General features: G+C 67.5%; 51 protein-coding genes and 3 tRNA genes (2 of these 54 cut by a window edge). 33 read left to right on the forward strand and 21 right to left on the reverse strand.

Translation table 11 applies throughout. The features are described from left to right. Positions 1-1,950 carry the 3' portion of an endopeptidase La gene (gene lon / locus R2707_11960; protein MEZ5245807.1) on the forward strand. 390 nt of this gene lie to the left of the window's left edge, so the window shows 1,950 of its 2,340 coding nt (coding positions 391-2,340); its start codon lies beyond the left edge, outside the window; its stop codon occupies positions 1,948-1,950. Here lon and R2707_11965 read toward each other — a convergent pair. Beyond that, a complete protein-coding gene (locus tag R2707_11965) occupies positions 1,937-2,641 on the reverse strand; it encodes a Bax inhibitor-1 family protein (protein MEZ5245808.1) in 705 nt (234 codons plus the stop codon). The two genes, lon and R2707_11965, sit on opposite strands and share 14 nt — an antisense overlap. A gap of 56 nt (positions 2,642-2,697) precedes the next feature. Then, positions 2,698-3,888: a CaiB/BaiF CoA-transferase family protein gene (locus R2707_11970; protein ID MEZ5245809.1), complete on the reverse strand. Its 1,191-nt coding sequence runs from the start codon at positions 3,886-3,888 to the stop codon at positions 2,698-2,700. Positions 3,889-3,978: 90 nt separating this feature from the next. Here R2707_11970 and R2707_11975 point away from each other — a divergent pair, with 90 nt between their 5' ends. Further along, positions 3,979-4,161 (forward strand): antitoxin, encoded by a 183-nt coding sequence (locus R2707_11975; protein MEZ5245810.1) that lies wholly within the window; start codon positions 3,979-3,981, stop codon positions 4,159-4,161. A 114-nt stretch (positions 4,162-4,275) separates the two neighbouring features. Beyond that, positions 4,276-5,451 carry a pre-mycofactocin synthase MftD gene (mftD, locus tag R2707_11980; protein ID MEZ5245811.1) on the forward strand — a complete coding sequence of 392 codons (1,176 nt, stop codon included), beginning with the start codon at positions 4,276-4,278 and terminating at the stop codon, positions 5,449-5,451. 25 nt (positions 5,452-5,476) lie between these two features. Here mftD and R2707_11985 read toward each other — a convergent pair whose 3' ends face one another. From R2707_11985 to R2707_12000, 4 genes are all read right to left on the reverse strand, one after another. Then, positions 5,477-6,397 carry a type IV toxin-antitoxin system AbiEi family antitoxin domain-containing protein gene (locus tag R2707_11985; GenBank protein ID MEZ5245812.1) on the reverse strand — a complete coding sequence of 307 codons (921 nt, stop codon included), beginning with the start codon at positions 6,395-6,397 and terminating at the stop codon, positions 5,477-5,479. A gap of 118 nt (positions 6,398-6,515) precedes the next feature. Continuing rightward, a complete protein-coding gene (locus tag R2707_11990) occupies positions 6,516-7,610 on the reverse strand; it encodes an acyl-CoA dehydrogenase family protein (protein MEZ5245813.1) in 1,095 nt (364 codons plus the stop codon). 2 nt (positions 7,611-7,612) lie between these two features. Beyond that, positions 7,613-8,797 (reverse strand): acyl-CoA dehydrogenase family protein, encoded by a 1,185-nt coding sequence (locus tag R2707_11995; GenBank protein MEZ5245814.1) that lies wholly within the window; start codon positions 8,795-8,797, stop codon positions 7,613-7,615. A 12-nt stretch (positions 8,798-8,809) separates the two neighbouring features. Beyond that, the gene (locus tag R2707_12000; GenBank protein MEZ5245815.1) at positions 8,810-9,634 is read right to left on the reverse strand and encodes a TauD/TfdA family dioxygenase; all 825 of its coding nucleotides are present in this window, start codon (positions 9,632-9,634) and stop codon (positions 8,810-8,812) included. A gap of 23 nt (positions 9,635-9,657) precedes the next feature. On the opposite strand from R2707_12000, the gene mftE reads away from it, so the two are divergent. From mftE to R2707_12015, 3 genes are read left to right on the forward strand one after another with little or no spacing between them, the layout of a single operon-like run. Next, entirely contained in the window at positions 9,658-10,323 is a 666-nt protein-coding gene (mftE, locus tag R2707_12005) for a mycofactocin biosynthesis peptidyl-dipeptidase MftE (protein MEZ5245816.1), read from the forward strand. Between the two features lie 35 nt (positions 10,324-10,358). Continuing rightward, positions 10,359-11,150 (forward strand): mycofactocin-coupled SDR family oxidoreductase, encoded by a 792-nt coding sequence (locus tag R2707_12010; protein ID MEZ5245817.1) that lies wholly within the window; start codon positions 10,359-10,361, stop codon positions 11,148-11,150. Between the two features lie 58 nt (positions 11,151-11,208). Further along, a complete protein-coding gene (locus tag R2707_12015; GenBank protein ID MEZ5245818.1) occupies positions 11,209-12,330 on the forward strand; it encodes an NDMA-dependent alcohol dehydrogenase in 1,122 nt (373 codons plus the stop codon). Here R2707_12015 and R2707_12020 read toward each other — a convergent pair. Then, positions 12,327-13,184, reverse strand: a complete 858-nt coding sequence (locus R2707_12020; GenBank protein ID MEZ5245819.1) for a thioesterase family protein — start codon at positions 13,182-13,184, stop codon at positions 12,327-12,329. The two genes, R2707_12015 and R2707_12020, sit on opposite strands and share 4 nt — an antisense overlap. A 72-nt stretch (positions 13,185-13,256) precedes the next feature. On the opposite strand from R2707_12020, the gene R2707_12025 reads away from it, so the two are divergent. The 3 genes from R2707_12025 (at position 13,257) to R2707_12035 (ending at position 16,337) form a co-directional block, all read left to right on the forward strand. Then, entirely contained in the window at positions 13,257-14,201 is a 945-nt protein-coding gene (locus R2707_12025) for an asparaginase (GenBank protein ID MEZ5245820.1), read from the forward strand. A gap of 88 nt (positions 14,202-14,289) precedes the next feature. Beyond that, complete coding sequence (locus R2707_12030; protein ID MEZ5245821.1) at positions 14,290-15,402, forward strand: NDMA-dependent alcohol dehydrogenase; 1,113 nt, start codon at positions 14,290-14,292, stop codon at positions 15,400-15,402. Between the two features lie 11 nt (positions 15,403-15,413). After that, positions 15,414-16,337, forward strand: a complete 924-nt coding sequence (locus R2707_12035) for a MoxR family ATPase (protein ID MEZ5245822.1) — start codon at positions 15,414-15,416, stop codon at positions 16,335-16,337. Here the strand turns inward: R2707_12035 and R2707_12040 are convergent. After that, on the reverse strand, positions 16,334-16,525 hold the full coding sequence (locus R2707_12040) for a hypothetical protein (GenBank protein ID MEZ5245823.1): 192 nt from the start codon (positions 16,523-16,525) through the stop codon (positions 16,334-16,336). The two genes, R2707_12035 and R2707_12040, sit on opposite strands and share 4 nt — an antisense overlap. A gap of 21 nt (positions 16,526-16,546) precedes the next feature. Between R2707_12040 and R2707_12045 the strand changes: the two genes are divergently transcribed. From R2707_12045 to R2707_12055, 3 genes are all read left to right on the forward strand, one after another. Beyond that, the gene (locus R2707_12045; GenBank protein MEZ5245824.1) at positions 16,547-17,278 is read left to right on the forward strand and encodes a vWA domain-containing protein; all 732 of its coding nucleotides are present in this window, start codon (positions 16,547-16,549) and stop codon (positions 17,276-17,278) included. A 77-nt stretch (positions 17,279-17,355) separates the two neighbouring features. Next, complete coding sequence (locus R2707_12050; protein MEZ5245825.1) at positions 17,356-19,902, forward strand: acyltransferase family protein; 2,547 nt, start codon at positions 17,356-17,358, stop codon at positions 19,900-19,902. A gap of 5 nt (positions 19,903-19,907) precedes the next feature. Continuing rightward, positions 19,908-20,921, forward strand: a complete 1,014-nt coding sequence (locus R2707_12055) for a phytanoyl-CoA dioxygenase family protein (protein MEZ5245826.1) — start codon at positions 19,908-19,910, stop codon at positions 20,919-20,921. Here the strand turns inward: R2707_12055 and R2707_12060 are convergent. The 3 genes from R2707_12060 to R2707_12070 form a co-directional block, all read right to left on the reverse strand. Continuing rightward, the gene (locus R2707_12060) at positions 20,918-22,627 is read right to left on the reverse strand and encodes an amidohydrolase family protein (GenBank protein MEZ5245827.1); all 1,710 of its coding nucleotides are present in this window, start codon (positions 22,625-22,627) and stop codon (positions 20,918-20,920) included. The genes R2707_12055 and R2707_12060 overlap by 4 nt on opposite strands. A gap of 108 nt (positions 22,628-22,735) precedes the next feature. Beyond that, positions 22,736-23,980, reverse strand: a complete 1,245-nt coding sequence (locus R2707_12065) for a M20/M25/M40 family metallo-hydrolase (GenBank protein MEZ5245828.1) — start codon at positions 23,978-23,980, stop codon at positions 22,736-22,738. Beyond that, positions 23,980-25,200: a cystathionine gamma-synthase family protein gene (locus tag R2707_12070; protein MEZ5245829.1), complete on the reverse strand. Its 1,221-nt coding sequence runs from the start codon at positions 25,198-25,200 to the stop codon at positions 23,980-23,982. The genes R2707_12065 and R2707_12070 overlap by 1 nt, the downstream gene beginning before the upstream one ends. Positions 25,201-25,373: 173 nt before the next feature. Between R2707_12070 and mftF the strand changes: the two genes are divergently transcribed. Next, on the forward strand, positions 25,374-26,798 hold the full coding sequence (mftF, locus tag R2707_12075; protein ID MEZ5245830.1) for a mycofactocin biosynthesis glycosyltransferase MftF: 1,425 nt from the start codon (positions 25,374-25,376) through the stop codon (positions 26,796-26,798). Next, the gene (locus R2707_12080; GenBank protein MEZ5245831.1) at positions 26,798-27,916 is read left to right on the forward strand and encodes a serine hydrolase domain-containing protein; all 1,119 of its coding nucleotides are present in this window, start codon (positions 26,798-26,800) and stop codon (positions 27,914-27,916) included. The genes mftF and R2707_12080 overlap by 1 nt, the downstream gene beginning before the upstream one ends. Before the next feature lie 6 nt (positions 27,917-27,922). On the opposite strand, the gene R2707_12085 is transcribed toward R2707_12080, so the two are convergent. The 3 genes from R2707_12085 to R2707_12095 all read right to left on the reverse strand — a co-directional run bounded on the left by R2707_12085 (position 27,923) and on the right by R2707_12095 (position 31,288). Further along, positions 27,923-29,107 (reverse strand): MFS transporter, encoded by a 1,185-nt coding sequence (locus R2707_12085; GenBank protein MEZ5245832.1) that lies wholly within the window; start codon positions 29,105-29,107, stop codon positions 27,923-27,925. Further along, entirely contained in the window at positions 29,104-29,913 is an 810-nt protein-coding gene (locus R2707_12090; GenBank protein MEZ5245833.1) for an enoyl-CoA hydratase/isomerase family protein, read from the reverse strand. Before R2707_12090 ends, R2707_12085 begins: the two co-directional genes overlap by 4 nt. Positions 29,914-30,010: 97 nt before the next feature. After that, positions 30,011-31,288, reverse strand: coding sequence for a hypothetical protein (locus tag R2707_12095; GenBank protein MEZ5245834.1), 1,278 nt, complete (start codon positions 31,286-31,288; stop codon positions 30,011-30,013). Positions 31,289-31,502: 214 nt separating this feature from the next. Here R2707_12095 and R2707_12100 point away from each other — a divergent pair. From R2707_12100 to R2707_12160, 13 genes are all read left to right on the forward strand, one after another. Then, a tRNA-Thr gene (locus R2707_12100) sits at positions 31,503-31,578 on the forward strand. 25 nt (positions 31,579-31,603) lie between these two features. Then, positions 31,604-31,677: transfer RNA gene (locus tag R2707_12105), tRNA-Met, on the forward strand. Positions 31,678-31,733: 56 nt separating this feature from the next. Beyond that, positions 31,734-32,384: a sigma-70 family RNA polymerase sigma factor gene (locus R2707_12110; protein MEZ5245835.1), complete on the forward strand. Its 651-nt coding sequence runs from the start codon at positions 31,734-31,736 to the stop codon at positions 32,382-32,384. Continuing rightward, entirely contained in the window at positions 32,371-32,739 is a 369-nt protein-coding gene (locus R2707_12115) for a hypothetical protein (protein MEZ5245836.1), read from the forward strand. The genes R2707_12110 and R2707_12115 overlap by 14 nt, the downstream gene beginning before the upstream one ends. An 83-nt stretch (positions 32,740-32,822) precedes the next feature. After that, positions 32,823-32,895, forward strand: a tRNA-Trp gene (locus R2707_12120). 52 nt (positions 32,896-32,947) lie between these two features. After that, positions 32,948-33,247 carry a preprotein translocase subunit SecE gene (gene secE, locus R2707_12125; protein ID MEZ5245837.1) on the forward strand — a complete coding sequence of 100 codons (300 nt, stop codon included), beginning with the start codon at positions 32,948-32,950 and terminating at the stop codon, positions 33,245-33,247. A gap of 4 nt (positions 33,248-33,251) precedes the next feature. After that, on the forward strand, positions 33,252-34,070 hold the full coding sequence (gene nusG, locus R2707_12130) for a transcription termination/antitermination protein NusG (protein MEZ5245838.1): 819 nt from the start codon (positions 33,252-33,254) through the stop codon (positions 34,068-34,070). A gap of 91 nt (positions 34,071-34,161) precedes the next feature. Further along, positions 34,162-34,596 carry a 50S ribosomal protein L11 gene (gene rplK, locus R2707_12135; GenBank protein MEZ5245839.1) on the forward strand — a complete coding sequence of 145 codons (435 nt, stop codon included), beginning with the start codon at positions 34,162-34,164 and terminating at the stop codon, positions 34,594-34,596. Positions 34,597-34,681: 85 nt separating this feature from the next. Beyond that, positions 34,682-35,377 carry a 50S ribosomal protein L1 gene (gene rplA, locus R2707_12140; protein MEZ5245840.1) on the forward strand — a complete coding sequence of 232 codons (696 nt, stop codon included), beginning with the start codon at positions 34,682-34,684 and terminating at the stop codon, positions 35,375-35,377. Positions 35,378-35,661: 284 nt separating this feature from the next. Next, positions 35,662-36,444 (forward strand): 50S ribosomal protein L10, encoded by a 783-nt coding sequence (gene rplJ / locus R2707_12145; protein ID MEZ5245841.1) that lies wholly within the window; start codon positions 35,662-35,664, stop codon positions 36,442-36,444. 2 nt (positions 36,445-36,446) lie between these two features. Next, positions 36,447-36,827: a 50S ribosomal protein L7/L12 gene (gene rplL / locus R2707_12150; protein ID MEZ5245842.1), complete on the forward strand. Its 381-nt coding sequence runs from the start codon at positions 36,447-36,449 to the stop codon at positions 36,825-36,827. A 203-nt stretch (positions 36,828-37,030) separates the two neighbouring features. Beyond that, entirely contained in the window at positions 37,031-38,593 is a 1,563-nt protein-coding gene (locus R2707_12155) for an IPT/TIG domain-containing protein (protein MEZ5245843.1), read from the forward strand. 86 nt (positions 38,594-38,679) lie between these two features. Next, complete coding sequence (locus tag R2707_12160) at positions 38,680-39,243, forward strand: sigma-70 family RNA polymerase sigma factor (protein MEZ5245844.1); 564 nt, start codon at positions 38,680-38,682, stop codon at positions 39,241-39,243. A 44-nt stretch (positions 39,244-39,287) separates the two neighbouring features. Here the strand turns inward: R2707_12160 and R2707_12165 are convergent, their stop codons facing one another. Beyond that, a complete protein-coding gene (locus R2707_12165) occupies positions 39,288-39,488 on the reverse strand; it encodes a hypothetical protein (protein ID MEZ5245845.1) in 201 nt (66 codons plus the stop codon). 97 nt (positions 39,489-39,585) lie between these two features. Here R2707_12165 and R2707_12170 point away from each other — a divergent pair, with 97 nt between their 5' ends. The 4 genes from R2707_12170 (at position 39,586) to R2707_12185 (ending at position 50,047) form a co-directional block, all read left to right on the forward strand. After that, positions 39,586-40,569, forward strand: a complete 984-nt coding sequence (locus R2707_12170; GenBank protein ID MEZ5245846.1) for a tyrosine-protein phosphatase — start codon at positions 39,586-39,588, stop codon at positions 40,567-40,569. A gap of 77 nt (positions 40,570-40,646) precedes the next feature. Then, entirely contained in the window at positions 40,647-42,212 is a 1,566-nt protein-coding gene (locus R2707_12175; protein ID MEZ5245847.1) for a hypothetical protein, read from the forward strand. 299 nt (positions 42,213-42,511) lie between these two features. Continuing rightward, positions 42,512-46,102: a DNA-directed RNA polymerase subunit beta gene (locus R2707_12180; GenBank protein ID MEZ5245848.1), complete on the forward strand. Its 3,591-nt coding sequence runs from the start codon at positions 42,512-42,514 to the stop codon at positions 46,100-46,102. Between the two features lie 27 nt (positions 46,103-46,129). Next, entirely contained in the window at positions 46,130-50,047 is a 3,918-nt protein-coding gene (locus R2707_12185; GenBank protein ID MEZ5245849.1) for a DNA-directed RNA polymerase subunit beta', read from the forward strand. Positions 50,048-50,125: 78 nt separating this feature from the next. Here R2707_12185 and R2707_12190 read toward each other — a convergent pair whose 3' ends face one another. The 6 genes from R2707_12190 to R2707_12215 are packed head-to-tail and all read right to left on the reverse strand — an operon-like array spanning position 50,126 to position 56,248. Then, positions 50,126-51,682: an MBOAT family O-acyltransferase gene (locus R2707_12190; protein ID MEZ5245850.1), complete on the reverse strand. Its 1,557-nt coding sequence runs from the start codon at positions 51,680-51,682 to the stop codon at positions 50,126-50,128. Further along, positions 51,679-52,869, reverse strand: coding sequence for a hypothetical protein (locus R2707_12195; protein ID MEZ5245851.1), 1,191 nt, complete (start codon positions 52,867-52,869; stop codon positions 51,679-51,681). Before R2707_12195 ends, R2707_12190 begins: the two co-directional genes overlap by 4 nt. 4 nt (positions 52,870-52,873) lie before the next feature. Beyond that, positions 52,874-53,032 (reverse strand): hypothetical protein, encoded by a 159-nt coding sequence (locus R2707_12200; GenBank protein ID MEZ5245852.1) that lies wholly within the window; start codon positions 53,030-53,032, stop codon positions 52,874-52,876. Then, positions 53,029-54,510 carry a class I adenylate-forming enzyme family protein gene (locus tag R2707_12205; protein MEZ5245853.1) on the reverse strand — a complete coding sequence of 494 codons (1,482 nt, stop codon included), beginning with the start codon at positions 54,508-54,510 and terminating at the stop codon, positions 53,029-53,031. The genes R2707_12200 and R2707_12205 overlap by 4 nt, the downstream gene beginning before the upstream one ends. A gap of 25 nt (positions 54,511-54,535) precedes the next feature. Continuing rightward, entirely contained in the window at positions 54,536-54,763 is a 228-nt protein-coding gene (locus R2707_12210) for an acyl carrier protein (GenBank protein ID MEZ5245854.1), read from the reverse strand. Between the two features lie 9 nt (positions 54,764-54,772). After that, the gene (locus R2707_12215; protein MEZ5245855.1) at positions 54,773-56,248 is read right to left on the reverse strand and encodes an aldehyde dehydrogenase family protein; all 1,476 of its coding nucleotides are present in this window, start codon (positions 56,246-56,248) and stop codon (positions 54,773-54,775) included. Between the two features lie 160 nt (positions 56,249-56,408). Here R2707_12215 and R2707_12220 point away from each other — a divergent pair, with 160 nt between their 5' ends. Together R2707_12220 and R2707_12225 are read left to right on the forward strand one after the other, a co-directional pair. Beyond that, entirely contained in the window at positions 56,409-56,936 is a 528-nt protein-coding gene (locus tag R2707_12220) for a hypothetical protein (protein MEZ5245856.1), read from the forward strand. Next, positions 56,933-57,671 carry the beginning of a hypothetical protein gene (locus R2707_12225; GenBank protein MEZ5245857.1) on the forward strand. It continues 1,283 nt past the right edge of the window, so the window shows 739 of its 2,022 coding nt (coding positions 1-739); it begins with the start codon at positions 56,933-56,935; its stop codon lies off the right edge, out of view. Before R2707_12220 ends, R2707_12225 begins: the two co-directional genes overlap by 4 nt.

Here is a 57,671-nt window from a genome sequence, read left to right on the forward strand (position 1 = left end):
CGCTACCGGGCTGCGGCGACGCGTCTGTTGCGTGCGGTCGGCGGTGCCCGCATGGCGCGGCTGCTCCATGATGTCGACGATCCCGGCGCGCTGGCCGACACCATCGCGTGGTGGCCCGAGCTCGACGACGACCAGCGCGTGCAGCTGCTCGAGACCGTGGCGACCGATGATCGTCTGCGCCTGGCCATCGAGTGGGCCGAGGCGGCCGCGGGCGAGGCCGAGGTCGCGGGCGACATCCAGCGGCAGGTCAGCGACGACCTCGATGCCTCTCAACGTGAGGCGATCCTTCGACGCCAGCTCGCGGCGATCCAGAGTGAACTGGGTGAGGGCGACGGCGATGCGATCGGCGACTACCGGGCCCGCCTGGCGACCCTCGTCGAGTCCGGGCGGACCGCGCCGGTCGCGGAAGCGATCGACAAGGAGATCGGGCGACTCGAGCGGGCGGGAAACCAGAGTCAGGAGTCGGGCTGGATCCGCACCTGGCTCGACACGATGTTCGAGGTGCCGTGGACCGACCGGACCGACGACGACCTGGATCTCGAGCGTGCCCGCGACGTTCTCGATGCCGACCACACCGGCCTCGACGAGGTGAAGGACCGGATCGTGGAGTTCCTGGCCGTCCGGCGCCTCCGTGAAGAACGGGCCGTCGACGCGTCGCGCGTGCGGGGTGGCACGATCCTGGCCCTCGCCGGTCCTCCCGGCGTCGGCAAGACCTCCCTCGGCCGCTCGGTCGCCCGCACGCTCGGGCGGGAGTTCGTTCGCATGTCGCTCGGCGGCATCCACGACGAAGCCGAGATCCGCGGTCACCGCCGCACCTATGTCGGTGCCCGGCCCGGTCGGATCGTGCGTGCCCTCACCGAGGCCGGCGCGATGAACCCGGTGATCCTGCTCGACGAGATCGACAAGATCGGCAGCGACTACCGGGGCGATCCGTCGGCCGCGCTGCTCGAGGTGCTCGACCCGGCCCAGAACGACACCTTCCGCGATCACTATCTCGAGGTCGACCTCGATCTGAGCGATGTCGTCTTCATCGCCACCGCCAACGAGATCGAGCGGCTCCCGGCGCCCCTCCTCGATCGCATGGAGGTCATCCCCCTTCGGGGCTACAGCGAGGACGAGAAGGTCGACATCGCCCGTGATCATCTGCTCCCGCGGCTGTACGAGGAGAACGCGGTGCGGGCCGACGAGGTCGTCGTCTCCGACGACGTCATCCGCACGGTGGTCGGTGACTACACGAGAGAGGCCGGTGTGCGGTCGCTCGAGCGACGTCTCGACCGGCTCATCCGACGCGCCGCGACGAAGGTCGCGACGGGTGCGGTCGAGCCGATCACGGTGACCGAGGAAGAACTGATCGACGCGCTCGGGCGTCCGTCGCTGCGCGAGGATCCGGCCGAGCGAACGATCGACCCCGGTGTCGCGACCGGACTCGCGGTCACCGGCGCGGGTGGCGACATCCTCTTCGTCGAGACGGCGGTGATGCCCGGCGACGGCGGTCTGACCCTGACGGGTCAGCTCGGCGACGTCATGCAGGAATCGGCGCAGATCGCCCTGAGCTATCTGCGGGCCAACGCCGACCGGCTGGGGATCGAGCTGCCCGACGACCGCCGGGTCCACGTCCACTTTCCGGCCGGAGCGGTGCCGAAGGACGGTCCGTCGGCCGGGGTCACCATGTCGGTCGCGCTCGTGAGTCTGCTGAGCGGGCGCCGTGTTCGTGGCGATGTCGCCATGACCGGTGAGGTCACTCTCCAGGGGCGTGTGCTCCCGATCGGTGGGGTGAAGGAGAAGGTCCTGGCGGCCCATCGGGCCGGCGTCACCGACGTGATCCTCCCGATCGCCAACGCGGGAGACGTCGACGACATCCCCCGGGAGGTGCGCGACGACATCACGATCCACCTGGCGACCCGGGTCGAGGACGCCCTCGAGGTGGCGTTGATGCCTAGCGGCGGCTGAGAAGACTCAGGACGTACCAGAACATCGTCATCACCGACGAGAACAGGGCCAGGGCCCCGGCCACGTGGGCTTGGGCCGGGTACTTCCGGATGATGGTCTGGGTCTGGTAGAGGATCGCCACACCCGAGAGGGCGATCATGGCGATCGAGAACCACACGCCGAGGCTGAAGCCGAAGACCAGCGCGGCGATGATGACCACCAAGGCGACCACGAAGCCGTACATCACGATCGGGCGCAGGAACGAGAGGTCCTTGCGGGTGACGAAGCCGATCACGGTCAGACCCGCGAACGCCACCGCGGTGATGAGCGCGGCCGCGGCGACGGTGGTGCCACCGTTGCCCGGGGACCGGAAGACGTAGTGCAGCATCGGGGCGAACAGCAGCGCGTAGAGCGCGGCCGATCCGAAGAGTGCGGCGTACTGCTTCGACGGGTTCAGCAGATCCGCCGCCGCGTTGGCGACCATCCACTGGCCGACCATGAAGCCCCCGAGGATGATCAACCAGGTCATGCCGCTGCCGGCGACGAGGTCGTAGATGCCCTCGGCGATGGGTGTGTTGAGGAAGATCGCCTCGATGCCGACGAACACGAGGATCGCCGCCATGAGGTGCTGGTAGACGCGCACGACGAAGTCGCCACGCGCCTCGTCGTCGAGGACTGCTACCGGCCGGAGGTCGAGCTCGCTGAAGGACATGCGGTCAGAGTACCGAACAAGTGATGACCACCGGCCGCGACGTCGGCCACCGACGACTACTCCGGCGGAGCCTTGATCACTCCCGCGTCGAGTAGAGCCTGCTTCTGCTCGGCCGTGATGCCGATCTCGGTGAGCACGTCGTCGATGTCCTCGTTGAGCAGCGGAGCCGAGGCCTTGAACTCGGTCGGTGTCGCACTGAACCGGGCCGACATGCGAGGACTGCGGATTCGACCGGCGCTCGGATGCTCCCATTCGACGAAGGTGCCGCTGTGCACGATCTGCGGATCCGTCGGGAGATCCTCCATCTGGTTGACATGGCCGCACGGCACCGAGTGCTCGTGCATCCGGGGCAGCAGGTCGGCGACCTTCCACTCGAGGAACGCGTTGCCCAGCAGCCCGCCGATCTCCTCCTGCTTGCCGTGGCGTTGGGCAACGGTGCCGTAGGACTCGATCCACTCGGGGTGGCCCAGCGCCTCGAAGAGGCCCTGGAACTGGCCGTCGGAGATGACGAAGTACACGACGTGGCCGTCGGCGCACTGGCTGAGCGTGTAGATCTCGCTGAGTCGGTGGCTCGGCGGGACGTCGGGATCGAGCATCGTGTCGGCCATACCGCCGTCGGGCCAGAGGAACTGCACGGCGATGTCGAGCATGGACAGCTCGATGTGTTGGCCCCCGCTGCCTTCGTTGCGGGCGTGGAGCGCGCTGGTGATCGCCAGTGCCGCCATCCACGCCGCGGCCTTGTCGACGACACCGTTGCGCACGAGATCCGGGATCGGAACCTGCGGGTTGACCTGGAGCGCCACATAGCCCGCCATCGCCTGGACGATCGGGTCGTAGACGGCACGGTCCGCATAGGGGCCGGTCGCGCCATAGCCCGACATCGAGCAGTAGATGATGTCGGGGTTGACGGCGACGCTGCCCTCCCAGCCGACGCCGAGCCGTTCCATCACGCCGGGCCGCATGTTCTGGACCACGACGTCGGCATCCCTGATGAGTTCCAGCACCAGTTCGCGACCCGCGTTCTGCTGGATGTCGACCTGGATCGACCGCTTGCCGCGATTGTTGTTGACGATCGAACTGTTGAGCCCGCCCTTGGCGAACTGGGCGAGTCGGGTGAGGTCGCCGAACGCCGGCGGTTCGACCTTGATCACCTCGGCGCCGAGGTCGCTGAGCAGCATGCAGGCGAGCGGCCCGGCGATGACCTGCGTCATGTCGACGACCTTGATTCCTTCGAGCGGTCCTGGCATCTCGTCCCCTTCCCCAGCGGTCGTGACCCTAGCCGTGTAGCCTCACCGAGCAATTCCGACCGACCGGTCACACAGACACCAGGAGGCCTCATGGGCATTCTCGACAAGATCAAGGGCCTGGTCGGTGGCAACGCCGACAAGGTCGAAGACGCCATCGACAAGGCCGCAGAGGTTGTGAAGGACAAGGTTCCGGACGCGCACGACGACAAGATCGACATGGCTGCGGAGAAGGCGAAGGACCTCGTCGACGATCTCGACGGCGAAGAGGAGTAACTCCACGCCGTTTCGAAGAACCGCGCCTCACGGGGCGCGGTTCTTCGCGTACGCCGTCGAACGCGTTCTCGACGTGCGCCGGTACCGTCGTGGGTCGGATGAGAGGTCAGGCGCGTGGGCAATCCCTGGTTTGAAACGGTCGCTATCGCTCAGCAACGGGCGAAGAAGCGAATCCCGACTTCGGTCTACGGCGCACTGATCGCGGGCGCCGAAGCGGGCATCTCGATGCGCGACAACGTCGCGGCGTTCGACGAGCTCGGGTTCCGCCCCGTCACTGCGGGCCAGGGCGCCGAGCGAGCCATGGACGTCACCGTGATGGGCCAGCCGGCATCGATGCCCGTCATCATCTCGCCGACCGGAGTGCAGGCGGTCCACCCTGACGGGGAGGTCGCCGTCGCCCGTGCCGCCGCGAACCGCGGCATCCCGGCCGGGCTCAGCTCGTTCGCGTCCAAGCCGATCGAAGAGGTCGCTGCGGTCAACTCCCAGCTGTTCTTCCAGATCTACTGGGCCGGCGACAGGGATTCGATTCTCGCTCGCATCGAACGAGCGAAGAACGCCGGCGCCGTCGGCCTCATCTTGACCCTCGACTGGTCGTTCTCCCACGGCCGCGACTGGGGGAGCCCGGCGATCCCGCAGTCGTTCACCCTCCGGGAGCTGCTTCCCCACGCCACCGACGTGATTCGCAAGCCGCGGTGGGCGTGGACATGGGCGAAGTCCGGGCAGATCCCGCGTCTGACGGTGCCGAACTTCGCCACTGGCGGTGAGGATCCTCCGGTGTTCTTCGAGGCCTACGGCACGTGGATGGGCACCCCGCCTCCCACGTGGGACGATGTTGCGTGGCTCCGGTCGCAGTGGGACGGACCCTTCATGATCAAGGGTGTCGTCCGTTCCGACGAAGCCCGCCGGGCCGTCGACGCCGGTGCCACCTGCGTGTCGGTCTCGAACCACGGCGGCAACAATGTCGACGGCGCTCCCGCGTCGATCCGCATGTTGCCCGAGATCGTGGCCGCAGTCGGCAATCAGGTCGAGGTCGTGCTCGACGGCGGCGTGCGGCGCGGATCCGACGTCGTCAAGGCGTGTGCGTTGGGCGCCGACGCAGTCCTCATCGGACGGGCGTATCTCTGGGGCCTCGCCGCCAACGGCCAGGCCGGTGTCGAGAACGTGCTCGACATCCTCCGCGGTGGCATCGACGCGACCCTGCGCGGTATCGGTGTCGACTCCATCGCCGACCTCACCCCCGACCACATCATCGTCCCCGACGGATTCTCCCCCCCACCCCTGCCAAATTAAGGCGAGTGCGCCCGCAAACTGCGGGTCAGCCCGCCTTCAGAAGCCGTCGACGGGCGGTTGCGACGGTCGTGACGAGTTCGATGGGCCGCTCGTAGTACGCCTGCCATGTGAAGCTGAGCGGTGTCCACCCGCGGTTGACGACCCGGTTCCGACGGACCGGGTCTCGTTCGAACGACAACCGGTTGAGGTGCCAGCGCACGCTGTCGAGCTCGATGGCGATTCGTTCGTCGGGGTAGGCGAGGTCGACGAAGCCGACCAGGCCCGCGCCATCGTTGATCTCGAACTCGAACTCCGGCTGGGGCAGACCGTGGGCGACGAGCAGGCGTGCAACGAGACGGCTGAACTCGCTTTTCGGAACCGCAGTCTCGCCGAGGCGTTCGTCGAGCACGGTTCGGAGGCGGCCACACCCGTCGCGGCCCTTGCGTGAGTGCCGAACGAGCACGTCGGCGAGATCACCGAGCTTCAATCGGCGATCGACGAGGAGGACGTCGATCAGCGCGTTGGTTCGCTCGAGGCTCGACACCCCGGCGAAGTCGAGCACGCTGCGCGCCAACCCGGTGGTGGGAATGCCGTCGACCTCGGACATGTCGATGCGGTCGATCTGGGTGGTCTGGTGCAAGGCGAAGTCGCCCGGTGCACGCCACCGGCCCTGCTCGATGCTCACCTCGATCCTCGGACTCCGATGCCCCCGGACCCCATGGTTGCGAATGGCCGACCGGTGACTGGCAACCCCGTCGACGGTGAGGCACGCGGCCATGAGTCGCGACGCCCAGGAATCGGGCGCGAGGTGGTGTCGATACACCCCGTGTGAGAGCCGATGCCACTCTCCTGATGCGACGCGACGGTCGATCTGGTGGCGGGTGGCGTCGGCCTGGAGAGCCTGTTGGCGGCTGATGACACCGTGTTGACGAGTGAAGACCTCGGCAAGGTGTTGGGGGGTACGCATGGTTTCTCCCGTTCGTGCATGGGAGAAGTAGGCGACACCCTGTCGCGCCGGTGTGACAGTCCGCCGCACCGAGCCGTTCTGAAGGGGAGTTCGCCCGCGAAAGGCGGGCGGGGGCGCCTTAGTTTGCGGGGGTGGCGGCGAGGGTGGCGCCGATCGCGCGGAGTTGCTGGCTGGCCGCGCCGAGGGTTACCTCGAGATGCTTGTTCCACAGCGTGTAGCGGTGGAGCGGATAGTCGACGTCGACGCCGATGCCGCCGTGCATGTGCTGGGCGCCGTGGGCGACGAAGTGTGCGCCTTCGGATCCGAACCACTTGGCGATCCGCAGGTCTTCCCACGGGTCGATCCCGTTGGCGATGCGCCACAGGGCCGACTGGGTCTGGAGGCGCAGCCCCTCCACCTGGATGAAGCAGTCGGCCAGACGCTGGGTCACCGCCTGGAAGGTGGCGATGGGGCGGCCGAACTGTTCACGCTCGCTCGTGTACTGCGCCGTGAGCCGGAGCTGACCCTCGACCACGCCCAGCTGGGTCGCGCACACGAGCGCGAGGTACCGGGCCTCGAACCAACGGATCGCGGCTTCGCCCGACGCGAGCAGTGTCGAGGGCGCCGCCGCGAACGTGAGCTCGTGCACGGTCTCCTTGCGGGTGGAGATTCCGGTCTGCGACGTGACTCCCGAACCGTGCGGATCGACGAGGTAGAGCCCCGGTCCGTCGGGTCCGAGCGCATTGACGACGGCGTGCGTGGCCTGGGATGCGAACTCCACGACCGACTTCACGCCGGTGAGCGAGCCGTCGGCTGCCGCGACGACCCCCGGGCGGGCGAGGTCCTCGCGGAGGTGTTCTGCGGTCGCAACCGTGAGGATGCGGGAGCCGTCGCACACGCCGGGAAGGAGTTCACCGGCGAGTGCGTCGTCGCCGAATTCGGCGATGGTCAGTGCTGCGAGCATCGTGGGCAGCGCGGGTACGGGTGCCACATGGCGGCCGACGGCTTCGCACACGAGCCCGGCCTCGATGATGCCGAGTCCTCCGCCTCCGTGGGCCTCGGGGAGGGCGATGCCGGTCAGGCCGGCGTCGGCCATCAGGGCCCATTCTTCGGCGGCGAACCACTGGTCGGTCGCCTCGATCTGCTTGAGCCGTTCGTGATCGATCTTGTCGCCGAGGATCTGCATCGCCAGATCGCTGACGGCCTGCTCGGTTTCGTTGAGGTTGAAGTCCATCGCTACTTCCTGCGCTTCTCGCGGGGGAGAGCCATGCCGGCCCACCCGATGATGTCTCGTTGCAATTCGTTGGTGCCGCCGCCGAAGGTGAGGACCCACACGCCGCGGTACAACTCCTCGATCCGGCCGGCCAGCACGGCGCCCGGTGAGCCGGGCCGCAGGGCACCGAGGGCGCCGAACAGCTCGGTTGCTTCCTTGTAGATGGCGTGCATCGACTCCGAACCCCACACCTTCACCGAGCTGGCGACGGCCGGGTTCAACGCGCCGGTGGTCTGGTTGTAGGCGACCTTCCAGTTGAGCAGGTCGAGGAAGCGGACGCGGGCCCGCATCTCGGCCAGCTTGACCTGTACCCATTCCTGGTCGATCACGCGACCGCCGTCGGGGTGCTCTGTGTCGCGGGCCCAATCGATGATCTGGTTCACCGTGTTGGTGATGCCGCCGGCGGCGCACAACGACACCCGCTCCTGGTTGAGCTGGCTGGTGATGAGGTTCCAGCCGCCGTGGACCTCGCCGACCACGGCGGACTCGGGGACGCGCACGTCGTCGTAGAACGTCGCGGTGGTGTTGGTCGTCCCCATCGTGATGAACGGCGAGATCGAGAAGCCGGGGTCGCTCGTCGGGACCAGGAAGATGGTGATGCCCTTGTGGGCGGGGGCATCGGGATCGGTGCGGGCCGCGAGCCAGATGTAGTCGGCGTCCCACGCCAGCGAGGTGTAGAGCTTCTGGCCGTTGATGACCCACTCGTCGCCGTCCTTCACCGCCCTGGTCTGCAGCGAGGCGAGGTCGGAGCCGGCACCCGGCTCGGAGTAGCCGATGGAGAAGAACATGTCGCCGGTGAGGATCTTGGGCAGGAAGTCGTTCTTCTGCTCTTCGGTGCCGAAGTGGCGCAAGGTCGGACCGACCGTGTTGGTCGTGAGGAACGGGATCGGGCAGCCCGCCTTCTGCGCCTCGTTGAAGAAGATGTAGTTCTCGACAGGGGTGTAGCCCTTGCCTCCGTACTCCTCGGGCCACGCGACGCCGAGCCAGCCGTCGGCGCCGATCTTGCGAATGAGATCCCGATACGGCTCGTTGGCGCTGAGTTCGTCGTTGCGAATCGACGCCTTCACTTCGTCGGTCATCAACGTCGTGAAGTAGTCGCGGAGCTCGGCCTGGAGATCTTTCTGGTCAGGTGTCAGATCGACGTGCATCCGCAGACTGTCTCAGACCCGGTCTCCGACCGCCACTCGCGCCATCTCCCGGCGGGCCGGGTAGTGGTCCGCCGTCGCGAAATGTTGGGTCGACCGCTCGTCCCAGAGACAGAGTTCGCCCACCGTCCAGGTGTGACGGATGCAGCGGTTGGGTTGCTCCGCCTGGTCGACGAGGAAGCCGAGCAGCGCCTCGGACTCGCGCCGTTCGAGCTCCACGATGCGGCGGGTGAACTGTCGATTGACGTAGAGGTAGCTGCGGCCGGTGACCGGGTGGGTACCGATCACCGGATGGCGGGTGTCGGGGAGCAGTTGGCGCGCCATCTCGAACACGTCGACCCCGCCCTTGGTCTTGAAGGCTTCGCCCGAGCCGATGTCGTGATGGGCCGTCAGCCCCGTCAGCAACGCGCGCATCCCCGCCGACAACGCGTCGTGCGCGGCGTACATCGATGCCCACAAGGTGTCGCCGCCGTGGGCCGGCATCTCGATCGGCCGGAGCGATCCGATCGCCGGCGGCTCCAGGTCCCACGACACATCGGTGTGCCAGCGGTCCTGGAACGGCGGATGGTCGGCATCGTCGACGATGTGCTCGGCGACGGCCTCGGTCCGGCCGGCCACCCTCGCCAGCGGGTGGATGTAGGGCGAGCCGATCCGGAGCATGAACGCGAGGTGCTGTTCGTCGGTCAGATCGTCCTGGTCTCGGATGAACACCACCTGGTGCTCGTGCACGGCCGCCATCAGCTCGTCGACGGCGTCGTCGTCGAGCGTGTCGACCCGTGGGAGTCCGGTGATCTCCGCGCCGAGGATCGGCGTCAGTCGGCGCGTCTCGAAGCTGGCCATCGCCGGACACTACCGTCGCCACCATGAGCCTGGGATCCCGAACGTCGCCGTCGCTGTCGGACCGGGCACTGACGCTGCTGTTGCCACTCGGCGCGACGGAACAGCACGGCCCTCATCTCCCGCTCGACACGGACACCCGGATCGCAGTGGCGGTCGCAGAAGGAGTCGCGGCGCAGCTGGCGGACACGGTGGTGGCCCCTGCGGTGGCCATCGGCGCGTCCGGCGAACACGCGGGATTCCCGGGCACGCTCTCGATCGGGACGAAGGTTCTGGCCGACGTGCTGATCGAGATCGTGAGGACGGCAGGGCCCGAGTTCGCCCGCATCGTGGTCGTCAACGGTCACGGCGGCAATGCCTACGCGTTGCGCGCGGCCGTGGCGACCTGCGCGGCCGAGGGTCGTGCGCTCGACGTCTGGTCGGTGCGCCTGCCGGGGGCCGATGCGCATGCCGGCTTGACCGAAACGTCGCTCCTGCTGCATCTCGCACCGGAGCTCGTGCGGCTGGCGGCAGCAGAGAGCGGGAACACCGATCCCATCGATGAGCTGCTCCCGAAGATGATGGAGTGCGGCGTTCGGGAAGTGTCGCCGAACGGCGTGCTCGGCGATCCGACGGGGGCGACTCCCGAGCACGGTGCCGCGCTCCTTTCGGCGCTGGTCGACGACGCCATCGCCCAGATCGACACCCGGTAGTCGCAGTCTGCGCCCGCGCCTGCGACGCTGGGCCGATGCAACGACCCGTAGCCCTCGTCACCGGCGCCGCCCGCGGCATGGGCGCCGCGACTGTCGCCCGTCTCGTCGCCGACGGCTGGTCGGTCGTCGCCACCGACATCTGTGCCGACGAGCCAGCGATCCCGTACGGCATGGGCACACTCGCGGAGCTCGAGGCGGTGGCGGCCGCCGGCGGTGAGTTCGTCACCCCGGTGGTCGCCGATGTGCGCGACCAGGCGGCGATGCGCGCCGCGGTCGCCACTGCCGTCGACCTGTTCGGTCGGCTCGACGCGGCCATCGCGGTCGCCGGCGTGTTCGCCGCCGGTGACCGGCTGTGGGAGGTGTCCGACGCCGAGTGGGACGCCGTGGTCGACATCGACCTGCGCGGCGTGTTCCACACGGCCCGCGCCGCGATCCCGGCGATCCTCGAGAGTCCCGAGCCGTGGCGGGGACGCTTCGTCGCCATCGCCTCGACCGCCGCGATGGTCGGGCTCAAGAACATGGCGCCCTATGTGGCGGCCAAGCACGGCGTCGTCGGTCTCGTCCGGTCGTTGGCCGTCGACCTGTCCGGTACCGGTGTCACGGCCAACGCGGTGGCTCCCGGCTCGACCCGCACCGCGATCATCGAGGCATCGGCGGCCGCCTACGACACCGATGTCGGCGAGTTCGCGGAACATCAGCGGCCCATCGGCCGGCTGATCGAGCCCGACGAGATCGCCGGCGCGGTGGCGTACCTGTGCTCGGAGGCGGCTGCGGCCGTGACCGGGATCGTGCTTCCCGTCGACGGCGGGATGACGAGCACCATCTGACGGCGGGCCGCGGCGCGGACTACCGTCTCGGTTCTCGCTTCACGAAGGACGAACAACGATGAGAACACGCGCCGCAGTGCTGTACGGGGCCAACCAGGAATGGAAGGTCGAGGAGATCGAGCTCGACGCTCCGGGCAAGGGTGAGGTGCTGATCAAGACCCATGCCGCCGGCCTGTGTCACTCCGACGAACACCTCGTCACCGGCGATCTGGCCGGCGACACCTTGTTTCCCGTCATCGGCGGGCACGAGGGGTCCGGAGTCGTCATCGAGGTGGGTGAGGGCGTGACCGACTTCGAGGTCGGCGACCATGTCGCCGTCTCGTTCGTGCCCGCGTGCGGCAAGTGTCGTTGGTGCGCATCGGGTCAGCAGAACCTCTGCAATCTCGGCGCCGGCACGCTCGGTCCGGGCATGATCTCCGATGGTCGCTGTGGTCACCACGGCCCCGCCGGTGAAGACATCAACACCATGGCCAAGCTCGGCACGTTCGCCGAGCACATGCTCCTGAGCGAGGACTCGGTGATCAAGGTCGACAAGGACCTTCCGCTCATCCCGGTCGCGCTCGTGAGCTGTGGCGTCGCCACGGGCTACGGCAGCGCCGTGAACCGCGCCGAGGTGACCGCCGGCGACACCGTCGTCGTGGTCGGCTGTGGCGGCATCGGGGCCAATGTGCTCCAGGGTGCGAAGGCTGCCGGCGCGATGAATGTCGTCGCCGTCGATCCCTCGGAGTTCAAGCGCGAGAAGGCAGCCGAGTTCGGCGCGACCCACACCGCCGCCTCGATGGAAGAGGCGATGGCGCTGGTGGGCGGACTCACCGAGGGGGTCATGGCCGACAGCGTCATCCTCTCCGCCGGTGTGATCCACGGCGACATGCTCGCCCCGGCCCAGTTCCTGACCCGCAAGGGCGGCACGATCGTCGTCACCGGTCTCGCTCCGATGATGCAGATGGACGTGCAGCTCAACCTCTTCGAGCTGGCCATGATGAACAAGCAGATCAGGGGCACGATCTTCGGTTCCGACAGCCCTCGTCGGGCGGTACCGAGGCTCTTGAGCATGTACCAGGCCGGCCAGTTGAAGCTCGACGAGCTCGTGACCAAGACCTACACCCTCGACCAGATCAACGAGGGCTACCAGGACATGCGCGACGACAAGAACATCCGCGGCGTTCTCGTCTTCGACTAGCGGTCGGGCCGTTCGGGCGCGGGCCGGCACAGCAGTGTGCTGCCACCGATGGCGAGGAGACGACCGTCGTCGGACCAAGTCTCGGACTCGACACCGATGATCCCGGCGCGCCCGACCGGCGCCGCGCCCCAACCGAGCAGCCACTCGTGGTCGTGGGCCGGCTGGAGGAAGCGGCAGGTGAGCTCGATCGTGGGAGCGAACCACTCGAGTTCACCGGTGTGCGCGTTGGTCGCCGCTCCCCACGCGTCGAGGTCGGTGACGATCAGAACGCGGGTGTCGTCGAGCCACGGCTGATCGAAGCGAGGGCCGTCGACGAAGCGGTACCAGGCGGCCTGGTCGGGCTCGCTCGGGGCGCGGTTCGCCCAGTCGTCGGTCCACTGCGTCGGTCGGTGGTCGAGGCGGTTCCAGAACTCGTGCATGACCTGTTCGCCCTGGGCGGCCAGGCGGTCGTGGAAGCTCGGCAGCTGGGTGTGGTGGGCCACGTCGGGCCCGCGTCGCGCGGTGTGGTGGTCGAGTCCTTCGTCGGCGTCGGTACCCCACACCGTTGCCTCGAGGAGGGGCCGGTCGTCCTGCGCCATCACCACCCTCGTGCAGGTCGCGACGCGCGTGGTTCGCAGTGTCTCGACCCGCAGGGTCACCGGCGCGAACCGGGCGGCAGCGAGAAAGCTCGTGTTGATCGAGGCCGGGCGGCCGCGGCCGCAGTGATCGCCCGCGGCGCGCAGCGCGATCGACGCGATGTAGCCCCCCATCGGGCCCCAGATGGCCCACTCCTCGGAGGGGTGCGCCGTGTAGGTGCTCCATTGCTCGCCCCGCTCCGTGAGGACGATCGCCGTGTCGCGTTCGAGGTCTGCCACGGGGCGACCGTAGCGGCCCGGGTGGGTGGCAGTTCGAGGATTTCGGCGTCGGGATCGGTCTAGCCTTCCGACGTGACCGCACCGCTGATCGTCGACGTGTTCAGAGGCGGCGACGTCGAGAGCCGCCACGAGGTCGATGTCGTCGCGGTCGAGCCGGGGGGCCGCATTCTCTGGTCGCGCGGCGACGGGACGCGTGACGTGTTCGCTCGGTCTGCGCTCAAGCCGGTGCAGGCGGTTCCCCTGGTGAGCACCGGAGCTGGGGACGCGATCGGCGACGAACGACTGGCGATCGCCTGTGCGAGCCACGGCGGCGAGCCGCGTCACGTTGCGGTCGTCGATGCCTGGCTCGCCGACATCGGGTTCACCGTGGCGGACCTGGAATGTGGCGCCCACCCACCCTCGCATCGGCCGAGTGCCGATGCCCTGGCGGCCTCCGGAGAGCCGGCGACCGCTCGCCACAACAACTGTTCGGGCAAGCACGTGGGCTTTCTGTCGGTCTGTCGACACCTCGACATCGATCCGGCCGGCTACCTCTCGCCCACCCACGTCCTCCAGGCCGACCATCTGACCCCGGCGATCGAGGCGTGCTGCGGTGTCTCGTTGGCCGACTCGGTGCCGGGCGTCGACGGGTGCGGGATCCCCGTCTGGTCGATGCCGCTCGACCGTCTGGCCGCCGGGTGGACATCGCTCGGCTCGCTTCCCGAGGGCCGTCGCATCCTGACGGCGATGACCGCGGAGCCGTTCATGGTGGGCGGCACCGACCGTGCCTGCACCCGGATCATCGGGGACGGCGACGGCCGGCTCGTGGTCAAGACCGGCGCCGAAGGCGTCTACTGCGGAATCGCGCTCGACTCCGGGACCGCGGTCGCGCTGAAGGTCCGCGACGGCGCGACCCGGGCGTCCGAGATGGCGATCGAGTGGGCGATGGCCGAGCTCGGCGCGTGCCCGCCGCCACCGCCACAGGTGCTGCGCAACTGGATCGGAACGGAGGTCGGGTCGATCCGGGTCGTGGCCTGAAGCTGCGAACTATCGGTACCGGGCGCTGCGCTGGTACCTTCTGCCGCGTTCACCGTCTCGCCCGAACACGTCCTCCGAGGGGATCATCATGAAGACCAGAGCCGCCATTCTTCGAGAAGTCGGAGCCGACTGGAGCGTCGAGGAGATCGAACTCGACGAGCCGCAGGCGGGAGAGATCCTCGTCAAGACCCTGGCTGCCGGCATGTGCCATTCCGATGAGCACGCCCACGACGGCACCATGCCGGTACCGATGCCACTGATCGGTGGTCACGAAGGCGCCGGCGAGGTCATCGCGCTCGGCGAGGGCGTCACCGAGTTCGAGATCGGCGACCACATCTCGTGCTCGTTCATCCCGTCGTGCGGCAAGTGCCGCTGGTGTGCCTCGGGCCAGCAGAACCTGTGCGATCTCGGCATGCACCTGATGGAGCCCGGCATGATGGCCGGCGGGTTCCGTCACCACAGCGCGGCGGGTGAGGATCTCACCCCGCTGCTCAAGCTCGGCACGTTCGCCGAACACATGGTCCTGAGCGTCGACTCCGCGATCAAGGTCCAAAAGGACATCCCGGCCGGCCCGGCCGCCCTCGTGAGTTGCGGTGTCACCACCGGCTACGGCTCCGCGGTCAATCGCGCCGGCGTGACCGCGGGCGACACGGTCGTCATCGTCGGCTGTGGTGGTCTCGGCCATGCCGCGATCCAGGGCGCCAAGGTCGCCGGGGCGATGAACGTGGTCGCCGTCGACCCGTCGGAGTTCAAGCGCGAGAGCGCCCAGGAGTTCGGGGCCACCCACGCAGCGGCTTCGATGGAAGAGGCGATGGCCCTCGTCGGCGGTATCACCGAGGGAGTGATGGCCGACAGCGTCATCCTCACCCCGGGTGTCCTCACCGGCGACATGATCGCTCCCGCTCAGTTCCTCACCCGCAAGGGCGGCACCATCGTGGCAACCGCGGTGGCCAATGCGATGGCGATGGACGTGCAGCTCAACCTCTTCGAGTTCGCCATGATGAACAAGGAGCTCAAGGGCTGCCTGTTCGGTTCGGCCGCGCCTCGCAAGGAGATCCCGCATCTCCTCTCGATGTATCAGGCCGGTCAGCTCAAGCTCGACGAGATGATCACCAACACCTACACGCTGGATCAGATCAACGAGGGCTACGCCGACATGCTCGCGAACAAGAACGTGCGCGGCGTCATCACCTTCGACTGATCCGGACCTTCATGACCTCGCTCGACGACGCCGCGGTGCTCGACGCGCTCGACGCGGCGATCGTCGGGCGCCGCCGTGAGCTCGAACTCCTGGTCGCGGCGCTCGCTGCAGATCGCCATGTGCTGCTCGAAGGCCCGCCCGGTACGGGCAAGTCGACGATGTTGCGCGAAGTGGCCAACGCCGCAGGCACGGGGTTCGTCTTCGTCGAGGGCAACGCCGAGCTGACCCCGGCGCGCCTGGCCGGTCAGTTCGACCCGGCGAGAGTTCTCGAGGAGGGCTACACCCCCGACGTGTTCGTCGACGGGCCGTTGCTCGAGGCGCTGCGGGCGGGCTCGCTGCTCTACCTAGAGGAGCTCAATCGTGTCCCCGAGGAGACGGTCAACCTCCTCATCTCGGTGATGTCGGAGGGGGAGCTGCATCTTCCCCGGCTCGGCCGGGTCGAGGCCGCACCCGGGTTCCGACTCGTGGCGGCGATGAACCCGTTCGACAATGTGGGGACGGCCCGTGTGTCCGGCGCGGTGTACGACCGGATGTGTCGGATCGCCATGGGCTACCAGTCCCGCGACGACGAGGCCGACATCGTGAGTCGTCGGGCCTGTGAGGCCGGCGACCTGATCATGACGCGTGCCGTCTTGGTGACCCGGGGGACGCGGAACCACGCCGATGTCCGCGTGGGCTCGTCGGTACGCGGCGCGATCGATCTGGTCGAAGTGGCGACGCGGCTGGCCTCGATCCGGCGGGCCGAGGTCACCGACCCCGAGATCGGACTCGATGCGGCGCTGGTGGCCCTGTCGGGTCGCATCCGTCTCCACGAAGGTGGTGACCGGCAACCGGAGGACGTCATCCGCGACCTCTGGGCACAGGTCCTGGCTGCGGAGAACCCCGCCCCGGAGCCGGAAGTCGACGAGGACCCGGGAAAAGTCGGAGCCCCCTAGGGGGCGATCCGGGAGCGCCACTCACCCTCGAGGGCGATGATGCCCAGGAAGCGCTCGCCGACGAGAGCCGTCGGACGACGCCACGCGAACAACTTCGGCGCGATACCGCCTTCGACGACATCTCTCCCGATGTCGGACAGATCGACGAGCAGGCACTCGCCGATCTCGTCGAGGAGGACGCCGACCATGCCCTCTCATTGCTCGCCGAGATGACCGCGGCCACCGATCCGCTCCTCGCCGCGCTGGCCGCACGACTGGCCGGGCGGCTCATGCTCGATCTCGCCCGTTCGGGTCCGAGCGACAGCCGCGGGATCGGCCGACTGGTCTCGTCCCCGGCCGATCGGGCCGAGGGCGACCTCGATGTCGATGCCAGCCTCGACGCCCTCGTGCAGGCGCGCGCCGGACGCCATGCCGTCGCTGCGGACGAGTTGCGTGTCCGGCACTGGACCAAGCCGACGATGGCGCTCTCGCTGCTCGTCGATCGCAGTGGCTCGATGAGCGGCGATCGCCTCGCGATCGCGGCGGTCGCCGCGGCGGCGTGCTCGTGGCGCGCGCCCACGGACTGGTCCGTGCTCGGGTTCTCCGAGCGCCAACTCGCGCTGAAGTCCCAGGACGACGACCGTCCGCCGGCGGCGGTGGTCAACGACCTGCTCCGACTCCGGGGTCGTGGTACGACCGATCTCGATGCCGCGCTGCGGAGCTCGGCCCGGCAACTCGAACGGTCCCGCGCCAAGCGGCGGGTGACGATCCTGCTCTCCGACTGCCGGGCCACGAGCGGCGTCGACCCCGTGGCGGCAGCACGTCGCCTCGACGAGCTGTGCATCATCGCCCCGGCCGACGACGCCGATGACGCGGCCGACTTCGCCCGTCGCACTGGTGCGCGGTTCACGGTGGTCGAGCGGGCGTTCGACATCCCGGCCGCACTCGCCCGTGTGCTCTGAGGTCCGTGTGTTCGCGCTCCGCAGGCTTTCATGGACGGAGAGTGATCAGTATCGTGGGCGTGATGCCCGCCGAGGAAATGTCCGCTGCCGCGGAGAGCCGTGTTCCGGCAGCTGATTCCGTCCCGTCGCGGCCCGGGCGGCAGGTACGTGCGTTCGGGGGCTACCAACCGGGTTTCGACGGGGTGCGAGGGTACGCACTCGTCTGCATGCTGCTGTACCACGCAGAACTCGGGCCGATCGATGGTGCGTTCTTCGCGCTCTCGCTCTTCTTCACCCTGTCCGGCTTCCTGATCACGTCGATCCTGCTGGATGACCGACGTCAGGCGGGAAGAGTCGACTTCGGTCGCTTCTGGAGCCGTCGTGTTCGGCGTCTCGCCCCTGCCGCGATCCTCGGGCTTCTCGCCGCGGTCGTCTTCGGGGCGACGGTTGCGACGCGGTCACAGGCGGAGAAGTTGCCGAGCGAGGTCTTCGGGGTCGTCTTCTACATCGTCAACTGGACCTTCATCGCGACGGAGCAGTCCTACGCCGATCTCTTTGCATCACCTTCGCCGGTGCAGCACTACTGGTCGCTCGCCATCGAAGAGCAGTTCTACCTGATCATCCCGCTGGCGTTCGCCGCCCTGCTCTCGCGGAACGTCTCCCATCGGGCGATCTTCTCGGTCTTCGCGTCGCTGGCCGTGTTGTCGACGCTCTGGACGGCTTGGTTGTCCTCCGTCGGCACCGACATCGACCGGATGTACTACGGCACGGACACCCGGGTGGCCGAAGTCGCGGTCGGTATCGCCCTCGCCGTCGCCATGGACCGGCGCGGTGCGGTCTTCCCCGAGCGGGTCAAGAACGCGCTGGCCGTCGTCGGAGTGGTGGTCGTGGCGTCGATGGCGTGGATGTGGACGAGTTTCACGCTGCTCGACGCGTTCGCCTACCGGGGAGGGCTGCTCCTCAACGGGGTGCTCACCGGAATCCTCATCCTCGTCCTCATCGCCGATCGTGGCCCTGTTCCGTTCGTCCTCGGCCTGAAGCCGATGGTGTGGTTGGGCCGGATGAGCTACGGCATCTACATCTTCCACTGGCCGATCTTCCTCTGGTTGACCGAGGAGCGGACGGGTCTCGACCCCTGGCCCAACTTCGCGCTGCGGATCGGGGTCACCCTGGTCGTGTCGCTGGCGTCGTTCCATCTGGTCGAGACCCCGATCAGGAAGGGGGCGACCCTCGGCCTGTCGGTGCGCGGCCTGCGAATGGCCTACCCGATCGCGGGTATCGCCCTGGTCGTCGGAGCCGGCCTCACCGCGAACCTCGACGGCGACGATCCGCTCGCCACTCTGCGTGAGGATGGTCGGTCCACCCGCGTTCCGGTGGCGACGGCCGACGGCGTGCTCGACATCGTCGTGATCCACAGCGCCGCGAACTCCGAGATCGTCGATGCGCTCGAGGGGGTCATCGCCGACGAGGAACAGATCAGACTCGCGGGCCGAGACGTCTTCCGCTGTGAGGGCGGCGTGGTCGAGATCGATGTCGGCGCCACCTGCGCGAACTGGTCCACGGAATGGCCGGGATTGATCGATGCCCACGATCCCGATGTCGTGGTCCTCCTCGTCGAAGGCTGGGACGGTGACGATCTGGCGGAACTCGGCGCCGACGAACGGTCGACCGCCGCTCGTCTGCTCGGCGCGGGGTTCGACCTGCTGACGGCCAACGGTGCCTCGGTCGTCGTCACCGGGAGCGGTCAACCGTATGAAGTGGAGCTGCTGAGGGAGTTCACGCCGCTCTACCGGTCGTTCGTGGATCTCGGTGGTCGATCCGATGTCAACGTGGTCCAGGGTTCGATGCCGGACCCCGATGCGGTCAGCGAGGCGGAGTATCTCGATCGCTCCGCGCAGGCGATCATCGACCTCGGGGCTCTGTATCAGCGAGCGGACCGAGCCGACGCAACCCGCGTGATGGTGATCGGTGACTCCCAGGCCCGCTCGCTCGGATACGGGCTCGAACGCTGGGGCGCCAACCACGGGGTGTGGGTCTGGAATGCGGCGACCAACGGATGCGGATTGGCCGATGACGGCTACAAGTACGGGGGCGGCGAGGAGGAGCCGATTCGCGACGAATGTCTCGCCGCCAGAGCGAACCTCCCCGACCAGGTTCGCAGTTTCGATCCCGAAGTGGTCATCGTGCTCTCGAGCGTCTGGGATACCGGTGACCGCCGTCTCGACGGCTGGCCCGAACGCCGCTCGATCGGCGACCCGGAGTTCGACGACTACCTCACGCAGGAGTACATCGACGTGGTCGACACCGTGACCGAGACGGGCGCTCGTGTCGTGTGGATGCTCGCTCCCTGTCTCGATACCGGCGGCGCGAACGACCCGGGGGCGGTCGACACGGGGGGATTCGGAGACAACGCGCGCGAGGTGCTCGACGGCGAGATCCTCCCTGCGGTTGCCGCGGTCTATCCCGAGAAGGTCCGGCTGTACGACCTCGACGCGGTGCTCTGTCCGGGCGGCGATCCGCTGCGCGAGGCCGATGGCATCTCGCCGATCCGCGCCGACGGCGTCCACTTCAACGTCGAGGGCAGTGGGTGGTTCGCCGAGACCTATGGTGCCGATGTGCTCGAACTCGAAGGGCTGGATGGGTGAATCAGATGGGAGATCGCAACGCACACATCATGTCGAGGATCGACGCGCTGACCGATGACGGTCGCTTCGACGAGGCGATCTCGGTGCTGCGCGAGGCCGTTTCTTCTCGACGCGATGTCGAACTCGAGGCGGCGCTCCTGCAGATCCGGCATCGAGCATTCGCCGAAACGGAGTTCCCGCCCGGACCGGATCCTTGGCCGAGGGTGGCCTCGGATCGATTCGGGGAGGGCAGCCTTCCCGAGGTGGCGGCCGGCGAGCTCACCGCCGAGATCGTCCGAGCGGCTCTCCTGCACCACGGCGCGCTGATGGTGCGCGGCCTGGTCGACCATGCGCGGGCGAGTGAGCTGCGCGCCACGATCGACGCCGCCTTCGAGGCAGCGGCTCGATTGCGGGAGAACCCCGATGCGGAGACGTCCCCCTCGCTCGTTCCCTTCGTTCCCGAGGAGCGCTACCCCTTCGGGATCTACGAGCGCGCGTTCGCGAACTTCGGCAGCGGGGTCCTCGGTGTCGATTCGCCCGCCGCCATGTGGGAGATGACGGAGGCGCTCGAGGCCGCAGGAATGCGGCGGGTGTTCGAGGACTACTTCGGCGAATCGGCTGCGTTCTCGGTCAAGAAGACGACCCTGCGGCGTACCGAGCCGGAGACGGTCGCGGGGTGGCACCAGGACGGTGCCTTCCTCGGGACCGGGACGCGCGCCCTCAACGTCTGGACCGCCCTGACCCCGTGCGGCATCGACGCGCCGAGCCTCGACGTGTTCGTGCAACGCTTCGACCATCTGGTTCCGACCGGCGGTCCGGAGATCTACGACTGGTCGGTGAGCGACGAAACGGCAGCGACCTACGACACGACGAAGATCGTCCGTCCGGTTTTCGACACCGGCGATGCACTGCTGTTCGACCAGATGACACTGCACCGTACGGGCGTCGACCCGGCGATGACGTCGACCCGCTATGCGATCGAGATGTGGTTCTTCGCGCCGTCGACCTACCCGCTGGAGCAGATCCCCATCGTCTTCTAGCGGGGATCGTGCTGAGGTCCCCGGACGAGACGGCCGGGGTGTTCGCCCGTGAACTCGTCGTCCACGACCGTCACGACCCCCCGGCAGATCGTGGCCCCGTAACCGTGGGCCTTCTGGACGTAGCGGTTGGCCCCGGTCGGCAGGTCGCCGACGAGGTGGGGCAGCTCGACGCCGAGCGCGTCGATGTCGATGACGTTGAGGTCGGCCCGCAGACCGGGGGTGATCAGCCCGCGGTCGCGGAGACCGTAGAGCTCGGCCGTCTGGCGGGTCTGGCGGTGCACCACCCACTCGAGCGGCATGTGGTCGCCCCGGAGCCGGTCGCGGGCCCAGAACTGGAGCATGAACGTCGGCATGCCGCCGTCGGCGATGGTGCCGCAGTGCGCGCCGGCGTCGGCGAGTCCCATTCGCGTGTGGGGATGCTGGTGGAGCTCCCACAGATGGTCGAGGTTGTGGTTCGTGTAGTTGAAGAGAGGGAAGTACAGGAGGCCGCGACCGTTCTGCGTCATCAGGTGGTCGTAGGCGATCTCGGCGGGAGTCCGGCTGTCGTGGGCGGCGAGGGCCGCACAGGTCGACGCGGGGTCGGGCTCGTAGTCGGCCTCGCCGGCGAAGGGGTAGAGCTTGTCCCAGGTGCGGGTGACCGAAGTGATGAAGTCGCTCCAGACGGCCGGGACCTCCGTCGTCAACGCCGTCCGGACGTCGTCGCGGCGGAGGTGGGCGAGCCGCTCCTCTTCGGGAAGTCGGCCGATCAGGCCCCAGGTGGGGCACAGCATGAACGGGTTCACGGTCGCCGACCAAGACTCGAGGATGCCGACCGGGCGACCCGACACCTGGGCGAGCACGTTCAGCCCATCGGCCTGGGCTTCGTCGAGGAGCCGGAGGTCCTCGCGCCACAGGTCGGGCGCGTAGTCGGGCTGGTTGAGATTGAAGATCACCGGTTGCGCGGTCACCTTCGCGACCGCGCGCATCCATTCGAACGATTCCGGCACATCGGCGTGGTGGGTGGCGGTCTGGAAGACACCGTGGCCGGCGCGGCGCACCGCTTCGGCGATGGCGAGGAGTTCCTCGTGGGTGGCGAACGTCCCGGGGACGAGCTCGCCGTCGACCGACTTGTGCAGCGGCGTGCGCGAAGTCGAGAAGCCGAGGGCGCCGACCTCCAGCGCCTCCTGCACGAGTTCGGCCATCCGGGTGATGTCGTCGCCGGTCGCGTCATCCACGGCGCGTGAACCCATGACGTAGGCGCGCAGCGCCCCGTGGGGTATCTGGGCGCCGAGATCGAGGACCCACGACCGGTGCTCGAGATCGTCGAGGTACTCGGGAAAGGTCTCCCAGCCCCACTCGATGCCGTCGGTGAGTGCGGCGCCGGGGATGTCCTCGACGCCCTCCATGAGTTCGATCAACCAGTCGCGACGGTCGGGCGCAACCGGCGCGAAACCCACACCACAGTTGCCCATGACCACCGAGGTGACTCCATGCCAGCCCGACGGCGTGAGCTCGGGGTCCCAGGTCGCCTGGGCGTCGTAGTGGGTGTGGGTGTCGACGAAGCCGGGTGTGACGACGCGACCGTCGGCGTCGATCTCGCGACGCCCGGCGCCGACGTCGTCGCCGACCGCCACGATCGTCTCACCGTCGACGGCGATGTCGCCGGTGGACTCGGGCCCCCCGGTTCCGTCGATGATCCGGCCGTTGCGAATGACGAGGTCGTGCATGGCCAAGAGCGTAGATCGCGAGCGGCGGTACCGTCCTGTGCATGCACCAGCGGGCGTCCGGTCGACGATGATCGGGCATGCGCGGCGAGGGTGTTCGCCGGGTGAGTCTCATCCCGGAACCGGTCGCTCTCGGAACAGCCTGCGGACTGCGGCTTCGAGCACTCGGGCGGCCGTTGCAATCTCGTCGAGCGACACGCGTTCGTCGACGGCGTGGGCGTTGGCGATGTCGCCCGGGCCGTACACCGCGCATGCGGCGCCGGCCTCACGTCGCCACAGGGCCATGTCGCATCCGTAGGGCACACCGATCGTGCCCGGTCGGGACCCCGTCTCCGACTCGGCTGCATCGCACAGTGCGGCCACCAACGGGTGGTCGGGATCGATCGACGACGAGCCGAACGCGGCACCGGTTCGCTCGATGCGCGGCGGGTGGGCGTCGAGCCACGGGTCGCCGGCGATCGCCTCACGCAGCGTGCGCTCGAACCGTGCTTCGGCCTCCTGGATCGACTCGTCGATCGTGACACCGACCCGAAGCTCCGCGGTGATCTGCTCCATCACGTTCGAGGCCCACACGCCCCCATGCACGACACCGACCGTGGTCGGGTACGGCAGGCCCGTGGCCGTCATCGCGGGATTGCGCTCGGCGTCGTTGAGCTCGCGCTCGAGGCGCTCGACCGCCGCGTACACGGTGAGGAAGTGGTCGAGCGCCGACTCGCCGAGGAGCCGGGTCGCCGCGTGCGCAGCGCGTCCGTCGACCTCGATCGTGTAGGTCAGCGCCCCACCGTGGGCCACGACGACCTGCGGGCCGTCGGCACCCGACGTGGGCTCGGGCACGATCACGTAGTCGCCGGTCCATCCTCGCCGGATCGCCGCGAGCGTGCCGGTCCCTCCGTCCTCCTCGCCCGGCACCGCGATGAAACACAGCTCGCCGGCGAAGTCGCGGTCGCCGGTCGCGACGCGGGTGAACGCCTCGATCGCGGCCACGACGCCTCCCTTCATGTCGGCACTGCCCCGCCCGTACAGCACGTCGCCGTCGAGTTCGCCGGCGGGATCGCGCGTCCACTTCGCCCTGTCGCCAACCGGCACGACGTCGGCGTGTCCGGTGAGTACCACGGTGGGCCCCGGTCGGGTGCCGACGACGCGGGCCGCCACCACCGGGACCTCGTCGCGCTCGACCTCGCGGCCCGGATACGCCGGATCGACCTCGAGTTCCGACATCGGCGTGACCCACCGGTCGACGTGGTCGGCCACCGGCTCCAACCACGACGCGATCAGGTCGATCGCCGGATGCTCGTGCCCCGTCTCCGAAGGCGCGGCGACCAACGCGAGCGCCCGTTCTGCGAGGTGGTCGGTCATCAGAGCACCGCGAGCGCATGGTCGAGGTCGCCGATCAGATCGTCGACGTTCTCGATCCCCGCCGAGTACCGCACGAGACCCTCGGGGATGCCGAGGGAGGCGCGCTCCTCGGGTGTGCACTCGACATGACTGGTGGTGGCCGGCGGCCCGACGGTCGTCTCCACCGCACCCAGATTCGCCGCACGGTGGGCGAGACGCAGGTGGGGAAGGAACTTCTTCACGGCCTCGAGATCGCCGTCGAGCGCGAAACTCAACATCCCTCCCCCGCCGGACATCTGCCGCGTCGCGATCTCGTGGCCGGGGTGGCTCGCCAGACCCGGATAGTTCACCGTGGTGACCATCGGGTGAGCTTCGAGGAACTCGGCGACCGCCATCGCGTTGGCCGATTGCCGCTCGACGCGGAGATGGAGCGTCTTCATCCCCCGCAGGAGGAGATAGGCGGCCATCGGATGCAGGGTCGCGCCGTTGATCTCCCGATACCGGAAGACCTCCTCGACCAGATCGCCACGCCCGACGACCGCGCCGCCGAGGGCGTCGGCGTGACCCCCGAGGAACTTGGTGGCGCTGTGCACGACGAGGTCGGCGCCCAGCGTCAGCGGTTGCTGGAGGACCGGCGTGGCGAACGTGTTGTCGACCACGGTCACGGCCCCGCGGTCACGACCGGCGGCGAGGAGCCGCGGCAGGTCGATGATCTTCAGCGTGGGGTTGGTGGGCGTCTCGAGGTACAGCAGGTCGCAGCCACGGTCCATCGCCTGCTCGACACCGTCGGCGTCGGTCGTGTCGACCAGCTCGACCTCCACACCGACCCTCGGCAGGTACTTGGTGAACAGCATGCTCGTGCCGCCGTAGGTGTCCTTCACCGACACGACGCGCTGGCCCGGCTCGAGGAGGGCGTGGAGCATGTTGGAGATCGCGGCCATGCCCGTCGACGCCGAGGTGGCCGCCTCCGCCCCTTCGAGCAGGCGCAGCTTCTCCTCGAACACGGCCACGGTCGGGTTGGTGTTGCGGCCGTAGATGTGGCCGGGCTCGGCACCGGTGGCGACGTCGAGCCACTCGTCGACGTTCTCGTAGCCGAAGCCGACGCTGTGCACGACCGGGACCTGGGTGGCCCGTTCGAGGAGATAACGATCCTCGCCGGCCCACACCGCACGCGTCCCGATCGAGTGCGGATGTGGCGTGCCGGGTTGCTCGTCGGGTCGGCTGTCGGACTTCTTCACCATGGAAGTCACCGTAGGGCGACAACCGCGCCTGGGCCATCGGGGGCGCCGAGGCCGTGCATGGCACGGGCGAAGGCCGCGGCCGGGGGTACCGTCCGGTGTATGGACCGCACGGGCTTGCCGGCTCACGACAACACGTTCGCCAACACGGTGTTCGCCAACATGGTGTGCATCGAGTGAACCGGCCGCTGCCGCCCGCCGGCATCGGCCTTGTCGCCGATGCCGGTCTCCGCCGCCTCGATGCCGGCCGTGTCCTCGTCGGTGGTTCGCCGCTGCGGATCGTGAAGCTGTCCGACGCGGGCGCGGCCGTTGTCGATGCATGGCTCGGGGGAACACCGCTCGCCGCGGTGAAGTCGGCCCGGGGGCTGGCTCGGCGCCTCCTCGACACGGGCATGGTGCATCCGGTGGTGTCACCGGCCGACCGCCCACCGCCGGTGACGGTGGTGGTTCCGGCCAAGGACGATGCCGACGACCTCGCGGCCCTGCTCCCGACGATCGGGTTCCCGACCGTCGTCGTCGACGACGCGTCCGACGATGCCGCGTCGATCGAGCGGGTCGCCACCGCGCACGGGGCGCACCTGGTGCGCCGGGCCGAGAACGGCGGTCCCGGTGCCGCCCGCATGTCGGGCCTCGACGCGGTCGACACGGAGTTCGTCGTGTTCGTCGACGCCGACGTCGAGCTTCCGGCCGGGTGGTGGCACGACCTCGCGTCCCATTTCGACGACCCCGAGGTGGTGGCCGTCGCCCCTCGTGTCGTCAGCGCGCCGGGGCCGTCACTGCGGGAACGCTACGAGTCGGCGCATTCGCCGCTCGACCTCGGATCTCAGCCGGCCAACGTCGCGCCCCTGCGTCGTGTCGCCTACGTGCCCACCGCGGTCTTCGCCGTGCGAGCCGACGCGCTGCGTACCATCGGCGGCTTCGACCCGGAGTTGCGCGTCGGTGAGGACGTCGACCTCGTCTGGCGCCTCGCGTCCGAGGCGGGGACGGTCCGCTATGCACCGGAGGTCGAGGCACGACACCGACCCCGGGCGACCTGGTTCGCCATGGCCCGACAACGCATCCGCTACGGAGGATCAGCGGTCGACCTCGCCGAGCGTCACGGGTCGCTCGTGGCGCCGGCGCGATGCTCGCGGTGGAGCCTCGCCGCATGGGGGGCGGTGGCGGTCGGTCGTCCAGTGTTCGGCGCGACCATCGCCGCCGGCTCGTCGAGCGCGCTGGCCCGCAAGCTCTCGGCGCTCCCCGGCCCGACCGGTGAAGCACTGCGGATCGCCGGCTGGGGTCATCTCCAGGCTGGTCGCGGGCTCGCGATCGCCACGTCTCGGGTGTGGTGGCCTCTGGCGCTGCCGCTCGCCCGGTTCCGTCGCATCCGCCCTGCGGTGGTGGTGGCGATGGTCGGTCCGGCGGCGTGGCAGTGGTGGACCGGTGTCCGTCCCGCCGGACCCGTGCGATCGGTCGCCCTCCGCGTGGCCGACGACATGCTCTACGGCGTCGGCGTCTGGCGTCGTGCGATCGCCCGGCGAAGCGGCCGGGCCCTCGTGCCGGACCTGACCGAGTGGCCGGGGAGACGGGCGCCGGTCGAGACGGATACCGTCGCGCAGTGATGGGCACGCTGATTCCGCAACGAATGACCAGGTTGATCGAACGCTGCGCGCGCGAGGTCGACGAGGGACGGGTTCCCGGGTGCCAGGTGGCGGTCGGGTTCGAGGGCGAGGTGGTCCTCTTCGAGGCGTTCGGCGACGTGACGACCGAGCATCGACTCCACACGTATTCGGCGATCAAACCCACGGTCTCGCTCACCGTGTTGGAACTCGCAGCCGAAGGTCTGCTCGACCTGGATGCGCCCGTCGCGACGGTCCTGCCCGGCTTCTCGACCAACGGCAAGGACGTCATCACCCTCTCCCAGGTTCTTCTCCATGCCGGTGGCTTCCCCCACGCACCCGTCTCGGTCGCCGAGTTCAACGATCGCGAGCGCCGCCTCGCTCGCTACGAGACGTGGCGCACGAGCTGGGACCCGGGCAGTGCGTTCGAGTACCACGCGTCCGCCGCGCACTGGGTGCTCGCCGACTGCATCACCGAAGTGACCGGTCGTCACCACGCCGACGTGGTCACCGAGCGGATCATGACCCCGGCCGGGTGCAGCCGGTGGCTCGCCATTCCCGCCGCCGAGCAGCACGACATCGCCGATGTGGTGTCGGTCGGGGAGGCCCCTGACCTGGAGGCGTTGGCCCGGCAGTTCGGTATCGAGGAGATGCCGGTCACCGAGGTCACCGACGCCGCCCTCCTGGCGTTCAACGATCCGTCGATCCGCGAAGCGGGTCATCCGGGCGGTGGCGGCATCACCACCGCCGCCGAGCTGGCTCTCTGGTATCAGGCGGTGCTGCACGACGATGGTGGCTTCCTTCGTCCCGAAGTGAAGCACGACGCGCTCGCGGTGATCCGCCAGACCAACGCGGACTGGATGGGAGTGTCGGCCAACCGCACCCACGCCTTCACGATCGGCGGCGACGACGGGCAGGCGCTCATGCGCGGGTACGGCCACACGACCGGCCCCGCGACCTTCGGCCACGGTGGGGCGAAGGGGCAACGTGGTTGGGCCGATCCCGGGACCGGGATCTCGCTCGGGTTCATGACCCACGGGCTCGACCGCGACGAACTCGTCCATGCCCGGCGGTGTGCCGGGATCTCCTCGGCGGCCGGGGCACTCACGACGCCGATCTGAGCGGATTCAGGCGAGGTCGATGCGGACCGAACGCTCGATCAGCAACCACAGGCCGCCGAGCGCGAGGGTGCTCGCCAGCGCGACCGGCGCGGCGACGCCGACGTCGCTGCGATCGGCCAACACGCCGACGAGGGCCGGCAGCGAGATCGCCCCGACCGAGGTCGCCGCGATCTGCAAGCCCACGGCGCGAGTGGCGCGGGCCTCGCCGAGGTAGACGGCGGTGCGTCCCATGACCACGGGGAACATCGCCGAGAAGGCGACGCCGATCCACGGGAGTGCGAGCCCACCGGCACCGCCGGGATCGGCCCAGAGCACGACGACCGCAGCGACCGCACCTGCGGTCGACACGCGCAGCGTCTGTTCGGGACGGACGCGGTGTCCGACCACGGCGAGGACGAAGCGCCCGCTCATCAGGCCGCCCCAGTAGAGGGCGGTGAGTACCCCGGCGGCGGCGTCGGAGTAGCCGCGGGCTTCCGTGAGCAGGGTGTAGGCCCACGTCCCCACCGCGATCTCGACGCCGACATAGACGGAGAACCAGGCGATCATCAGGCCCTGCAGGCGGATCGACCCGATGAGGTCGCGGTCCTGGGCGCTGATCTCCGGTGTGGTCGTGGCGATCGAGAACCCGTCGCGGTGTCGCAGCAGCACGAGCACGACGACGCCGGTGAGAGCGGTGCACATCACATAGGGAGCTCTCCACGCGGTGCCGCCGGCGACGAAGGCCGTCGCGAGCAGTGGCCCGAGAAAGGCCCCCACGCCGTAGGAGGCGTGGAGAAGCCCCATCGCCCGCGGGCCCTGGGTGAGTGCCATCCACGCATTGATCCCCGCGTCGGCGGTGCCCCAACCGACGCCGAGCACGAGGTAGCCGAGCATGAGCACCCACCAGTGCGGTGCGCTCGCCACCATCGCGAGCGCCACCAGTGCGGCGGTCATCGCCGCCGGGAGGACCCGACCGACTCGAAAGCGTTCGGTGAGGGGACCGGACGACACGCCGCCGGCCGCATACCCGATCGAGGTGGCGACGACGAGGAGCCCGAGGCTGCCGTCGGACCGACCGAAGTGGTCGCGCAGATTCGGCCACACCGTTCCGAACACGCCGTCGGGAAGACCGAAGACGACAAAGAGGAGAAACGACGCCAGAACGGCGCGACGGATCTGCCGGTTCGCCGTCGTCGACCCGGGCAGGTTCAACGACGCTGCCGTTGGGTGAGGTAGCGGGCTGCGACGTCTCGGCTCTCCGGGTCGTGCATCGCCGTGACGAACTGGTCGGCGTCGGACCAGGCGCCGTCGGTCGAGACGAGCGCCTCGGCGGCCGCGTCGACGGCGTCGAGCGTGGCCCGCAACGTGTAGACCGACTTGTCGGCGAGTGATGCGGCCAGTGCGTCGGCCTCGGCGGCGAGGTCGTCGTCGGCCACCACCCGGTTGACGATGCTGCGCGCGTGCGCCTCGGCTGCGGTGAACGGTCGACACGACAGCACGAGGTCACGTGTCGCGGGGGCGCCGATCTCGCGGACGAGCCGAGGGATGCCGCCCCAGGTCAACGGGATCCCGAGGTCGACCTCCGGGATGACGAAGTTGGTCGATTCGGCCGCGATGCGGAGATCGCAGGCCATCGCCAGCAGCACGCCGCCGCCGATGCAATGGCCGTGGATCGCGGCGATGGTCACCGCCCGCATCCGCTCGATCGACTCCACCATCACGCGGCCCGCGTCGGCGCCGTCGCGGGCCGATCGGTCCCCGGCCTCTGTGAAACCGCCGAGGTCGGCACCGGCCGAGAACGCCCGCCCGGCCCCGCCCACGACGACCACCCGAATCGCCGCGCGTGCGTCGAACCACGCGGCCGCGGCGGCCAGTTCGTCGAGACAGGCGGTCGACAGCGGATTGAGCTTCTCGGGTCGGTTCAGTGTCAGCCGGCCGATGCGCCCGCGTGCCGTGGCGGTGAGGGTCTCGAATCCGGTGCCGGTCTCGGTCTCGTTGTCCATACGCGACGATGCCACGCTCCGCAGGGGAGCGTGGCACCGAAGCATGCGACTGGCGAGTCGCGGCTCGCCACCTCGATCCCCCGGTCGGGGGATCAGATCTGAGTGCGTGGTGTCAGGCGATCTTCAACGATTCGTCCGCCGCCACCTCGGCGGGATCGTCGGCCGCCGTCGGCTCGAGGATCGAGAGGTCGCCGGTGATGGCTTCGACCCGGGCCCAGTCGGTGACGTCCGCGTCCTCGGTCAGGAACACGATCTGCTGGTTCTCACTCGACCGAACGAGCATCTCGAGCAGCGGGGCCTTGAGTTCCACGGCGATCCCGTTGAGGGAGTCGTCGAGGACGAGCGGCAGGTTCTCGCCGCCGGGGCCGATCCCGCGAACCTCTTCGAGCTTTTGCATCAGTGCGTGGGCGAGAGCAGCGACCTCGTCGTTCTCCGTGTCGATGGGGAGAGGGCCGGTGCTGAGTGCGTCGACGTCGCGCGCTCGACGGGAGGCCTCCTCGATCTCGTCGCGGTGCTCGTAGGCCCAGTCGACCACGATGTCGCCGGCCGTCTCGAACCAATCGGCGAGGGCGGTCTCGTGGTCGGCGCTCGCCTGCATGAGGCGCTGGCGCGACGCCTGGCTGTCGAGGAGGCCGTTGACCCGCTGGAGGTGGAAGCCGAGATAGGACTGGGCGCCGGCTTCGGCCAGCGCGTCCTCTTCGGCCGCGCGGGCCTTCTCCATGCGCTGGTGCTGCACGAACGACACCGCCGTCACCATCGCGGCGAGGATGACCAGGGCCATGGCGATGGTCTGGCCGATCCACATGACCGACGGAACCGCCAGGATCGCTGCACCCGCACCCACGAAGAACGAGATCTTGCGGACCTGCTCGGCCCGTGCCTGCGCTTCTTCGAACTGGGCGTGGCGTTCTTCGATGCGGGCGACGACGGAGGCGTCCTCGGGTGCCGATCCGGATGCGTCGGCCTCTTCGTCGAGGATCTGGCGAGCCGCGGTGACGCGATCGGCCAGACCCCACAGGCGGCCGGGATCGACGGCCGCGAGCCGTCGGATGATCTGGTCGTGATGGGTGCTGGTCGTCAGATCGGTGGACGTCAGCCGCAGGCGACGCTTGGTCGAGCGGGCGTCGAGCCCCGCAACCGACAGGAGGTCGATGTTGCCCTGGTCGTCGGCGAAGCGGGAGCTGACATCGGCCGAGGCTTCGACGTCGATCACGCGGGCGCGGGCGCCGAAGGGACGGAAGACGGCGAAACGGTTGCCGTTGTCGGCAACGATCTCGGCGTGCACGCCGGCTCTACTCGAGCTCAGCGAGCCGACGAGCTCGGTGATGAGCCCCTCCCGCTCGAGCCGTCCGACACCGCCGATGACGGTGAGTCGGGGATGGAATTCCAACGAGAAGGTGTTCTCGTCAGCCTCTATGACAAGCCGGTCGAATCGCATGCCATCACTACGGCGCGAGTGGTTCGCGACTTGAGCCATTCGACCCACGGACGTGGTGCGATCCGACCATGCGCGAGTTTTGACCGGACGGCGGGTTGGAGGGCGGTCCGTCCCGTGGCATCATTGCCGACGCTTCCTCGGGGCGTTTTTCACCCCGCGGCGGCAGGCTCCCTTAGCTCAGTCGGCAGAGCGTCTCCATGGTAAGGAGAAGGTCGTCAGTTCAATTCTGACAGGGAGCTCCACGGAACGGCTCGCCGATCCGAGGGCGGCGACGTAGCTCAGTTGGTGAGAGCGCTCGACTCATAATCGAGAGGTCGACAGTTCGAATCTGTCCGTCGCTACGCGGGGTTCTTCCGGTGCGGTCCGACACCGTCAGGGGTGGAGCAGAATGGCCGACGTGCCTGCAACCGAGCGTCGTCTCCGGATCGTCACCGATCCGTCACGTAACGGTGGCCCCTCTGTCGGGTCCAACCTGGTGGCTGCAGCCATGGACGATCTGGTCCGCTGGGCGGTGGCCGGCGAACGCGAGGCGTTCGACGAGATGGTGCGTCGCACCCATCGCGACGCCTACGGCCTGGCGTTGCGCCTGACCAGTGACGAGGAGGATGCGAGAGACGTGGTGCAGGACGCCTACCTCCGTGCCTATCGCAGCCTCCACCGTTTCCGTGGCGACGCGAAGTTCTCCACCTGGCTCTATCGCATCGTGGCCAACTGTGCGTCGACGACCACCGGCCGACGTCGGCGTCACCGCCACGAGGAACTGCCCGACGAGGCCCATGTGGTCGATCCCCGTCCCGACGGCGATCCCGCGGTGCAGGCCTCGGTCGGCGATCTCCGCGCCCGACTCGACGATGCGATTCGCGACCTTCCGCCCCGCCTGCGCGCCGTGGTCGTCCTGCGCGATGTCTACGACCTGCCCCATGAGGCCATTGCCGACGAACTCGGCATCTCGGTCAGCGCAGCAAAGGTACGCCTGCATCGTGCCCGCCACCGGCTCCGTGAACGCGTGTTCCCGCTGCCGGGAGAGGAACTCCATGCGATCTCGTGACCAGCCGTGCTGCGAGGACCTCATCGAGTCGCTCCCGGGCGTCGTCGACGGAGGTCCACGCGGCGAAGTCATGTCGGAAGTCGACCGGACCCACCTCGCGCAGTGCCTGCGCTGCCAGGCCGAGGTGGCCAACTATCGACGGCTCCGGAGGGCGATGCGTGAGCTCGCAGAGGCCGGCGGACCGGTCGACGCCACGCTCGAGCACGAGATCCTGCTCGTCCTCGACGAGTACGACGAGCGATCCGGTCGGCGCGTGCCGGGCTATGCCGCGGCCACGCTGGGCGGACTCGCCGCGGCCGCAGGGGTCATCGCGTTGGCGACGAGGCAACGCCGCAGCGGCCGTCTCGTCGGCTGATCACGCGCTGCTCGCGCGCTGAATCGCGCGCGGCGCGAGGGCAGTTATTTCCGAGGCCAGTGCTATCGTTGTCCACCGTTCTCAGGGGCGTGGCTCAATTGGTAGAGCATCGGTCTCCAAAACCGAAGGTTGCAGGTTCAAGTCCTGTCGCCCCTGCATGACGGTGCCGTCACTCGGTGGCGCCGGTCACTGATCCAAGGAATTTCCCATGTCGATGAACCGACAGCAGAAGCGAATGCTCCAGAAGCAGGGCGAGATCGACGCCGATGGTCAACCCGTCCGCGCTCGACGTCAACCGCCGAGTGGCGCCGCCGCACAGGAACGAACCGGACCCGTCCAGTTCCTCCGTGAGGTCCGCGGTGAGCTTCGCAAGGTCGCCTGGCCGTCGCGCTCGGAGACCATCAACTACTCGATCGTCGTCCTCGTGACCATCGTGGTCCTGGGAGCGATCATCTACGGCCTCGACTGGCTGTTCTCCACCTTCATCCTCGACCTCTTCGAGGCCTGATCCCATGACTGACGAGTCCGACATGAACGAAGAGATCGACGACGCGGCCGAGGCCGTCATCGCCGAAGCCGAAGAGATCGTCGCCGAGGCGGCCGACGACGACACCGCGGTCGACGACACCGTGGTCGACGACACCGCGGCGCCGAGCGCCCCGGTGGGCGCCGGTCTGGCCAACGCCTGGACCGGCGGCGCCGCAGAGGTCGCTCAGACGGTGGTCGACGAAGACGAGCTGCTCGAGGACGACGACTTCGAGGTCGACACCTACGTCTCGCCCTACGACCGGCCGGGTCGATGGTTCGTGCTCCACACCCAGTCGGGATACGAGAAGAAGGTCAAGCAGAACCTCGAGGCCCGCATCGCGTCGATGAACATGGAGGAGCGCATCTACGAGGTGGTCATCCCCACCCGCGAGATCCCCGAGTTCAAGAACGGCAAGAAGGTCATGACCGAGAAGAAGCTCTTCCCGGGCTACCTGCTCTGTCGCACGTCGCTCGACGACGACGCCTGGTACGTCATCCGCAACACCCCGGGCGTGACCGGCTTCGTCAACCAGGGCGGAAAGCCCTCGCCGATGCGCCGCAAGGACGTCGAGAACTTCCTCGGCGTCGAAGCCGACCGCACCCAGGAAGCCACGAAGAAGTCGAAGCCGATGTTCGAATACGACATGGGCGAGACCGTGCGGGTCAAGGAAGGTCCTTTCGCCGACTTCTCCGGTGAGATCATCGAGATCAATGAGGATCAGCTCAAGGTGAAGGTGCTCGTCAACATCTTCGGTCGCGAGACCCCCGTCGAGCTCGAGTTCGCCCAGGTGGCGAGGCTCTGAAACCTCGCGCCTGATTCCCTTCCCGCGCGGGTTGTCGCGCGGGCACTCTCCATCCAGACTTAACGGTCCACCCTCCTTAGGAATATTTGTCATGGCCAAGAAGCAGGTCGCTGCTGTCGTCCGAATCCAGATCCCCGCCGGTCAGGCCTCGCCTGCGCCGCCGGTCGGCACCGCGCTCGGTCCGCACGGTGTCGCGATCATGGACTTCTGCAAGGACTACAACGCGAAGACCGAGGACCAGCGCGGCCAGATCGTTCCCGCCGAGATCACGATCTACGAAGACCGCACGTTCTCGTTCGTTCTCAAGACCCCGCCCACGGCGTTCCTGATCAAGAAGGCGGCCGGGCTCGAGTCGGCGGCCAACAACCCCGGTCGCGAGACCGCCGGTTCGATCACCGACGCGCAGGTCACCGAGATCGCCGAACTCAAGATGCGCGACCTCAACGCCATCGATATTGAGGGTGCCAAGCTCCAGGTCGCCGGTACCGCTCGTTCGATGGGTATCGACGTCGTCGGCAACTCCTGAAATCGTCAGTCGCTGAGTCGAAGTTCGACTCACCTGTTCGTTCCGGATCACCTCGCCGGACGGCAGTACACAGAGGGAGCCACACATGGCGCAGAGCAAGCAGTACAAGGACAACGCCAAGAAGTACGACCGGGAACGTCTGCATTCCGATGCGGAGGCGGTCGCCATCATCAAGTCGTTGGGTACCAAGAAGTTCGACGAGACCGTCGACGTGGTGGTTCGCCTCGGGGTCGATCCCCGTAAGGCCGATCAGATGATCCGGTCCACGGTCGCGCTCCCGTCGGGAACCGGCAAGGATGTGCGGATCGCCGTGTTCGCCCAGGGTGAGGCGGCCCAGGCCGCCCGCGACGCCGGCGCGGAGTATGTCGGTGGCGACGACCTGGCGGCCGAGGTCGAGGGCGGCATGACCGATTTCGACCTTGCGATCGCGACTCCCGACATGATGCCCACGGTCGGCAAGCTCGGCCGCGTGCTCGGTCCCCGTGGCCTGATGCCGAACCCCAAGACCGGCACCGTCACCCCCGACGTCGCCAAGGCGATCGAGGAGTTCAAGGGCGGCATGGTCGAGTACCGCACCGATCGTTTCGCCAACGTCCACGTGCCGATCGGCAAGGCGTCGTTCGACGACGCTGCGCTGCTCGCCAATCTTCGGGCCTTGGTCACCGAGTTGGAGCGGGTGAAGCCTGCGTCGGCCAAGGGTCACTACATGAAGAAGGTCGTGCTGAGCACGACCATGGGTCCGGCGGTTCGCGTCGATCCCAACCAGATCGCCTCGGCCTGATTCGAGGAAGTCGCCCGGCTGCCCCTTACGCTGTCGGGTACAACTGAGATCTCTGTTCACCGAAGACCTCCGGTGCGCTCCACGGGGAGCACCAATGAGCCAGCTGGCTCGCCGGACGAGGAGAACCTCCTGAGGCTGCAGCGTGCTGTGGCATTTCTGGGCGTTCGCCGAATCGGTGGGCGCCCAGTTCGCATTTTGCAGTCAGAAGTTGCAGTCAGGGAGTCGGCTCCGGTCGCCTTCCGTGAGTCCGGCGTCGTTGCCGGAATGAAGAGGAGGTGACAGAAATGGAAGACCCGAGACCCGAGAAGGTTGCGGTCGTCGACGAGGTGAAGCAGAAGCTCGCCGAGACCGACGGCGCGATGCTGACGGAGTACCGCGGGCTCGACGTGCGGGCTCTGGCCGAGCTGCGTCGTGCACTGCGCGATGCCGGTGGCGAATACAAGATCTACAAGAACACGCTGGTGCGCCTTGCGGCGCGCGATGCAGGACTGGAGATCGACGACCTTTTGACCGGTCCGACGGCCATCGCCTTCGTGGGCGAGCGTGCCGACGGATCCGCCGGTGACGTCGCGGCAGTGGCGAAGGCCCTGAAGGAGTTCGCCAAGACCAACAGTTCGCTGGTGATCAAGGGCGGCGTGATCGATGATCAGCTGCTCAGCGCCGATGATCTGAAGGCGCTTGCCGAACTGCCGTCGCGTGAGGTGTTGCTGTCGATGTTGGCCGGTGCGTTCCAGGCGCCGATGGCCAAGTTCGCCGGCTTGCTCGCTGCGGTGCCACGCGACTTCGCGTACGGCCTGCAGGCGCTGATCGAGAAGGGTGGCGGTCCGAATGCGGCCGCCGATGCACCCGTGATCGAAGAGGCTCCGGCCGAGGAGACCCCCGCCGAGGCGGAGGCAGCTGCGGACGAGGCCCCTGAAGAATCTGGCGAGGCTCCCGAAGCCGAAGCCACCGAAGAAACCCCAGAAACCGAGGCGTCAGCCGACGCCGACGCCGGCGATGCCGGTGACGATGAGGCTGGCGATGCCGGCGAAGATTCCGGCGATGCCGGTGAGGAAGAGGAGGCCTGAACATGGCTACCAAGGAAGAGATTCTCGACGCGATCGGCGCCATGAGCGTCCTCGAGCTCAGCGAGCTCCTGTCGGACTTCGAGGAGAAGTTCGGCGTGACCGCTGCGGCTCCTGTCGCGGTTGCGGCTGCTGCCCCCGCGGGCGGCGGTGACGCCGGTGCGGAGGAGGAGAAGGATTCCTTCGACGTCGTGCTCACCAGCGCCGGCGAGAAGAAGATCCAGGTGATCAAGGAGGTCCGTGGTCTCACGTCCCTCGGCCTGAAGGAGGCCAAGGAGCTGGTCGACAGCGCACCGAAGGCCATTCTCGAAGGTGCGTCGAAGGATGACGCCGAGAAGGCCAAGGCCGTTCTCGAAGGCGCCGGCGGCACCGTCGAACTCCAGTAGTACCCGCCCTTCGGGGCGCTCAGCATTGACGAACCGCGTCGGCCTCCGGTCGGCGCGGTTCGTCGTTTTCGACCGAGCCGGCGCGGTCGGTGCGGCGGGATGGCACACGTCCGCTGTAACCGCGTTCGTGAACTGTCGTCGTGGTGGGGGAGCGGGCGCGTCCCACGAAGACCCCACGAAGACCCCACGACGAGGAACGAACGATGGTGAAGTTGATGCGAGCCGCGGTGCTGGCAACGGTGTTGGCGATGCTCTCCAGCGGGTGCGTCTACCTCCAGCGGGTGTCGACGACATCGACCGGGGCGGAGATACCGGACGGCGGGACGGGCCTCGATGTGTCAGCCGATGGGCGCTACGTCCTCTTCCGGACGTCGTACAGCATGAGCAGTTTCGATTCGAACGGGGTCGATGATCTGTATCGGAAGGACACCCTCACGGGCGCGGTCGAACTCGTCACCCGAACCCCGACGGGCGGCGCAAACGCGGCATCCGTCGAAGGGGAGATGAGCGACGACGGGCGTTGGGTCGCGTTCTCCTCGGCGGCGTCCAACCTGGTACTCGCCGACACCAACGGCACGTTGGACGTGTTCGTCCACGACGTGGTGGCGCACACCACCGCACGGGCGAGTGTCACCTCCACGGGCGGTCAGGGCTCTCAACTGGCCGATCGGCCCGCGATCTCGGGCGACGGCCTCCATGTCTCCTTCTCCACGGCCTCTGCCCTGGTGCCGGCCGACACGGACGTCTCTCGCGACGTGTACCGCTTCGAGCGAGCCACCGGCGCGGTGGCACTCGTGTCGAGTGCCTCCAATGGTGTGGTGGGTGATGGCAGCAGCTTCCGTTCCTCGATCGACTACGACGGGTCGGTGATCGCGTTCGACTCCGACAGCACGAACCTCGTGCCCGGCGACACCAACGGGGAGCGGGACGTCTTCGTCAAGTTCGATACCGGGCTGACCGCTCGGGTGTCGACCGGTGCCGGGAACACTCAGGCAACGGGCGGCTCTTCGTCGCCGTCCATGTCCGGTAACGGGTTGGCGGTGGCGTTCACGTCCGCGGCCTTCGATCTCACGCCCGGGGATCTCAACGGGCAGGACGATGTGTTCGTGAAGGCGATCACCGGCGAGATCTTCCTTGCTTCGGTCGCCACCGATGGCACCCAGGGGAGTCGCGAGTCGAACGGCGCTCGCATCAGCCACGACGGCACGCTCGTGAGCTTCTTCTCGAGAGCGACCGAGCTGACCCAACGTCCGACCGGCAACGGCGCAGTGGTCGTGCGGGACGGCATCGACAACATCACGACGGTCGCTTCGCGCGACAGCAACGGCAACCCGCACAACGGGGCCGGTGTGATCGCCGCCGGAGGTACCTACGTGCTGTGGTGGAACTCCTCGCCGACGATCCTCCCCGGCGACACCAACAGTGCGCCGGACACGTATCTGCAGTGGTGGAGTCCGCACGAGATCACGTCGATCTCGCCGTCGACCATCTCGCTCGGTGCGTCCCAGCCGGTGACCATCACCGGCAGCGGTTTCAACCGCAATGCCGACATCAGCATCTACACGCATCTCGGCAATGTCGATGGGATCACCTTCTCGAACGTGGTCGTGGTCGACCAGACGACCATCACCGCAGACGTCGAGTCGACCGTCGGCGTCACGCCCGTCGGGCCGAAGAACCTCTGGGTCGAGGCGGCCGGTGGTGGTCCGGGACAGACGTCGGGCGCGCTCGCGAACTGCGACACGTGCCTCACGGTGTCGCTCTGAGTCGGCGCGGGCCGGCTGGTTAATGGTCGGTTTCGCGTGGTCCCGCACAGTGCTCGCACCCAGACGGACCAAAGGGAGTGGCGACGATGGGCGAGCGCGACAACGAGACCGATGCCCACCTCGTGCGACGGCTTCGGCACGGCGACCGTGCAGCGGCCGAGCACCTCTACCGACGTCACGGTCCGACCGTGCGGTTCGTCGTGATGGACAACGTGCGTGACCGCGACGACATCGACGACGTCGTCCAGGACACCTTCGCCCGCGCGTTCGCCCGGGTCGACCAGCTCACCGACGATTCGTGCTTTCGGCCGTGGCTCCTGCAGATCGCCCGGCGGTTGTCCATCGATGCCCGGCGGGCTCGTCTGCGTCGCCCGGACGTGACCCCCCTCGGTGATCGGGTGGTGATCGACCTCGATGCACCGAGTGAGCTGCTCGCCGAGGTCGAGGAGCTGGCCGCCGCGCTGCGGCGAGGCCTCTCGGGGCTGTCACTGCGCGACCGCACGGTGCTCTCGATGACCGTCGAGTTGGGGTTCACCCTCGACGAGGTGGCCGAGGCACTCGACATCACCTATGGCAACGCCAAGGTGGTGCTGCACCGTGCTCGCGCCCGCCTGCGTCGGTCGATCGAGCCGCTCCTCGCGGTCGGTTAGCGCGGCGCGGTCGGTTAGCGCGGCGAAATCCACCCCGGCGTCGTTCAGCGGCTCCCTTTCAACCACTGCTCGACGGCGTCGGGGGACCATTCCTGGATCGGATCGGCGGCCAGCGCGCGTTCGATGCCGGGGGCGATGAGGCGGGCGAGGGCAACCCGTTCGTCGCGGTCGAGGGCGAGCATGAAGGTGCGGAGCTTGTGGAGGGCTCGGTCGCCCGGGTCGGTGCGCTGGTCGTCGTCGGGCATGCGGTCACTCCTTCGCCGGGCTCCCGAAGGGCCAGACGGGACCGGCGGTCGGGGGTTACAGACCGCGTCGTCTGATCGACCCCTCTAGGGTGCGGAGGTGGCTGATCCGATCTCGCATGTCAATGTCGTCGCCGTCGGCGACGAGCTGCAGGTGACGTGGCGCGGGGGTTCCGACGACATGTCGGTGTTCCTGTCGGGCGACCCCGACGACGCCGGCACCGACGTGCGGGCGCCCGACGCACCTGGCCGGGCGCTCCTTCCGCGGCGCGCCCGCCGTGCCTATGTGCATCTGTTCGAGCCGACCCAGGGGTTCGTGGTGGCCGCCGAGCGGCGGCTGCCGATGGACGGCCCGTCGAACTTCCGTGATCTCGGTGGCTATCCCACGCTCGACGGTTCGTGGACCCGGTGGGGTCGGGTGTTCCGCAGCGACGGGCTGCACACATTGTCCGATCCCGATCACGAGCTGATGGACGAGTTGGGCATCACGGTGGTGTTCGACCTGCGTTCGCACGGCGAGGTCGAACAGGCTCCCGACCGGCTGCCCGCCGGCGTGCGCCACGTGCACCTTCCGATGTCGAGCGACGTGGCGCAGGGTCGATCGATGTTGGAGCGCATCGTCGACGGGGATCTCCCCAAGTTCGACGAGGACGACATGGCCGACGGCTACCTGCGCATGTTGGAGGGCTTCCCGGAGTTCCTCTCCGAGATGCTGCACGCCGTGGGCGACGGCGAACGGGTGCTGTTCCACTGCACCGCCGGAAAGGACCGCACCGGGATCACGGCGATGACCATGCTCGGCCTCGCAGGAGTGGCCGACGGCTACATCCTCGACGACTACGAGGTCTCGGCGCACTATCGCGCCCACTCGGCGGAGGGAACGAACTGGTTCGAGGAGCGGATCCGCGAAGCCGGCTACGACCCCGACGACTACCACGCCCTGTGGGGCTCCCCGAGGCCGGCCATGCGCAAGACGCTCGAGGGACTTCGTCAGCGGTGGGGTGACCATCACAGCTATGTCCGCAGCATCGGCGTCTCCGACGATGTTGCGGCACGGGTGAGGGCGGCGCTGCGAACGGACTGACGGCGAGCCGTGTAACCCGGGACAGCCTCACTCGTCCTGTACGTGGGATCGTTCGCAGCACAACCGGGAGGCGTTCCGTGTTCCACAAGATTCAGAACCGTCGGGGTATCCGATTCCGGGTCGCGACCCTCGTCGTCATGGCGGCATTCGCGTCCGGTTGTGTGCACCTCGAACGGGTCACTGTCGACGAGAACGGAGTTGAGTTCCCGTTCGGCATCAGCGTGGAGGACGTTTCGTACGACGGTCGCTACGTGCTGCTCAAGACATCGGGAGCCATCGACAGTCGCGATTCGGGCTCCTTCGATGACCTCTATCGAAAGGACATGTTGACCGGGGCGATCGAACTCGTTTCGATCGACGACGGCGAGGTCGCGGCCATCGGTGGGTACGACGGTGCGATCAGCGATGACGGCGACCGCATCGTGTTCGTCTCGATGTCGGGGCGGGTGGTCATGCGCACCGTTTCGGCGGGCACCACGATGGTGGTGGGTCTCGACGACGCCGGCAACGAGGCGACGTCCTCCTTTCACCCGGCGATCTCCGGCGATGGCACCGTCATCGCATGGTCGACCACGTACCCCGTGATCGGGGGGGCGTCCAACGGCGTCGGGCAGGTGTACCGACGCGATCTGTCGACCGGGATCGTCCGACTCGTGTCGGAAGCGACGGGTGGCGGCTTGGCCAACGGCGGGAGCAGCCTGCCGTCGCTGAGCGAGGACGGTGACGAAGTCGCCTTCCTGTCGTCGGCGTCCGACCTCGTCGTCGGGGACACCAACGGCCTGCGCGACGTATTCGTTCGGACGGCCGGCTCGGTCTTTCGGGCGTCGACCTCGGCGACCGGGCAGCAGGCCAACGGCGAATCCTACGGGCCGGTGATCTCCGGCAACGGTCACTTCGTGGCGTTCGATTCACAGGCCACGAATCTCCATCCGGCGGACACCAGCGCAAGTCCGGACATCTATCGCAAGCGTGACACCGGCGCGATCGATCTCATCAGTGTCGACAACGACGGAACGCATCTCGACGGGCCAAACCAACTCCCCTCGATCAGCCACGATGGTTCGATCGTGTCGTTTCAGTCCGGCGACGACGATCTGAACTTCTACGTCAATGCATTCGGGCTCTACATCCGAGACGTCGAGAACGCGACGACCACCCGCGGCAGCGCACTTGCCGATGGCACGTTGAGTTGGCTGTCGACGTCGCTGTTCCGTGGCCTCGTCTCCGGCGACGGGAACTATGCGGTGTGGAACGTCGGGCCGTCGGGCGCGACCTCGGTACCGGGAGACACGAACGGCCAGATCGATGTCCTCTTGCGATGGTGGTCGGAGCCGCAGGTGACGACGATGTCGCCGTCGACACTTCCGCTGGGAGTCGCAACGACGGTCACCATCACCGGATCGGGATTCCGGCAGGACGCGGCGACGATCATCGCCACGAACCTCGCCAATCCCGGTGTCGACGGGATCTTCTTCTCGAACGTGGAGGTCGTCGACGCCAACACGATCGTCGCCGAGATCGAGGTCGTGCTCGGGAGCGCTGCTCCGGGCGACTACTGGGTCGCGCTGCAGCACCAGGGCACGGGTCCCGGAGTGCCTTCCGGCGCCGTCGGCAGTTGCCTGTGCTTCACGGTGGTGCCGTAGAGGCAGGCTTGTCGACAGATCACAATCCGGTTGCAGGTGACGCAGCGTCCTTGACCTCGCGCCCGCGAACCTTTACCGTTCGCGTGCAATCCGCCCGACCCGATTCGGCTCGGATCTCGCACCGGCCGTCACGGCCGGTGCCGGTTCTGGTTGCCCGAGAGTTGCTGTTCGCGGCGCGGTGCCACTAGCGTGCAAAGCAACGTGGTCGTCCTCGCGCCTGTTCCGGATCTTCTTGCTTCGGTTCTCCGCGCCCGGACGGCCTGTTGTCGTCCTCATCCACGGCCAACTCTGGAGCCAAGGTGACCACACGCGCCGCACACCGCGAACGCTATTCGTTCGGAAATCTCCCCGAGGTTCTCGAACTCCCCGACCTCATCGCTGTTCAGCGTGAGTCCTTCAAGTGGCTGCTCGACGAGGGTCTCGCACAGACCTTCCGCGACATCAGCCCGATCAAGGACTTCACCGAAACGCTGCAACTCGAACTCGAGTTCGACCCCGACGACGAGGACCTGCGCCCGCCGCCGAAGTTCACGGTGGAGGAGTGCAAGGAAAAGGACATGACCTACAGCGCGCCGATCTTCGTGCGCGCCCGCTTCATGAACGCCAACACCGGCGAGATCAAGGAGCAGACGGTCTTCATGGGTGACTTCCCCATGATGACCGACAAGGGAACCTTCATCATCAACGGCACCGAGCGTGTCGTGGTCTCCCAGCTCGTGCGTTCGCCCGGCGTCATCTTCCAGCCGGGTGAGCGGTTCCGTCTCCGCAACCTGAGCAAGCACCAGCTCGTCACCGGCACGGTGCACCCGTACCGCGGCGAATGGATCGAGTTCGATGTCGAGCAAAAGCCCGGCAAGGACGTCACCGCGGGTGCCCGTGTCGCCCGCAAGCGGCGCATCTCGCTGTTCACCCTGCTGCGTGCTCTCGGCTACGACGAGGAGAACGAGCCCGGGTTCCTCGACCGTTTCGTCGAGTACTTCGACTTCCTCGAGGGCCAGTGGGAAAAGGACAAGGAGATCGCCCCGACGCAGGAAGAGGCGCTCCTCGAGATCTACAAGCGGGCCCGTCCGGGCGAACCGCCGACCGTCGAGTCGGCCCGCGCCTACTTCCGCAACGCCTTCTTCGAGCCGCGTCGCTACGACCTGAGCCGCGTCGGTCGGTACAAGCTCAACCGCAAGCTCGGTCCCGAGCTCGACTTCCTCGAGAAGCAGTTCAAGCTCAAGCTCGATCGTCCCGACTCCGACCAGTCGGTGCTGGCGCAGGCCGAGATGCTCGCCGCCACGACCTATCTGCTCAACCTCGCCAAGGGCGAGCCGGGCTATCGCCTCGACGACCAGGACCACTTCGCCAATCGCCGCATCCGCAGCGTCGGCGAGCTGATCCAGAACCAGGTCCGCATCGGCCTCTCCCGCATGGAACGGGTCGTGCGCGAGCGCATGACCACGCAGGACGTCGAGGCCATCACCCCGCAGACCCTCATCAACATCCGTCCGGTCGTCGCGGCGATCAAGGAGTTCTTCGGAACCTCCCAGCTCTCGCAGTTCATGGACCAGGTCAACCCGCTCTCGGGCCTCACCCAGCGTCGCCGCCTGTCGGCGCTCGGCCCGGGTGGTCTGTCCCGTGAGCGTGCCGGCTTCGAAGTGCGAGACGTGCACTTCTCTCACTACGGCCGCATGTGCCCGATCGAGACCCCCGAAGGTCCCAACATCGGTCTGATCGGCGGTCTGGCCTCGTTCGCCCGGGTCAACCCGTTCGGCTTCATCGAGACGCCCTACCGCGTGGTCAAGAAGGGTGTGGTCACCGACGAGATCGTCTACCTGACCGCCGACGAGGAAGAGGACTATGTCGTCGCCCAGGCCAACGCGCCGATCGACGACAAGGGCAACTTCCTGGCCGACCGTGTGCTCGTGCGGCGTTCGCCCCAGGCCGCGTCGTTGCACGACCTGCGGCTCCAGCTGGAACAGGAAGTCTTCTTCGGCGCCACCACCGAGATCTCCTCGGTGCCGCCGGAGGAAGTCCAGATGATGGACGTCTCGCCGAAGCAGATCATCTCGGTCGCCACCGCGCTGATCCCCTTCCTAGAGCACGACGACGCCAACCGCGCCCTCATGGGCGCCAACATGCAGCGCCAGGCGGTGCCGCTGATCCGGGCCGAGGCGCCCTACATCGGCACCGGCATCGAGGGTCGCTGCGCGACCGATGCCGCCGACATGGTGCTGGCCGAGGACGACGGCACCGTCGTCGAACTCGACGGCGACCACATCGTCATGGACTACAAGAAGCTGGGCCAGAAGACGATCCGTCTGAAGCGCTTCGAGCGGTCCAACCAGGACTCCTGCATCTCGCAAAAGCCCCGTGTCGCCGAGGGCGACAAGGTCAAGGCCGGTCAACTCCTCGCTGACGGTCCTTCGACCGACAACGGCGAACTCGCCCTCGGCAAGAACCTCCTCGTGGCCTTCATGCCATGGGAGGGCTACAACTTCGAGGACGCCATCATCCTCTCGGAGCGCCTGGTGAAGGACGACGTGCTCACGTCGGTCCACATCCACGAGCACGAGATCGATGCCCGCGACACCAAGCTCGGCCCCGAGGAGATCACCCGGGACATCCCGAACCTCAGCGAGGAGATCCTCGCCGACCTCGACGAGCGCGGCATCATCCGCGTCGGCGCCGAGGTCGGTCCGGGCGACGTCCTCGTCGGCAAGGTCACCCCCAAGGGCGAGACCGAGCTCACCCCCGAAGAGCGCCTCCTGCGTGCCATCTTCGGCGAGAAGGCCCGTGAGGTGCGCGACACCTCGCTGAAGGTCCCGCACGGCGAGACCGGCAAGGTCATCGACGTCAAGGTCTTCAATCGCGACGACGCCCACGAGCTGCCCCCCGGGGTCAACCAGCTCGTGCGGGTCTACGTCGCCCAGAAGCGCAAGATCAGCGTGGGCGACAAGCTCGCCGGCCGCCACGGCAACAAGGGTGTCATCTCCAAGATCCTCCCGATCGAGGACATGCCGTTCAACGCCGACGGTCAGCAGGTCGACATCATCCTCAACCCACTCGGCGTGCCGTCTCGTATGAACGTCGGCCAGGTGCTCGAAGCGCACCTCGGCTATTGCGCCCGCTGGGGTTGGAACATCGACGGCGAACAGGTCGGCGACACACCCGTTCGCGGTACCGAGACCAAGACGCGTCCGACCACCAAGCCCGCCACGTTCGTGGCGACGCCGGTGTTCGACGGTGCGAAGTGGGACGAGTACGAGCTCGCCGGCGACAAGCCGGTGATCGTCGACATCCTGAAGAACCTGAATCCCGAGTCCAAGGACGGCGAGACCCGCCTGATCGGTGTCAACGGCAAGCAGACCCTCTACAACGGTCGCACCGGCGAGCCTTACGACAACGACATCATGACGGGCTACGTCTACATCCTGAAGCTGGCCCACCTGGTCGACGACAAGATCCACGCCCGTTCGACCGGCCCGTACTCGATGATCACCCAGCAGCCGCTCGGTGGTAAGGCCCAGTTCGGTGGTCAGCGGTTCGGCGAGATGGAAGTGTGGGCTCTCGAGGCCTACGGCGCGGCGTACTGCCTGCAGGAGCTGCTCACCATCAAGTCCGACGACGTGCTCGGCCGGGTGAAGGTCTACGAGGCCATCGTCAAGGGCGAGAACATTCCCGAGCCCGGCATTCCCGAGTCCTTCAAGGTGCTCATCAAGGAAATGCAGGCGTTGTGCATCAACGTCGAGGTGCTCTCCAAGGACGGTCAGGAGATCGAGATGCGAGAACTCGACGAAGAGACCTTCCGCACGGTCGAGGAGCTGGGGATCGATCTCCAGCGACCCGAACGTGGATCCGACGAAGAAGACGCCGCCCGCGCCGCCGCCCGTGCGGCTCGTGGCTGAGACCGGGAAGACGAGGGAGTAACTTTCATGCTCGACGTCAATGATTTCTCCAACCTGAAGATCGGTCTCGCCACTGCGGATTCCATCCGCATGTGGTCGAACGGCGAGGTCAAGAAGCCGGAGACCATCAACTACCGCACGCTCAAGCCCGAGAAGGACGGACTCTTCTGCGAGAAGATCTTCGGTCCGACGAAGGACTGGGAGTGCGCCTGTGGCAAGTACAAGCGCGTCCGTTTCAAGGGCATCATCTGCGAGCGTTGTGGCGTCGAGGTCACCCGCTCGAAGGTTCGGCGTGAGCGCATGGGCCACATCGAGCTCGCCGCGCCGGCCGTGCACATCTGGTACCTGCGCGGCACCCGCTCGTGGCTGGCCTACCTCCTCATGGGCACCGAGCCCAAGGAGGAGCTCAAGGCCAAGCAGCTCGAGAAGGTCATCTACTTCGCCGCCAACCTCGTCGTCTCCGTCGACGAGGAGCGTCGCGACGCCGACCTCGTGTCGCTCGAGGCCGAGGTCATCGGCGAACGCGAAGCGATCGACAAGGACATGGAACTCGACCTGGCCCGCCGGGCCGAGGACCTCGAGAAGGAACTCGCCGAACTCGAAAAGGACGGCGCCAAGGACACCGAGCTGAAGGCGGCTCGTCGTCAGGCCGACAAGGACCTCGCGGAGATCCGCGAGCAGTTCGAGTTCGAGAAGGAGATTCTCGATCGGGCCTGGGACGAGTTCAAGAGCCTGTTCGGTCGTCAGATCATCGAAGACGAGATGCTGTGGCGTGAGCTGCAGGACCGCTGGGGCGACTACTTCGTGGGCGGCATGGGCGCCGACGCGATCGCCCGTCTGGTCGAGACGCTCGACTTCGACGAGGAAGAGGTCAAGCTTCGCGCCCAGATCGATCCGCCGGAAGGCGAGAAGGGTCTGTCGGCCCAGCGGAAGCAAAAGGCGATCAAGCGGTTGAAGATCGTGGCGGCGTTCAATCGTCGCGACGAGCACGGCCGTCGGATCAATGATCCCCGCGCCATGATCCTCGACGTCGTTCCGGTGATCCCGCCGGAGCTGCGTCCGATGGTCCAGCTCGACGGTGGCCGCTTCGCGACCTCCGATCTCAACGATCTCTACCGTCGCGTGATCAATCGCAACAACCGGCTCAAGCGTCTGCTCGATCTCGGTGCGCCGGAGATCATCGTCAACAACGAAAAGCGCATGCTCCAGGAGGCCGTCGACGCCCTGTTCGACAACGGTCGTCGTGGGCGCCCGGTCACCGGTCCCGGTAACCGCCCGCTCAAGTCGCTCTCCGACATGCTGAAGGGCAAGCAGGGCCGGTTCCGTCAGAACCTGCTCGGCAAGCGCGTCGACTACTCGGGCCGTTCGGTCATCGTGGTCGGCCCGACGCTCAAGTTCCACCAGTGCGGTCTCCCGAAGATCATGGCGCTCGAGCTGTTCAAGCCGTTCGTCATGAAGCGTCTCGTCGACGCCGAGCTGGCCCAGAACATCAAGTCGGCCAAGCGCATGGTCGAGCGTCGTCGCCCCCAGGTGTGGGACGTTCTCGAGGACGTCATCAAGGAACACCCGGTCATGCTCAACCGTGCACCGACCCTGCACCGTCTGGGTATCCAGGCCTTCGAGCCCGTGCTCGTCGAGGGCAAGGCGATCAACCTGCATCCGCTGGTGTGCACCGCCTTCAACGCCGACTTCGACGGGGATCAGATGGCCGTGCACCTGCCGCTGTCGGCAGAGGCGCAGGCCGAGGCCCGCGTCCTCATGCTCAGCGCCAACAACGTGCTCAGCCCGGCCAACGGCCGTCCGCTGGTCACACCGACGCAGGACATGATCATCGGTGCGTTCTATCTGACCGACATCGTCGAGGATGCCAAGGGCGCCGGCCGCGTGTTCCGCGACGTGCGTGAACTCGAGGCCGCCTACGAACGTGGTGACGTCGCCATCCACGCACCGATCCAGTTCCGCACCCCCGACCTGCTGATCAGCCCGGCCAACGGCGAGGCGGCGCAGTACGAGCCGACCACCGTCGGCCGTGTCTTCTTCAACCAGACCCTCCCGGAGGCGTACCCCTACGTCAACGAAAAGGTCGGCAAGAAGCAGATGGGGGCCATCGTCGACACCCTTGCTCGCGGGTACCCGAAGCAGGAGGTGGCGATGAGCCTCGACGCGATCAAGGACACCTGCTTCAAGTTCGCCATGCGGTCGGGGCTCACCGTCTCGATCGACGACGTGGCGACGCCGACCGAGAAGGCCGAGATCCTCGACCGTCACGAGAAGATGGCCGACAAGATCGAGCAGCAGTTCCGTCGCGGCATCATCACCGATGGTGAGCGCCGTCAGATGGAGGTGGAGGTCTGGTCCGAGGCGACCGAAGAGGTCACCAACCGGATGAAGGACGGCCTCGAGAGCCAGCAGTTCAACCCGGTCAACATGATGGTCGAGTCGGGTGCTCGAGGAAACATGATGCAGGTGCGTCAGATCGCCGGCATGCGTGGCCTCGTGGCGAACCCCCGCGGCGACATGATCCCCCGCCCGATCAAGAGCAACTTCCGTGAAGGTCTGAAGATGCTCGAGTACTTCATCGCCACGCCGGGCGCCCGCAAGGGTCTCGTCGACACGGCGTTGCGTACTGCCGACTCCGGCTACCTCACCCGTCGCCTCGTCGACGTGGCGCAGGAACTCATCATCAACGATGAGGACCCGTTCGAGCGTTCCGGTCCGGTGGGTGGCATCTGGATCGAAGACGTCATGCCCGACACCCCGAACAAGCGCACGCATCTGGAGACCAAGCTCTTCGGCCGTGTGCTCGCTGACGATGTCGAACTCGCCGATGGCTCTGTCATCGAGAAGGGCACGATGGTCGGCGACGACGAACTCGAGACCCTGCGCGACGACGAGAAGGTCACCCGCGTGCGGGTGCTCTCGCCGCTGACCGACGATTCGGCGTTCGGCATCTCGCCCAAGAGCTACGGCATGTCACTCGCAACGGGCGGCAAGATCGAGCTCGGCGAAGCGGTCGGTGTCATCGCCGCCCAGTCGATCGGTGAACCGGGTACCCAGCTGACGATGCGGACCTTCCACACCGGTGGTGTGGCGGGTGCGCAGGACATCGCCGGTGGTCTGCCCCGCGTGGTCGAGCTCTTCGAGGCCCGTACCCCGAAGGGCAAGGCCACGCTGGCCCGCACCTCCGGTGTGGTCCGTGTCGGCGACGACGACGGTCGCGGCCGTGAGGTCCTGATCATCGCCGACGACGGCGAGGAAGATGCCTACACCATCCCGTCGGGCGCTCGTCTCGAGGTCACCGACGGCCAGGAGCTGAAGGCCGGCGATGCGATCGTCGAGGGCGCACGTGATCCCAAGGAACTCCTGGAGATCAAGGGTGTCCGCGAGACCCAGAAGTACCTCGTCGACGAGGTGCAGAAGGTCTACCGGGATCAGGGCGTGTCGATCCACGACAAGCACATCGAGCTGATCGTGCGTCAGATGACCAAGCGGATTCTGATCAACGAGCCGGGCGACACCGACTTCTTGCCGGGCTACCAGATCGACAAGAAGGTGTTCGCCGACACGAACCGTCGTGTGGTCGAGGAGGGTGGCAAGCCCGCCGAGGGTCGTCCCCAGCTGATGGGTATCACCAAGGCGTCGCTCGCGACCGAGTCGTGGCTGTCGGCCGCGTCGTTCCAGGAGACCACCCGGGTGCTCACCGAGGCGGCGATCGAGTCGAAGACCGACTCGTTGCAGGGCCTCAAGGAGAACATCATCATCGGCAAGCTCATCCCGGCCGGTACCGGCATGACCGAGTACCGCAACATCAAGACCACCGCGCCCGACTACGAGCCGATGGACTACTACTCGAGCGATTCCGACGAACAGGATGTCGCCGAGTGGCTTGCGGGCCGCAGTGATGCGGGCGCCGACGTGATCACACTGCCGGGTGCAACCACCTGACGCAGCCGTCATCTGAAATCAAGGCGAGTTGGCCCGACCTTTTCGGGCCGACTCGCCTTCATTTCGTTTTGGGGGCGGTCAGAGGAGCAACTGGATGGGTGCGGTGACGAACTCGTAGAAGACTGTCCACGCCAGCGAGTAGTCGCGGATGGTGACGAAGGCGAAGCCGCCGGCCACATAGAGGTTGGTGAGGATGGTGCCGCCGATGGTGCGGAGCCGACCTTCCTTGACGAGGTGCCACGGCCACCACGCGAGTACCGCCATGCCGATGCCGTGATAGAGGCCCCAGGTCACCCAGGTGAGCGCGAGGTCGTGCCACATGGCGATGGTCACCAGGGTGACGATGAGCGCCGCGGACTGGTTGCGGGTGGTGGCGATGACGGGGAAGAAGACGTTGCGGAACGCCCAACCCGACAGTGAGATGTGCCATCGGCGCCAGAACTCGGCGAGGTCGGGGGCCAGCACCGGCCAGCGGAAATTCTCACCGATCGTGTAGCCGAAGAGGCGGGCGAGACCGATCGCGATGTCGGAGTACGCCGAGAAGTCGAGATAGGCGAGCAGGTAGGCCAGCAGGCAGAAGCGCACGACATCCCACGGGTCGCCGGTCGGGTCGGTGACGACGCGGCTCCAGAGACCGCTCTCGAAGAGCAGCCCGCCGAGGATGCCGTCGACGATCACCAGCTTCTTGGCCACGCCCACCGTGATGCGCATGGCCCCGTCGCTCAGATCGAGCCGGGTGATGCGCTCTGCCCGGTTCTTGAAGAACGAGTCGACGAGTTCGATGGGGCCCGCCACGAGGGTCGGCGGGAACAGCACGTAGACGAGGTATCGGCGCAGGTTGAGATCTTCGAGCTGGCCACGGTGCCATCGCAGCTGGAGATCCAGCAGCCGGATGAGGAAGTAGCTCGTACCGAGCGGGAGGACGAGTGCGAGCGAGCCGTAGTCCTCGAACGACACGAGGAAGATGGCCTTGAAGTTCTTGAGGATCAGCAGGATCAGCGCGGTGATGGCCAGCCAGGTCAGGATGAAGCGGGACGAGCGCTTGTCGCTCGCCCGATACCAGCGGCCGATGGCGAAGAAGCCGAGCAGGATCCCCAACAGCATCAGTGTGAAGCCGAACTGGAGCGCCGACAGCGCGCTGACGGAGAAGGCGATCAGCAGCCACTGGCTCAGTGCCACCCGTCGATGGGTGAGGACGATGATCGGGACGAACGCGAGTGCGAGAAGGAACAGGCGGTTGAGCCAGCGGCCGTCGAACGGGGCCTGGCGGATCTGACGGACGGTGTCGATGCCCTCGATGTCGATGGTCGCCCCGGCAGGTATCGGGTCGATCACGAGCCGCAACGCGTCTCCGGCGAGCGTGGCATGGCCGCGACAGTGGAGTGCGTCGTTGCAGTCGACGGAGTTGAAGCCCCGCAGCACGAGATCGTCGACGGAGGAAGCTCCGTCGACCGAGAAGCGCACCACATAGTCGGTGGTGGCGCCCTTTCCCTCGAAGTCGGCCTGCCAGGTGCCGTCGGCGGCGATGCCCTCGGTCTCAGGTGCGGCGATGTCGTCGGTCACCACCGACCAGATGCCAACCATCACGGCGCCGAGCGCCAGGAGGGTGATCAGGGGGCGGAGCTTCTTGATCACTCCGCCTCGAGTCCGAGATCGGTGTCGAGCAGTGCGCCGAAGACCGCATCGGTGAGACGGGGCCTACCGGGGGCGAGGAGATGCTCGAGATCGAAGAAGTCGGTGTCGTCGAAGGGCAGGTCGCGCAGATCGAGCAGCCGTGCACCGGTGTCGGCCACCAGACGGTCGACCCTGGCGTCGAAGTCGTTCCACACCGGCCCGTAGGCATCGACCGACAGCGACGTGCGGGGGAGCTCGAGGAAGACGACCTCGGCCCCGGTCGCCCGGATCGCTTCGGCCAAGGCGGTCGCGATCGCGAAGTCGAGTTCGCGATGCTCGAAGTAGCCGTCGACCCGGGTCTCGGCGACGACATCGGCGAGGGATTGCTTCTCGGCATCGGACAGCGGCTGGTTTCCGTAGCCGTAGCGGACCGGTCGACGGATGTCGCGAAACGTCGTGTCGGTCAGTGCGCCCCAGTCGACGTCGGTCAGGCGACCGGCGAACAGGTCGGACCATGCTTGCGTGGTGCGGCTGTCGAGTCGACCCTCGACCCACTGGCGCAGGAACAGCCGATGCTCGAAGACACTCGATTCGTCCCACGGCGAGAAGACCGTCGAATCGCCGAGTTCATCGAGACGGCCGCTGAACCCCGACGGCTTCGGGCGGGCGTCGGCGACGAGGTCGGCGTCGGAGAGATCGCGTAGTCCGTCCGCGGGCAGCAGCGAGAAGCGCGATGTGGTGAACTCCTGCTCGAGGGTGTCGTCGCCGAACCCGAGCCGGCGGGGGTTGACCTCGATCACGACGGTGTCGCCGGCTTCCAAGGGGAGGTTGAGCGCGATCCGCGCCGTTTCGGCCATCGACTGATCGAAGCTGTAGAGGGTGTGGACCCCGGGGGCGTCGGCCCCGTATGTGTCGTCGACTGCTTGCTGGATGATGCCGTCGGGGAGCAGCCCCTCGCGCACGGTGGATCCGCCGATCACGACGAGCCGTCCGCCGGCGGGCCGTTCGCTCGACTGGATGGCCACCACTTCCGAGACGAGCCGGCCGTGGTCGTCGCGCTCGTGGGCGAGGAACGCGTCGGCGCTCCACTCGTCGAGGCCATCGGGATCGAATGCCACACGGGCCGTCGCCTCGACGGCGACGAGAACGAGCAACGCGGTGAGCGCAGCGGCCAGGAAGGCGCGTCGGTTGGCGAGCAGGCCGGTCATGTCGTCAGAACCCGGCGTAGCGGAACGCGGACAGTTCCGACGACGACAGCCAGATCGACACGGCGATCGAGAGGAACACGACGACCCAGAACACGTAGGCGATCAGGAAGTCCCGCCGAGGGTGGGCGCGTGATTCGTGCTCGGGAGATTCGGGGTCGGTCATGGTGCGGCCGGAAGGGATTCGATCAGGGCGTCGAGGGAGCGACGGTCGACCTTGCCCGAGCCGGTCCGAGGGATCGTCGGCAACGACACGAACTTCTTCGGGATGTGGTTGGTCGCCAGCTGTTCTCGCAGACGTCGCACCGTCTCCGTGCGATCGAAGTCGCCTCGTACGACGACGTAGGCGATGGGTACATGCCCCTCCATCTGATCGGCGGCGGCGCGGACGAAGGCATCGTCGATCGAGTCGAGCGTCTTCAGCGCGTCGGTGATCACTTGGGCCGAGACCTTCAGGCCGGAGCGCTTGAACACGGCATCGGACCGGCCGGCGAGGAACAGGTAGCCGTCGTCGTCGCGATAGCCCTTGTCGCCGGTGTGGAAGCCGCGTGGCCCGAGCACGTCGGTGTTGGCCGCCGGGTTGGCGTGGTAGCCGTCGAAGCGGAAGGGGCCGTCGACATGCAGCTCCCCGATCTCGCCCGGAGCCGCGATGTCGCCGGATTCGTCGTAGACGTCGAGCTCGATACCCGAGATCGGCAGGCCGACACTGCCCTTCTTGCGCTCGACCTCGTGCGGCGGCAGGGTGCAGATGCGGCCGCCCATCTCGGCCATGCCGTAGACGACATGGAGCTCGAGGTCGGGGAACGCGGCGTTGAGCTGGTCGATGGTCGATGCCGGGAGATGGTCGCCGGACGACATGAGCCAGCGAAGATCGGGCAGACGGTCGCGGCCGGCGAGGGCGACGAATTGCGAGTGGAACGGCGACCCGCCGAACGCAGTGATGCGATTCCCGGCGAGCTCGGTGACCAGATCCTTCGGCATGAGGGTGGTCTCGACGCCGTGGAACGCCGCCCCGCACATCAGCGTCACGATGAAGTGGCTGATCGAGCTGATGAACCGGAAGGGGGTCGCGATCATGAGCCGATCGGTGGGGCGCAGCCGGAGACGGTCGCGGGTGGCGAGGGCGTTCATCACGAGCTGTTCGTGCGTGAGCGGCACACCCTTGGGCAGGCCCGTGGTGCCCGACGTGAAGATCAGGCCGGCCAGGTCGGGCTGGTCATCGGTATCGGCCCACGGGAGGTCGCGCAGACTGCGAACGGGTTCGCCGACCGGGTCGGTGTCGGCCACCTGCTCGCAGCCGGCCAGGGCGGGCGGGGGTTCGATGCCGGTGGCGCAGACGCGTGTGGCGCCGGTGATGGCGAGGACGTTGGCGCCGTGGTCGTCGGGGACGTCGGGTTCGAGACAGACCGGCTTCGCCCCGATCACCCACAGCGCCAGCAGGTCGACCCAGAATCGTTCGCCGCGTCCGCAGAGCACCACCACGAACTCGTCGGGTGTGACCCCGGCGACCAGCAGCTCGTGGGCGCGACCGTGCACCCGGCGGAGAAGATCGCCGCGCGAACGCGGGGTCTCGCCGAGGATGCAGTCGGCGTCGGTGTCGGCCGTGAGCGTGCCCATCACGTAGCGGGCGATGTTCTTCTTCACGCGCCGTCTCCCGGTGCGATGTTCGTCAGCTGAACTTCTCGACGGTCGCGACGATCAGATCGATCGAATCGAAGTCGTCGAGTGCCACGTCGAGCGGTGACAGCGAGATGCCCAGGTCGTCGTTGAGCGAGAACAGCAGCGACACGGCGCTGAGGCTGTCGAGCAGGCCCGACGAGAACAACAACGTGTCGTCGCCGATATCGGCGTCGAGGCCGAGATTTTCGATCACGAGCGATCGGATCTTGTCCTTCACGTGGGCTCCTTAGTCGCCGTAGTTCAAGATGTTGGTCTTGGCGTAGGTGTAGGACTCGAGCATTGCTTCGAGCGAGCCTTCCTTGCCCAATCCGCTGTTGCGGATGCCACCGTACGCGATGCCGGGCACCATGATCGCGTTCTGGTTGATCTGGACGATCCCGGCCTCGAGCGCGTCGGCGAGCCGCATGCACGTCGTGATGTCTCGACCCCACACGCTCGCCGACAAGCCGAACTCGCTGTCGTTGGCCCGTTGGAGCGCATCCTCGATGTCGTCGTAGGTGAACAGGCACACCACAGGCCCGAAGACCTCCTCGACCGCCACCCGATGGTCGGCGGGGGGATCGAGGACGACGCACGGACGAACGAAGTAGCCGCCGTCCCAGTCGGTGCCCTCGGCGATGGTGCCGTAGGTCTCGACGGTGAGGCCGTCCGCGATCGCTCCGTCGATGTAGGCCTGCACCCGATCGCGTTGACGAGCCGAGATCAGCGGACCGCACTGGGTCGCCGGGTCGAGTGCTTCGCCGATCACGATGTCGTCGAGCGCCGCGGCGAGCCGCCGGCGAAACTCCTCGATCATGGAGGACGCGATGAACACGCGACTGGCTGCAGTGCAGCTCTGGCCGCCGCGGGTGAACCGCATCGACTGGACGACTCCGTGGACCGCCTTGTCGATGTCGCAATCGGGGAGCACGAGCATCGGGCTCTTCCCCCCGAGTTCGAGGGTGACCGGGCGGATCAGTTTGGCGCTCGCCTCGTAGACGGCGCGGCCGGTGTCGACCGATCCCGTGAAGCTGACCTTGTCGACGTTGGGGTCGGACACGAGGGAGGCGCCGGTGATGTCGCCGGTACCGGTGAGGAAGTGGACGAGGTCGGTCGGCAGAACCTCGACGAGCTCCTGGAGCACGCGGATCAGCGTGAAGGAGGTCTGCTCGGGAACCTTGACGACCGCAGCATTGCCGGCGACCAGTGGGGCCGCGACCTTGTAGCCCATCATCATCAAGGGGACGTTCCACGGCACGATGCCGGCGACGACCCCGTGGGGGTGGCGGGTGGTGAAGCCGATGACATCGGTGCCGAGCGGCGTCGTGTGGCCCTTCAGCTCGTGCGAGACGCCGCCGAAGTAGCGGAAGATCTCGACGACGAGGCCGACCTCGCCGCGGCACTCGGTCTCGAGTGCCTTGCCGGACTCGAACGCGAGGAGGACCGCCAGTTCGTCGCCGATGGCGGCGAGACGATCGGCGCATGCCGTCATCAGCCGGCCTCGTTCCTGAACGGTCGTGCGGGCCCACGCTCGTTGTGCGGCTCTGGCCTGGGTCGTGGCCCGGTTCACCTGGACCGCATCGCAGACGGGGACGGTGGCGAAGACGGCTCCGGTCGACGGGTCGAAGGCATCGATGACGTCGAAGTCGCCATGCTCGCCGAAGACGTGTTCGACGTACCAGTGCCGCAGCTGCTCGACCGATTCGGTGGGTTGGCCGCTCATGGCCAGCACCCTATTCGACGCGCTCTGCCTCTCCTCGTTGCGTTCTCGCGCCCTGCCCGGGCGGCGCTGTTCTCGGCGACGCCCCAGCTAGCATTCGTTGGCCCGACAAGGAGCGCACGGCCGATCGTGCGCTGACCGCCGTCAACTGAAGGTGCCCCCCGTGCAATTCCGCAAGTACGTCCTCTTCGTCGTCGCTCTTCTCGCCCTCACGGCGGGAGCCTGTTCCTCCGGTGACGATTCCGGTGCGCCAGACGCGCCCGATGACACCGTTGCTGATGACACCGTTGCCGATGAAACGGCTCCCGACGAGACGGCTCCCGACGAGACCGCCCCGGCTTCGGGAGGTGACGGCATCGCCTACGAGGTCTTCTCGAGTGATGAAGGCGCCGGCTGTGGCGTCTACGTGTCGGTGCCCTCCGATGCGTTCGACGGCTCGGTCGACGCTCGCGCGATGCTGTGGGCCGGTGTGGTCGATCAGGACTTCACGACGTGCGGGTTCTCCGATGTGGTCGAGGCCGGACTGATCACCGTCAACGGTCTCGACGACTACGACCAGCCGGATTGGTCGACCGTCGAAGAACACGCATTCTTCTCCGTGACGGGCTGGGACGCCCTTGTCGCCGACTGCCACACCGAGGTGCTCACCGACGAGTGCGCCGCGGCGCTCGAGGCGAGTCTGAGCGAGTGAACCTGCGGCGTGGCGCGCTGCTCACGGCGCTGGCGCTGGCGTTGGTCGCCGGTGTCGGAGTCGGTGCATGGTGGCTCGTGTTCCGCGACGATGCGCCGTCGGAATCGGCGGTCACCTGGGCGCTGATCGATGCCGTGCCCGCCCATCAAAAGAGCGGGGTCTTCGTCAGGGCCGGACTCGACTACGAGCCGTTGCTCGACGATGCCCAGTCGCAGGAACGGGCCCGGCTCACGCTGACCCGACCGAGCGGCATGCTCGCCATCGCTCCGGAGCGGGCGGCGAACGTGCCCTTCGACGGGATCGTGCTCGAAGGGCTCCAGGTTCCGATCGCCGGTTCGGAGACCATGCTGTTCGTGATCGACGAGGCCGGTGCGCTGACCGTGTTCGCGCCGCGGACCGCGCTCGACGACTGTGTCACCCGCTTCTCCGTCGACGAACCCTTCGCCGGCTATGGGCTCGTCGGCGACATCGGCGGGCTCTTCGAGGTCACCGGCGTGGAGTGTTTCGCGTTCATCGGCGACGAGGTCGATCCCGACGAGAGCGGGTCCACGACGACGACCACGACCACGACCTCGACCGTCGAGGAACTGTTGGTCGAGGAACTGGCGGGGGCGATGCCGTTGGCCGAGATGCCCCCGGTGGACTCGTCGTCGGAAGCAACGCCGGCGCCGGCCCCGACGATGCGGGCGTTCGGTGCGCTGTTCTCCGTTCCGGTCGACGATGTCGCCGGCCTCG

This window comes from Acidimicrobiales bacterium, from assembly GCA_041394245.1.
GTDB lineage: Bacteria > Actinomycetota > Acidimicrobiia > Acidimicrobiales > Aldehydirespiratoraceae > JAJRXC01.

What these genes read in the sequence shown, in the direction of transcription:
- R2707_11965 (MEZ5245808.1), bottom strand. Translation starts at nt 2,641, where the DNA reads ATGTCCTTCAGCGAGCTCGACCTCCGGCCGGTAGCAGTCCTCGACGAC.
- R2707_11970 (MEZ5245809.1), bottom strand. Translation starts at nt 3,888, where the DNA reads ATGCCAGGACCGCTCGAAGGAATCAAGGTCGTCGACATGACGCAGGTC.
- R2707_11975 (MEZ5245810.1), top strand. Translation starts at nt 3,979, where the DNA reads ATGGGCATTCTCGACAAGATCAAGGGCCTGGTCGGTGGCAACGCCGAC.
- R2707_11985 (MEZ5245812.1), bottom strand. Translation starts at nt 6,397, where the DNA reads ATGCGTACCCCCCAACACCTTGCCGAGGTCTTCACTCGTCAACACGGT.
- R2707_11990 (MEZ5245813.1), bottom strand. Translation starts at nt 7,610, where the DNA reads ATGGACTTCAACCTCAACGAAACCGAGCAGGCCGTCAGCGATCTGGCG.
- R2707_11995 (MEZ5245814.1), bottom strand. Translation starts at nt 8,797, where the DNA reads ATGCACGTCGATCTGACACCTGACCAGAAAGATCTCCAGGCCGAGCTC.
- R2707_12000 (MEZ5245815.1), bottom strand. Translation starts at nt 9,634, where the DNA reads ATGGCCAGCTTCGAGACGCGCCGACTGACGCCGATCCTCGGCGCGGAG.
- mftE (MEZ5245816.1), top strand. Translation starts at nt 9,658, where the DNA reads ATGAGCCTGGGATCCCGAACGTCGCCGTCGCTGTCGGACCGGGCACTG.
- R2707_12010 (MEZ5245817.1), top strand. Translation starts at nt 10,359, where the DNA reads ATGCAACGACCCGTAGCCCTCGTCACCGGCGCCGCCCGCGGCATGGGC.
- R2707_12015 (MEZ5245818.1), top strand. Translation starts at nt 11,209, where the DNA reads ATGAGAACACGCGCCGCAGTGCTGTACGGGGCCAACCAGGAATGGAAG.
- R2707_12030 (MEZ5245821.1), top strand. Translation starts at nt 14,290, where the DNA reads ATGAAGACCAGAGCCGCCATTCTTCGAGAAGTCGGAGCCGACTGGAGC.
- R2707_12035 (MEZ5245822.1), top strand. Translation starts at nt 15,414, where the DNA reads ATGACCTCGCTCGACGACGCCGCGGTGCTCGACGCGCTCGACGCGGCG.
- R2707_12040 (MEZ5245823.1), bottom strand. Translation starts at nt 16,525, where the DNA reads ATGGTCGGCGTCCTCCTCGACGAGATCGGCGAGTGCCTGCTCGTCGAT.
- R2707_12045 (MEZ5245824.1), top strand. Translation starts at nt 16,547, where the DNA reads ATGACCGCGGCCACCGATCCGCTCCTCGCCGCGCTGGCCGCACGACTG.
- R2707_12050 (MEZ5245825.1), top strand. Translation starts at nt 17,356, where the DNA reads ATGTCCGCTGCCGCGGAGAGCCGTGTTCCGGCAGCTGATTCCGTCCCG.
- R2707_12055 (MEZ5245826.1), top strand. Translation starts at nt 19,908, where the DNA reads ATGGGAGATCGCAACGCACACATCATGTCGAGGATCGACGCGCTGACC.
- R2707_12060 (MEZ5245827.1), bottom strand. Translation starts at nt 22,627, where the DNA reads ATGCACGACCTCGTCATTCGCAACGGCCGGATCATCGACGGAACCGGG.
- R2707_12065 (MEZ5245828.1), bottom strand. Translation starts at nt 23,980, where the DNA reads ATGACCGACCACCTCGCAGAACGGGCGCTCGCGTTGGTCGCCGCGCCT.
- R2707_12070 (MEZ5245829.1), bottom strand. Translation starts at nt 25,200, where the DNA reads ATGGTGAAGAAGTCCGACAGCCGACCCGACGAGCAACCCGGCACGCCA.
- R2707_12080 (MEZ5245831.1), top strand. Translation starts at nt 26,798, where the DNA reads ATGGGCACGCTGATTCCGCAACGAATGACCAGGTTGATCGAACGCTGC.
- R2707_12115 (MEZ5245836.1), top strand. Translation starts at nt 32,371, where the DNA reads ATGCGATCTCGTGACCAGCCGTGCTGCGAGGACCTCATCGAGTCGCTC.
- secE (MEZ5245837.1), top strand. Translation starts at nt 32,948, where the DNA reads ATGTCGATGAACCGACAGCAGAAGCGAATGCTCCAGAAGCAGGGCGAG.
- nusG (MEZ5245838.1), top strand. Translation starts at nt 33,252, where the DNA reads ATGACTGACGAGTCCGACATGAACGAAGAGATCGACGACGCGGCCGAG.
- rplK (MEZ5245839.1), top strand. Translation starts at nt 34,162, where the DNA reads ATGGCCAAGAAGCAGGTCGCTGCTGTCGTCCGAATCCAGATCCCCGCC.
- rplA (MEZ5245840.1), top strand. Translation starts at nt 34,682, where the DNA reads ATGGCGCAGAGCAAGCAGTACAAGGACAACGCCAAGAAGTACGACCGG.
- rplJ (MEZ5245841.1), top strand. Translation starts at nt 35,662, where the DNA reads ATGGAAGACCCGAGACCCGAGAAGGTTGCGGTCGTCGACGAGGTGAAG.
- rplL (MEZ5245842.1), top strand. Translation starts at nt 36,447, where the DNA reads ATGGCTACCAAGGAAGAGATTCTCGACGCGATCGGCGCCATGAGCGTC.
- R2707_12155 (MEZ5245843.1), top strand. Translation starts at nt 37,031, where the DNA reads ATGGTGAAGTTGATGCGAGCCGCGGTGCTGGCAACGGTGTTGGCGATG.
- R2707_12160 (MEZ5245844.1), top strand. Translation starts at nt 38,680, where the DNA reads ATGGGCGAGCGCGACAACGAGACCGATGCCCACCTCGTGCGACGGCTT.
- R2707_12165 (MEZ5245845.1), bottom strand. Translation starts at nt 39,488, where the DNA reads ATGCCCGACGACGACCAGCGCACCGACCCGGGCGACCGAGCCCTCCAC.
- R2707_12185 (MEZ5245849.1), top strand. Translation starts at nt 46,130, where the DNA reads ATGCTCGACGTCAATGATTTCTCCAACCTGAAGATCGGTCTCGCCACT.
- R2707_12195 (MEZ5245851.1), bottom strand. Translation starts at nt 52,869, where the DNA reads ATGACCGGCCTGCTCGCCAACCGACGCGCCTTCCTGGCCGCTGCGCTC.
- R2707_12200 (MEZ5245852.1), bottom strand. Translation starts at nt 53,032, where the DNA reads ATGACCGACCCCGAATCTCCCGAGCACGAATCACGCGCCCACCCTCGG.
- R2707_12215 (MEZ5245855.1), bottom strand. Translation starts at nt 56,248, where the DNA reads ATGAGCGGCCAACCCACCGAATCGGTCGAGCAGCTGCGGCACTGGTAC.